Raw genomic sequence first — 53,482 nt, forward strand, 5'->3', positions numbered from 1 at the left:
CCCCCTGTTTTTCTTAAAACACTAGAACCGTCCCTCTGTTTTGCCGCTGTTTTCCCTGAAATCAACTTCTGGGTAGTAGCTGTTCTTGACCAGGATATTCGGTCCGAGGCAGGTGACGGCTGGGCAGTGGCAGTTTAGTTCCTTGGCGATTTCGGTTTGTTGCCATTTTTGGTGGGCGTCCTGAAGCTTGGTTGTCTGGATGTTGCCTAGTGGCGGGGTGTCGCCGAAGTCGGTGACGATGATGTCGCCGTTGAAGATATTGACGTTCAGGCGGGAACGGCCATCTGGGTCATTCCTGACGGTCACGTTTTTGCTGCGGTAGAGGCGCTTCAGTAAATCAAGATCCTCTTTCCGGTCGCTGCAGGCGTAGAATGGCAGTGTGCCGAACAGCATCCAGACGTTTTCGTCACGGATGTCGAGCAGGTGATGGATCGATTCCCTAATTTCTTCGAGCGACAGCACTTCAAGACTGCTCGCGAAATCACTAGGGTACATGGGGTGCACTTCATGCCTCTGGCAATGCATCTCATCAACGATTTGCCTGTGGATCTTTTCAAGATGAGGCAGGGTGCGCTTATTCAGCATTGTCTCAGCGGAGACCATGACACCAGCCTTCACGAGCTCCCTGCTGTTTTCGATCATCCTCGTAAAATACTTTTCACGTTGCTGGTAATCCGGTTTTTTCTCCATCATCGCAAAGCCGCCTTCGACGAAGTCATCAATCGTTCCCCAATTATGGGAAATATGCAGGACGTCCAGATACGGAACGATCATTTCATAACGGGATAAATCCAGCGTTAAATTTGAGTTGATTTGCGTGCGGACTCCGCGTTCCGAAGCGTACTTCAGGAGTGGCACAACATAATTTTTTACCGAAGAAAGAGAAAGCATCGGTTCTCCGCCGGTAATGCTCAATGAGCGAAGCTTCGGGATTTCCTCCAGCCGCTGTAAAAGCAAATCCAAGGGAAGGGCGTCCGGGTCCTTTGTTTGTAGTGTGTAGCCAACGGCACAGTGCTCGCAGCGCATATTGCAGAGAGTGGTCGTCGTGAATTCAATGTTGGTGAGCTCGGGCCGGCCGTATTGTTCTATATCAAGATACGCCTCCCAGGGGTCGTGTTGAGGGGTAATGGGTTTGGTTAATGACATGATTGACTCCTTAATATAAGAAATAAGCAAACCATTTCATTATAGCCGAGGAGTCCGGTGCTATGGTATGCCGCCACCCCTATTTAAAGAACAAGAAAGGAAGGAATCATCGGATTCCTTCCCTTGCCTGGGGATGACTATTTTTTTATATCTGCCATCGGGATATACTGTTCAGAAACGACGAGTTCATTCTCCACTAAAACAAAAGGGTGAGTTTCCATTAGGATCTTCTTAAGGTGTTCAGGCATTTTCTCGCCTTCATAGGCACATATCAGAGGAAATGATAATGAATTCACAGCTTCGTCGACGATCTTCTCAAAATCTTCTATTAAATGCAGGGGATCTTTCATGGTTGCCCACTCCACATGGGCCCAGGACCGGAAAGGGATTTCTTTTTCGAGGTATGGCTGAACCATTTGGGTAAAGTAGTCTGTAATTGCTGGAGGATGATAACTGCCACTTGAATAATAAAAATCAAAGTTGTTTACAAAATGAACAAGTTCCATCTGATCTTTCGATAACCTTGTGCTAAGCACTTTATGAATCATGGGGTATACACGTTCATTTTCAACTAAGATCACGTAATCTCCCGCCTCAATACCATCCTGGATGAAGCCCACAACCTGTTCGATGTAGCTTTCAGATTCTTTATACGAATACAGTACATGAACACTTCTTTCATTCTCGAATAATTGGTTCATATTACTTCTCAAGTAATCACCCCTTCTCAACGCTGATTATACTATACATCTGGATCAAATAGGGAAGTTTTTGGAAAAACAGGGGGACGGTTCTTGTGTTTTGGTGAAACAGCAGAACCGTCCCCCTGTTTTGCAGGAATATGTTCGGCGGAATACGGGTATTAATTGATAAAAGAATATAGGATAGACTAAATCAATCAGGAGGTGTCCACATGTCGTTTGAATATGCGGAGGAAGATGGCCGGTTTGTTGCGAAGGATGCGGACGGGCTTGAGGTTGGGGAAGTGACGTTTACCCGTGACGGGGATGAGGTCCTGGTGATCAACCATACAGGAGTCGACCCGGCGAATCGGGGCCAGGGTGTGGCGGAGGAACTGGTTCGCCTGGTCGTCGACAAGGCGAAGAAGGAAGGGATGAAGGTCGATCCAGTTTGTTCTTTTGCTAAAAAAGAGTTCGACCGGAAGTCTGATTATAAAGATGTTTTACAGCAATAAAGGATGAGCCTTTGGGTTTTCTCAAAGGCTCTTATCGTTGACACCAAGTCATGCCCATGATAAAATTATCTCGAATTCAAGATATTGTTTTTTAAGCGGTAAAAAAGGATAGAGTAATGGTAGATATTTTTTGGGTATATATCTCGATTCCAAGATAAAAGGAGAGGGACTATGAACGAATTAAGAGGGATTCACCATGTAACTGCAATTACGAGCAGCGCTGAGAAGAATTATGAGTTTTTCACCTATGTACTGGGCATGCGCCTGGTGAAAAAAACGGTCAACCAGGATGACATCCGTACGTATCATTTGTTTTTTGCGGATGACAAGGGAAGTGCCGGAACGGATATGACGTTCTTCGATTTCCCTGGCATTCCGAAGGGAACGCACGGAACAGATGAGATCTACAAAACTGCATTCCGCGTGCCGACGGATGCTGCGCTGGATTACTGGGTCAAGCGCTTCGATAAGTACGATGTCAAGCACAGCGGCATAAAGGAACTTTTCGGCAAGAAAACGATCTCATTCGTCGACTTTGACGATCAGCAATATATGCTGGTTTCCGATGAGTTCAACAAGGGAGTGGCTTCCGGGACGCCATGGCAGGACGGTCCTGTTCCTTTGGAATTTGCGATCACCGGACTGGGGCCAATCCACCTCCGCATCTCCCGCTTCGATTATTTTAAAGAAGTGCTGGAAAAAGTCATGCATATGAAAGAAATCGCCCATGAAGGATCATTGCACCTATTCGAAATGGGTGAAGGCGGGAACGGCGCACAGGTCATCGTCGAGGATAATAAAGTCCTGCCGGCAGGACGCCAGGGCTTCGGCACCGTGCACCATGCGGCTTTCCGCGTTGCGGATACGTCCGTCCTGTATGAATGGATTGAGCACATGAAAGCAGCCGGTTTTGGCACATCTGGCTATGTCGACCGCTTCTTCTTTGAATCATTATACGCACGCGTAGCCCCAGGCATCCTGTTCGAATGGGCAACCGACGGCCCAGGCTTCATGGGTGACGAGCCTTACGAAACGCTTGGGGAAAAACTGTCGCTGCCGCCATTCCTTGAACCAAAGCGCGAGCAGATCGAAAAATTTGTGAGACCGATCGATACGGTCCGCAGCACGCGCAAAATTGAAAAAGAGTATCTATAAGTTTTGTTTGTCCCGGGCGTTTTGTGGAAATACCTTAATGTAGTCTCAAAAAAAGGGAGGCAAACAATATGGTCAAATTAGCCGTGATTTTTTACAGCATGGGTGGAACGAATTATCAGCTTTCAAAATGGGCAGCTGAAGGCGGCAAGGAAGAAGGAGCCGAGGTCAAGGTTTTTAAAGTGAAGGAATTGGCTCCTCAATCCGCGATTGAAGGGAACGAAGCGTGGAAGGCAACAGTGGAGGCGACGAAGGATGTTCCGGAAGTGACCCCGGAAGATCTTGAGTGGGCAGACGCGATCATCTTCAGCGTCCCTACACGTTTCGGGAACATGCCGTCGCAAATGAAGCAATTCCTTGATACGACAGGCGGCCTGTGGGCGAAAGGGAAACTGGTGAACAAGGTCGTCAGCGCGATGTCCTCAGCCCAGAACTCGCATGGCGGACAAGAAGCAACCATCCTGTCACTCTACACAACGATGTACCACTGGGGCGCAATCGTTGCAGCACCTGGCTACACAGATCCTGTTACATTCGCTGCCGGCGGCAATCCGTACGGAACAAGCGTAACCGTAGACCAGGACGGCAACATGGTCGAGGACGTTCAAGCAGCGGTGAAGCACCAGGCGAAGCGTACCGTGACGGTGGCTGAGTGGGTGACGAAAGGGAATCAATAAGGTGAAAGGAGGCGAACTTAGTTCGCCTCCTTTTCTTTATAGCGATAGCCATTTTTCCTCAGTCGTGAATTCCACCCTCAGCAGCCGTGTTTCAGAGATGAACCCGGCGCTTTCAAGTGTGGCCTTCGATTTTTTGTTATACCAGTTGCAGCCGGTGATGGGCTTGATGCCATTTTCACGGCAGATGTCCTTTAGGTGCATCATCATGCTCCTGCCAGCGCCTTTCCGGCGGTGTTTCTCCATTGTGTAAATACCGAGGCTGCTTGCGTTTTTAAGGATGAGTCCGGTTTCCAGAAGGCCGAACCCGAGAGTTTCTTCTCCATCTTTTAAAACATAGAGCTGGTGCGTTTCCTTTTTTCGCGGATGGAGCAGGAAGTCGAAATGATTGTTGGTTAGCCGGAGGATTTCTTGCAAATCCTCAGGGCTGGCTGGCGTGAAATGGCTCCTTGGGAACTCAGGTGGGCGGACAGGCGCATTGCTCGTGGTGAAAAGGTAGGCTTGCATGGTTACGGACTTATGGAAGTCCATCGCGGTGGCGAGAAAGAATTCATAGTTTGTAGCAACCATTGCGCTCTTGATCTCGTATTGGGTAAGGATTGTTTCAAAGATCCTCTGGAAATGGCGGATCGCTTCTGGGGCGAGTGCGAATTGAGTGAGTACCGTAAAACCTTGAACATCAAACACATTCTCACAAAAAGCGAAAGAGCCTAGAGCGGTGCCGTCAATCTCAATAGTAAAGCATTTGGAGTCCAAGATCAGCTCTTCCTGGAAGCTTTCCAACAATTCGTCTTCCTTCGGTACATAACTGCCCTCGGTAAAAGTGATTTTCATTTTATCAGCCCCATTTCAGTTGTTTTTGTCTATGGATAACCAATAAAAAGACGCCTTTGATCAACAAAGACGTCGCAACTGAACGGGGTTTAGCTCATGGTGGCGATCAAAATGACATCTGCGTTAATCAGGATTCTCCTATTGATCATCATTTTGGCCACCCTCCTTTTGGATAAAATCATTCCTAATTCCTTTATAGCACGTAGGAGGAGCAGGTTCAATAAGTTTGGATGAAAATGGAATTTTACCTTATCTGCAGTGTGGGGATGGTGGTTTGGTTTTAGTCCTGTTGAAATCGCAATAATGAAAAGGCTTTCCCATTCAACCTCATAAAAAAAGCACCCACCCAGGGTGCCGTCAAACATATCTCCGCAAGTAAGACCCGATAATGATCCACGCGCCTCCATACATACCGCCAATCAGGATCCCAGCCAGCAGTGGATTCAAAGGGACGAGTCCAAAAAGGTAAACAATTACGATGGGTGTTTGAAGGATCAAGAGCAGGGAGCTGTAGCGAGGTGTGCTGGTGTGGTACAGAATGGCATATCCGAGGGGCAGGGCTCCGAGATGGATGGCGATGCTGCCGATGCCTGTGCTGATGTTGATAAAGTCGAGCAAGGCTCCGAATCCGATCAGTCCGTGGAATAGGAATCCGGCTGCACCGAGACCGAACAGGCCCAGTCCGAATGCCGAGAGGAAGAAGCCTAATTTCCAGAGCCCTCCTCCGGCAGAGGGGTCCTGGTTCCGGAAAGCAAACAGGCCGTGCAATAAAAGCCAGGAAGAGACCAATAGCATAAGGTTGTTTAAGTAATAGGCGAAGTGGCTTGTGTCATGAAGGATGGCGTCAGCGCCGGGTGTCAGATCAAGATAGCCTTGCCAGATCCAGTTTGCACCCATCAGGAACCCGCCAATAATGGCTGCGCTGCCGGCAAAGCGAAGCTGGCTTTCCTTGCAATTTGATGAAGCCGCCATATGCTCATCACTCCTCTGATGATGGTATGATAAATATATGGATGGTACTGGGTATATATTCCTTTCAGATGAACCGCCGCTTTCCTTTTTCAAGGAAGGGTATAGTAAGGAAAAGCAGTAGGAAAAAAAGGAGGAAAGCCAATGACAACCAATGAATCCGGCTGGAACTTTGATAACAGCTATGCAAGGCTGCCGAACATCTTTTTCAGTTTGCAAAACCCAACGCCTGTAAAAGAGCCAAAAATGGTCATTTTTAATAAAAAATTGGCCAAGAAACTCGGCCTGCACAGTGATGAAATGAAGGCAGAGCTGCTTGCCGGAAACGAGATTCCCGAGGGAGGCACACCACTTGCACAGGCATATGCCGGGCATCAGTTCGGACATTTCAATATGCTTGGTGATGGTCGTGCCATCCTGCTTGGCGAACAAATCACGCCTGATGGCAACCGGATTGATATCCAGCTGAAAGGACCGGGTCGCACACCGTATTCCCGCGGGGGCGACGGGCGTGCCGGGCTTGGGCCGATGCTGCGCGAATACATCATCAGTGAAGCGATGCATGCGCTTGGCATCCCGACCACCCGCAGTCTGGCCGTGGTCACAACAGGTGAACAAATTATCCGCGAAACGATGCAGCCGGGTGCGATCCTGACCCGCGTAGCATCAAGCCATCTGCGTGTCGGTACATTCCAATTCGCCGCAAACTGGGGAAAGAAGGACAATCTTCAGAACCTGGCAGACTATGCGATCAAGCGCCATTACCCAGAGATTGAAGGGGAAAATGACCGCTATGTTCAGCTGCTAAAAGGCGTGATCAAGCGCCAGGCTGAATTGATTGCAAAGTGGCAAATGGTTGGTTTCATCCATGGTGTCATGAATACGGATAATATGACGATCAGCGGCGAGACGATAGATTACGGTCCATGCGCGTTCATGGATACGTATGACCCGGCGACCGTCTTCAGTTCGATCGACAGGGAAGGCCGATATGCATACGGCAATCAGCCGTATATCGGCGGCTGGAATTTATCGAGGTTTGCAGAAGCACTGCTGCCATTGCTGCATGATGACGAAGATCAAGCTGTCAAGCTGGCAGAGGAAGCTCTGTCCGAATTCCCGGAGCTTTTTGAAACAGCCTTTATCAACGGAATGAGAGCTAAACTCGGTATTTTTAATACTGAAAAAGAAGATAAAACACTCATCTCAGAACTGCTTAATCTGATGCAAAAGCATAAAGCGGATTTTACAAATACCTTCCGGGCTTTGACGTCCAATCAGGAAACGGACTTGTTCAAAGAAGAGGGATTCACGAACTGGCATGAAAAGTGGCAGGCCAGACTCAGCCGCCAGGAGGAATCGAAGGAAGCTTCACAGCAGCTGATGCTCGACAGCAATCCAGCCATAATCCCGCGCAACCACAAGGTGGAAGAAGCGCTGGAGGCGGCGGTCAAAGGGGACTTTACTGTAATGGAGAACCTGCTTCAGGTATTGGCCGATCCTTATGCCCATACACAAGAACAGACCGAATTCTGCAAGCCGGCTCCGCCATCGGCAAAACCATACAGGACCTTCTGCGGGACGTGATTTTTCAAGCAGTCAAATTGAGTTTGGCTGCTTACCTGGCTTTGTCTATTTTACCCATGGCAATACAAGGGACCTAGGTGCCGATGTTGGTGATTTCATCGAAATGGCCAACCAGGTTCAGCTATAAAAACAAAAGCAACGCCAAAGCCGCGTTGCTTTTGTCATTTTCCCCTCATGAAAGAGTGGTACCATTCCTCCCAATCGAATCCGAGCGAGTAGGTGACGGATTTTGACTCCAGCTTTGAGCAGCCATGGACACAACTGCCGCCAATGATGAACCTGAGCGACGGATTTTTTTCTAGACAGTCTTGGATCCAGTTGTTGACCTTTTTGGTCGGAGCGGGGTTCGTCATCGAAATTGCAACAACAGAAATATCCTTCATTTTGATCACATCTGCTAACCCATCCAAAGGCGTGTTCGGCCCGAGGTAAATTACTTCGTTTCCTTTTTTCTTTAAAAACAGGCTGAAGATCAGCAGCCCGATCTGGTGATGCTCTCCTTCGGGGCAGAATGCCAGCACTCTTGGAAGCACGGGATTTACAGGAAGTACACGCAGGAATTGGGTACATCGGTTGATGATAAACTGGGACGAGAAATGCTCCTGGGCCACACTGATGGCGCCCTTCTCCCACTCATCGCCAACCTTATACAAAACATTGACCAATATGTGATGAAAAACTTCTTCATAGTCGTACAAGGAAAAAGCAAGATCAGCAATCGAGTTCGCTTCCTGGGCATCAAGATTGATCAGCGCCTTGTAAAGCTTTTCTTTTAATTCTTCATATTTATCACTCTCGGCTGGAAGCACAGGGGCTGGAGGAGTGTCCTGTAACATTCGGACAGCGTCACTGATTTTTATCTTTTTTTCATGCACCTGTTCCTTGATCCATTTCAATGTGTCTACATCATTTTGGCTATACAGACGGTGCCCTCCCTCAGTCCGGGTAGGGGTCACGACGTTGTAGCGGTTTTCCCATGCCCTGATCGTTACAGCCGGAATATCCAGTAATTCAGAAACTTGCTTGATGCTATACAAAATATTTCACCTCCATTCCCCATTATAGATAAGTTATACAAAAGTTACACATGGAAAATCCTTATAAACAGCGGGTTTTAATTTTATTATAAAAAACATTTGCCATATTTGTATAGGTTTTGTATAATTAAACTTGTAAGGTTATACAAAAATTATACAATGGGTGGTGTCATAATGAAAACATTAAATCTGGTATCATTAGTATTGCTTATTGTCGGCGGTTTAAATTGGCTTTTGGTTGGCTTGTTTGAATGGGATCTAGTCGGCGGCCTTTTCGGAGGCATGGACAGCCCGATCGCGAAAGTAGTCTACATCCTGGTCGGCCTCGCAGCACTGTACGGATTCACGCTTTTATCAAAAGTGAACAAATAAGCAGGAATGGAATCGAGTATGCCATGTCATACTCGATTTTTTTGTGACTTTTACAGAAATCCTTCGATCTTCTTTTAAGAAGCTGCTAATTTAGGTGTTATTCCATGGGTGGAGGATCTTACCCGTGGCGGGCGATTTATTCCCCGTTGGGAGGAGGATATTCCCCGTTGGGCAGAGGATATTCCCCGTTGGAGACGATTTATTCCCCGTTGGCCGGAGGATATTCCCCGTTGCAAGCGATTTATTCCCCGTTGGATGAAAACGGCCGTTTTTCAGCTTGCCAGTTACGGCTCGAGCGGTTTATGATGCCATTAGGCAAGTCCTAAATATTGGGTGGAGGGGGCAACAAATATGGAGGACGTCATCAACTTGCTTGATTCAAGAAAGCCGGGTGTTACTGAAAAGGATATAATCTCAGCCGAGAAAGAGTTGGATGCAGTTTTCCCAGCAGAATACAAAGAGCTTTTTAAAAAGACGAACAATGCTGAGGTTGGAGAATGGACGCTGTTTCCTATAAAAGACCCTAAAAATATAAAGCGGACCTGGGATGACGTGGTGAGGCAGAATAAAGAGGCAAGAGATGAAGGAATGGCAGGCGACCTTGTTACCATTGGGGAGGATGGAACCGGAGACAAGCTGTGTTACCGCATCGTCGATCAGGCAATGGAAGACCAAGTGTATCTCTGGAATCACGAAAGTGGCGAATTGGAAGAAATGGCTTCCAGCCTGAAAGAATTCATCCTTTCGTATTCTGAAGTTGATTAAAAACACGTGAATGTCTATTCTAAAATTAAAACCCTTAACCCAGGAGAGAGCGACATGGATAAAAGAGAGATTGAATACAAGATTACAGAATTAAAGGACGAGTACCTTCAGCTCCAGCATAATCTTGAAAAATTGGAGTCTGTCAAAGGCAACCTGCATCCGCTGGAAAAACGGCTGGCGGCCATCGAAGAGGAATTAAGTTCCTTGAACATGATGCTGCGTGAAAAGTAGAAAGTAAGAGTGCGAGACGAATCGCGCTCTTTTTTATTGGCTAAAATCCGACACGTTTGTCAAAAAAACAAGAAATGTTTTATTGCCATATAAGGGTAAAATATGTAACTTTTATCCATGTTCCTCGTTTATAAGAGTGAAAAGACGTTTGAAAAATTAATCATTGCAAACGTTTCTGAACTCAAGGGGGATGGGGAATGAAAAAGCTTATTCTGTGTGTTGTTCTTTTTGTATCAATGCTGTTTACCGGGGCACCGGCACTGGCTGCAGGCGGTGAAATCATCATCATCAATAAGTCGAACAATCAACTGGCTTATTATAAGAATAATAAACTGGTTAAAACCTTCAAGGTGGGAACGGGCAGGATGCCTTCTTATACACCGGAGGGCAAGTTCAAGATCGTCAACAAAATCAAGAACCGACCTTATTACACTGGAAAAATTCCTGGCGGCGACCCGAGGAATCCGCTCGGCAACAGATGGCTGGGGATCAATGCGAGGGGGACGTGGGGAACCACTTATGCAATCCACGGCAACAATAATCCGAAGTCGATCGGGGGATATGTGAGCGGCGGCTGCATCCGGATGTACGATAACGAAGTGGAATGGCTGTATGACCAGGTAAAGGTTGATACCCCTGTCATCATCACGACTTCCAAGAAGTCCTTCAATTCCATTGCAGCAGCCAATGGATACAAGGTAACGGGCGGGACTGCTGTGCCTGTGTCTGCCGTTCCTGCAAGCTCTGTCCTGAAAAAGGGCATGAAGGGTGCGCAGGTAAAGGAGTTGCAGAAGGTCCTGACCAACAAAGGCTATAGCACGAAGGGAATCGACGGAGTCTTCGGCCCGGCAACAGAGGCGGCGGTCAAGAAATTCCAAAAGGATAAAAAACTGACGGCCGACGGGGTAGTGGGTCCTGCGACTAAAAAGGCACTTGGAATGAAATGATAGCAAAGGAGCAGCGCTGGCATAGCGCTGCTCCTGTTTTATTGAAGGATGATCCCTGCGAAATAACCTTTCAGCACTTCTTTTTCGTACTGATTTTTACATGAAAAAGTGGCCATAATGGCCATTCGGTTTTTCTCTTGGAGCTCATATTGCTCGATTTTTACTTCACATACGATGGTATCGCCTGTAAAAACAGGCCTCAGAAACTCAAAATTCATTGTATGCGCAAGTACATTATTGTCTCCGCCGACCTTTGTCGGGAGGGTGGCTGTCAACAAGCCTTGAATGACAAGCCGGCCCTTTTCATCCGGTGTTCGATGATGAATGCCTTCATCACCTGAAATCTCTGTGAACAACTCAACATCCCTCGCTGAAAAAGTCCGCTCAAATGAAATGATCTCCCCAACTTTTAATGACATCCACATTTCCCCCTTGTGGTGAATCCTGTATTTTTAATATTAATCTGAATATTATGATTATATCAAGCGGAAGGATTAACACATTTATATGTTGAAATAGTTGGTGTGAGCAAGGATGAGGGGGAGAGGTATTGAGCTTCGCATATCTGTTAGTTTCGTTTTTTACTATTTTATCTGTGGCGATCCTGGTTTTCTGGATTTTAAAAAGAAAGGAAAAGAAGTTCAGGTTTGTGATTTTGGCGGTTCCAATTATTCTTGGAATTGCATATGGATGTACCTATATTCCGCATAAAATCGTCAATATAGCTCCAGAAGAAGTTTCGAAGATTCATATTTTTGATGGCACCACCGGGTACGAGGCCGAAATCACTGACAAAGCGCAGATTCTGCATATCATCAATAATTTGAACGGAGTGACCTTCCAAAAAGACAAATCAGCACTGGGGTATCTGGGATACAGCTTCAACACAACCATTTTTAATCAGGATGGAAAAGTCGTAAATGAGTTCATCATCAACTCAAATGATACGATTCGGTATAAAGGGTTCTTCTACACTGCAAAAAACCAGACAGTGGATTATGACTATATCGAACAGCTGGTTAGAAAGTAAGTTGTGAATCCAGTGAAACATTTTATGGATATAAACGTATAAAATGTAAAAGGCTGGAGGGATTTTTAACATGAAAAGATTCTATCGATCAACACGGGATAAGCAATTATCAGGTGTGCTGGGCGGTTTAAGCGAAATGTATGGAATTGATGTCAGCATTCTTCGGATTCTTACGGTATTGTCCGGTTTCTTTACCGGCGGGATAGTTTGGTTGATTTACCTGATTGCTGCAGCGGTCATGCCGACGGATAAGCAGCTGAAGGGGTGAAGAATTTAGGTCGGAAAGAAACTCTGAGTTGGAGGGATAGAAATTAAACTATATCTTCTGGCACTGTTCTTTTGTTTGAGCTTGATCGCCACGGGTTGTTCCCAAAGTGTTGAAGATACGGAAAACTACTCCGGCGTCATCGGAGAAGCCAAGGCTTTGGGGTATGAGTATCGGGTAACAAAAGAACGCGAGCAATTTAACTGGATGATTGGATACAAAGGAAAGGTAACGATGATTGAAGAGACAAGCGGCAACAAAGAAGGTTTAGAGAGGTTCATGCTTAATGTCAACAGAAGCCAAACAGCCCTGGGAACGCTCCTGATTTCATTGTTCTATCTAGTTATTGTGGTCATTACAACTCTAATCATCCTGAAGAAAAACCGAAAGATGCTTAAAAATAGTGCTCCGGTTATAACCTTACTGGCAGGGATTGCGATCTATGTCGCCATCGAAGCATCGACCGACTTAATGGGTGCTTTGCAGGAGGCAAAATATTTTTATACGTTGATCAGTAAATGAAGGCCTTGATCGATCAATCAGTATCAACGCTCTTTTACAGGAAAAGAGAAGTCTTGCAACAAATATATAATTGCCAAAAGTGTTGGAGGAGTCTGCATGAAAATTGAATATGGAATCGTCATTTTGTCACTTTGTATTTTGGTGAGTGGGTACTGGATTGGAAGTGCCCTAAAGAAGGAGTCAAGGCCCCCAGTAAGTGCAGGGGTTGAGGAAGTCTTAACATTAACAGAAGCGTCTAACTACCTGGGGTTGAGTGAGGAAGATATCAAAAAAGTCATAAGCCAGGAAGAGGAGTTTTTACAAACAACTGGATCATTTTCTGGAATGATGTTTCCATACACAAAGGTATACGACGAGTATGTCTTTTCAAAAAAATCGCTGGATGAGTGGTTAGAGGAAAGCACAAAAAATCGTAAAGTGTATGGTGCAGATGGGATTGGGAACTAAGGAAAACAAGTGAGAGTTAGTAGTGGATAGATAAGGAGGAAGTCACTATGGAAGTAATCTCCGGAATCGCCGTATTGCTATTTGTTTTTTTCGTCATTAATTCCTTTTTATCGATCGAGAAAGAGTTAAAGAAACTCAATGCTACGAATGAAAGGATCGTGGAGCTGCTAGAAAAAAAGGAGAGAAATACGTGAAGAAAACTTTTGATAAATGGGATAAGGTTCAGGAGGCAGTGACAGTGGCGGCTGCTATAGTCGTATTCATCTCGATTACAAATGATAATTACCTCTGGACCAAAAGTGCATTCAGTCTATTGATCGTAGCCAATCTGGTCCTTATTGGTGTTCGCAGTTTTGTAGAAAATAAGAAGGCCTTTTTTCCTTATATCATTCTTGGTCTGGCCGGGGTGATTTTTTTCCTGACGGTTACAAACCTGATTCTGGCAGCATAAGCGATTCTTTTTGGAAAATGGTGATGAAGTGGAAAAAAAAGGTAGAAGGGAAAACAATGACTCTAAGAAAAATATTCAATATCATAGGTATTTTCATTTTTGGCGGGATCGCGTTGACGAATGTCACGAGTCCGGTTCCTGACAAGTATTTCATCGGGTTTGTCCTTTTTAATGTGGGTAGTGCAATCCTCTATTTCTTTTTAGTCAACATCTACTTTATCGGCGGCGTATGGAGAAAGGTATTTTATGCAGTGTTAAGTTTAATAGCGGTTACCAGCTTAGTTATAGCGGTGTATCTCTGGGCCACCCAGGTGCCGCATTGATCTGATCGGGAGTTCATCTGACAAGGATGGGCTTTTTTTATGCTTCCAAAAGGCATTTTAGCTGGAAATTTAAAGGGTATGGGTATATTGGAAAATTTTTATAAAGGGATGAACGTATAGAAGCTTTCTAATGATACATATCAACTTGGACCCTGTATATTTTTCCTAATGCGAGAAAAGATAAGATGACAAATTGGAGGAGGGTTTTCATTTTGGATCAGGACAAAAAAACGAACCAGGAAGATGTGAAACGCGAGACGTTGACGACTCGCCAGGGCCATCCGGTAAGGGACAACCAAAACATCCGGACGATCGGCAACCGGGGGCCGGCCACTCTCGAGAACTATCATTTTATCGAAAAGATTTCCCACTTTGACCGTGAAGAGGTTCCGGAGCGAGTGGTTCATGCACGAGGGTCTGGTGCTTTCGGGTATTTTGAGACGTATGGCAAAGTAGGCGATGAGCCCGTAGAGATGTACACACGCGCAAAGGTTTTTTCAGGCGCCGGTAAAAAAACACCGCTGATGGTTCGTTTCTCCACAGTTGCTGGTGCGAAGGATTCGCCGGAAACAGCACGTGATCCTCGCGGTTTCGCGGTAAAAATGTATACCGAGGAAGGCAACTGGGATCTTGTCGGCAACAACCTGAAAATTTTCTTCATCCGTGATGCGATGAAATTTCCAGATATGATTCATGCGTTCAAAGCGGATCCAGCTTCGAACGTGCCAAATCCGGAGCGGATGTTTGACTTCGTTTCACGTACACCGGAAGCGACACATATGATCACCTTCCTGTTCTCGCCATGGGGAATTCCGGCGACTTACCGCCATATGCAGGGTTCAGGCGTTAATACGTATAAATGGGTAAACGCCAATGGTGAGGCTGTGCTCGTGAAGTATCACTGGGAACCGAAGCAGGGGATCCGCAACCTGACGCAAGAAGAGGCAAATGAGATTCAGGCGAAGAACGTCGGGCATGCAACACAGGATTTATATGAAGCGATTGAGAAAGGGGAATATCCGGAATGGGAGCTATTTGTCCAGATCATGGAGGACGATTACCATCCGGAACTCGATTTTGACCCGCTAGATGATACGAAGCTTTGGCCAGAGGATCAGTTCCCATGGCTGCCGGTTGGCCGCATGGTCCTTGACCGGAATCCGGTCGATTTTCACGCTGAGATTGAGCAGGCGGCCTTTGGTACAGGGGTTCTTGTGGATGGCATGGATTTCTCGGATGATAAAATGCTGCAGGGGAGGACGTTCTCCTATTCTGATACGCAGCGCTACCGTGTTGGGGCCAACTACCTGAAGTTGCCGGTGAACGCGCCGAAAGCACCTGTGCGCACGAACCAGCACCGCGGGCAAATGGACACCCGTGACCCGAAAGAGTCCGGAGACAATCCGCATATCAACTATGAACCATCAATGCTCGGCGGGTTTGAGGAAGCACGCAGTGAAAATAAACCGCATCACCCAACCTATAATGCGGCAGCAATGAGTGCGCCGATTGACCGCCCGAACAACTATGGCCAGGCCGGACACACATACCGCAGCTTTGAGGATTGGGAGCGCGACGAATTGATCAAAAACCTGTCCGAAGCACTTGCGGCATGCAACAAAAAGATCCAGGATGCGATGATCGAGCATTTCACGCAGGCTGATGAAGACTATGGCCGCCGGGTGAAGGAAGGCATCGAAATGAGAACGAAAGAATTGAAGGAAGCATCGGCTGAGAGCTCCGTTCCGGGCCGTGAAGCCGGCAAGTCAAAGTATGGACAAGGGTCACTGGCTGCTAACGAAGCAACAAGAGACGCAGTGAACAAAAGCCACGAGGCCGATCCTTATTAAAAGCGAAAGGGCTGCATGGAGAGTCGATTGCTCAGACTCCCTTGCAGTCTTTTTTATATAATGTTTCATCCTGCAGGCTCACGGGAAGATGGATAGGATAGTCCAAATGGATTGGAGGAACTTGAAATGGCTAAAACGATTTTCATCACGGGTGCCGGAAGCGGGCTTGGCAGAGGCGCAGCACTCGGTCTTGCGAAAAAAGGCCACCGAGTGATTGCGACGACTGAGCTGACCTCCCAAAAGACAGACCTGATGAGGGAAGTGGAGGAGCAGAATCTTGATATAGAAGTGTTCAAGCTAGACATTACCAACGAGCGGGACCGGGAACAAATTAAGGAATACGACTTTGACGTGTTTGTCGCCAATGCAGCGATCAATGAAGGCGGACCGCTTGCGGAGGTGCCGATGGACCGGTTTCGCACCCTGTTCGAGGTGAACGTATTCGCTACGCTTGAAACAGTGCAGCTCGCTGCGCGAAAACTTGTGGAAAAAGGCAGCGGGAAGATTGTTTTCATGAGCTCGATGGCCGGGATTTCGGCAACACCTTATGTTGGGCCATACACCGCGACAAAGCATGCGATTGAAGGAATTGCACAAACGATGAAGTCGGAGCTTGAAGAGTTCAATGTAAAAGTAGCAACGATCAATCCAGGAGCGTTCAAGACAGGTTTCAACGACCGGGCCGCCGAGGAAAAATGGAAATGGTTCGATGAGGAAAAGAATTTTACCCGGAAAGAGGATATGGAAAAGCAGGAAGAAGCTTTGAAAAATCAGTTCGATCCTGAGGATATGATCGATAAAATGGTTGAAATCATCCCGGCTGATCAGCACAAGTTTCGCACAGTCTACCCGGAGGAAACGGAAAAGCAGCTCAAAAAGACGGAAGAAGAACGATGGACGTTGGAGATCTAATATCGAGAGCCGGATCAATAGCGATCCGGCTCTTAATATATATAGGCTGGCGTGATAAAGACGTGGTCCCAAGTTACTGTAGGCTGTCATAATAATGTCCCGAGTTGTTATTAGGCTGTGGTAACAAAAGCGTCGATACCAAGGCGTTCGATTGCTCGGACTCTTGATTCAGCATTTTCGCGGCTGGAAAAAGCCCCGGCTTGTACACGATACCAGGTTTCTCCTGAAATGGTTTCAGTGGTTACGAAGCTGTCGATCCCATTTCCCTTCAAAGTTGTTACGCGTCTGTCTGCGTTGCTGCGTTCCTTGAATGAGCCGGCGATGACACGATACATTACGCTTCCGCGGTCACTATTTTGTTTTGGTGTAAGGTTGAATGCTCTCGCAATCCCATTCGCATGGCCCTGGGCCACATCACTAAGCCAGGAATCCTGCTTCATCAGATTTGCATCACGCGTGTTGTCGATAAAGCCATTTTCTGAAAGCATCGCGTCCATTGAGCTCTCGCGAAGCACGTGGAAATCTGCCTTCTTTTTTCCGCGGTCGTTCAGCTGATTCAGCTTCATGACTTCAGCGTGTATGATATCGCGGTATCTAGCTGTTGCGGAACTGTCTGACAGGCCGCTGTAAATGAAATCCTCGTAGCCTTGCGCCGCACCATTAAAGGCATTAATGTGAATGGATAGGTAGAAATCAGCTCCCCACGCATTCGCCTCATCAGTTCGCTCTCGCATACTCTTGGTAATATCGCTTGTCCGACTCATCCTAACCTCAATATTCACATAGCCGTTCTGCAGGATTGAACGGATTTTAAGCGCAATATCAAGGGTCAAATCCTTTTCCCGAAGGCCGTTCCCCTGTGCGCCGGGATCCGAACCGCCATGGCCTGCATCTAGATACAATTTCATAGAATCTCCTCCTTTATCATTGGCCGTTCTCTATAGAATATGTAGGAAAAAAGTATTGGTAAGGGTACCTGTCCCTTAAATGGAGGGGAAATAGGAAGCTTCCGTGCGGGTGCTTGCAGGATACTTAAGGAAGTGAGGCCCGGCCAATTGAAGGAGGATTAATTTGGGGAATAGCATAACCGCTAAACTGCCCGTTTTCAAAGTTTGGATTAATCAGAGTCAAAATGTCCCCCCTGAATCCAGGGGGACATTGTTATGTATTCCGAAGTACTGTAATGAACCCATCAAGAATCTGATGGCTGACCTTGAAGCCTTTGCTTATGTAAAAATTCAGCGCGGCTTCGTTGCCGTTCGAGACATAGATGAATCGGTCTTCAATCTCCGGGAAGGTGTCGAGCCATTCCATTGATTTTTCGAATAACACTGACCCGATCCCCAGACTGCGGTAGCCTTCTTTGATGTAAAACTGCGAGAGGCAGCCGACTTCAGCGGTTTTCACTGAGTCCATATCGAAGAAGGTGGCAAATTCGCTTGAATACACATCTTTCGGAGAGACGTTGCTATAAACGTAGCCGACAATTTGCTCGCCATCCTTTGCGACCAGGATGAAGTTCGCTGAAGCATTTTCCACTGAAGGAAGCATCCTTGTTTCAAAGCTCATGCTGTCAAAACGCTCGGGAGCTATGGTTGCTAAAGATTTTTGGTAGACCATTAATTCGTTGCAGAGATCTTTAATCAGGTCCACGTGATCAGGGGTTATTTTTTCATAAAGAATCCTTGTCATCTTCATCTTCCTTTCTAAGAGAATTATACCGCAAATAATTGTTTTGAATATTCTAAATAAATTTACTTCAATAAAATTTGTAAGCGCTCTCAATCCTGACATGCTGGTCAGGACGCGGGTTTTGCGGTCATGTAATATCATGTAACATCCTTGAAACACCTTAGAATGTTTGTTAGGTTAGATAACCGTAGCCCCCCTGAGGGGACGAAAAAACTTGGACGGCATAATTAACATAAGAATTTTTCTGTGTGGTTTGGCTGGATAGCTTTTATGCTATTTATATTTGAGAATTTGATTCTTCTACGTTAGCCGATTTCTTATTGTCTAGCTCCAGCGCCTAGCCAGTTTTCATCTCCGAAAGACTTCTCCGAGTATCTTGCGAGAAGCGTTAGCTTTGAGCAGCTCGAGACGTTTCGGTCCGCCCAATGAAGTCAAAGACCGACTTCCCTGGTCGGCCCTCCAACGCTTATCGGGGCTGACCAAGGCGCTTGCGCTTGTTCTAACCACTATGTTAATTATTTCGTTTAGGGAAAACGAAAAGGAGAGATTTGGTGACTTTTGAAGTATTTATTTCTTTAGCAGTTTATTTTATAGCAATGATCCTGATCGGATTGTATGCATACCGCAAAACGTCTGACCTGTCAGACTATATGCTTGGAGGCCGCGGCCTTGGACCTTCGGTGACGGCTTTATCAGCAGGTGCGTCTGACATGAGTGGATGGATGCTGATGGGCTTGCCGGGCGCCATGTACACGTCGGGTATTTCCAGTGCATGGATTGCCATTGGTTTATCGATTGGTGCCTATTTGAACTACCTCATTTTGGCTCCCAGACTTCGTACGTATACGGAGCTGGCGAATGATTCAATTACAATCCCCGATTTCCTTGAAAACCGCTTTTCTGATACGACAAAGATCCTGCGTTCTGTATCTGCAGTCGTGATCATCATTTTCTTTACACTTTACACATCTGCGGGTCTAGTATCAGGCGGTACATTATTCGAGTCAGCATTCGGTCTCGATTATCGCTGGGGCTTGTTCCTGACAGCTGGTGTCGTCATTGTTTATACACTATTCGGCGGCTTCCTGGCTGTTAGTTTGACGGACTTTGTCCAGGGCGTCATCATGTTCATTGCGCTTGTACTGGTGCCGGTCGTTGCTTTCACAGAGCTTGGCGGACCAACGAACGTCATGGATACGGTGAGCGCAATCGATCAGACGATGATGGATCTTTTCAAAGGGACGACCTTCCTTGGCATCATTTCACTATTGGCATGGGGACTCGGTTATTTCGGCCAGCCGCATATCATCGTCCGCTTTATGGCGATCAAGTCGATGGATGAGCTGAAACCTGCACGACGAATCGCGATGACCTGGATGATTGTATCCATCATTGGTGCATTGGCAGTCGGTCTTGTAGGTATTGCGTATGTACAGGTGAACGGTGTATCGCTTGAAAATCCGGAAACTGTATTCATCATGTTCGCGAATATCCTGTTCAATCCTTATATCACGGGCTTCCTGCTTGCAGCGATCCTGGCTGCGATCATGAGTACGATTTCTTCACAGCTGCTTGTTACATCAAGTGCGTTGACGGAGGACTTTTACAAAGCGTTTTTCCGCCGCGAAGCGACTGATAAGGAACTGGTATTCGTCGGCCGTGCAGCCGTGCTGCTTGTTGCATTAGTTGGTATTGCCCTTTCTTATACGCCTAACGATACGATTCTTTCATTGGTCGGTAATGCATGGGCCGGGTTTGGTGCAGCATTCGGTCCGGTTATGCTTCTGAGCTTGTACTGGAAGCAGATGAACCGCTGGGGTGCGCTAGCCGGTATCATCGTCGGTTCGCTTACCGTCATTATCTGGATCAGCATCGATGGCTTGTCTGAATTCATGTACGAGATGATCCCTGGCTTCTTCTTGAGCCTGATTGCCGTGATTGTCGTAAGTAAAATGACAACCGGCCCAGGAAAAGCAGTCAAAGAAGAGTTTAACGAAATGGAAAACATTATGTCTGAGTAAGTAATGGTAAAAACCTCGCCGGCAGTTAGCTGGCGAGGTTTTTTTTTGCATAAAAGAGGGTCACTACAGCGTCCCTTTAAATTTCTCAGGTTTCCTCACATAGCTTTCAATCACATACCCGCAGGTCGTGCAAATGATATACAGCACTTCGGAACCCAAACTCATTTTGCCATCAGGATACATAACTCCATATCCATTGTGCTTGCCTCTCCCAAGGTCCGTGCCGCCGCACTTGGGACACTCTTTTGTCATGTTTGCGTAATTCATTGAGATCCACCCTCTCCGAAACGATACTACCTACATTTACGCTCACAAGAGGAGGAAGTTTCAATTTTTCCTATAAAAATAACCCGCCGTTAAAGGCGGGCAGTATCATTATAGGCTGGGAACATAGTTGGGATTATCCGATTCCTTCTCTAATTCTTCCATTTCCATATGGGTCTGAGGGAATCCATTGGCGACCCATTCTGCGCGGTAGGCAGAATCAAGCTGTGTCAGGCCTCTTTCAGCAGGATCAATACCTGCATCGACACTTTCCATCTGGTCGATTTTCTCGCTGTTCCTCATATCTGTATCTTCAAGAAAACGAATCACATCTCTCTGGCTCTTACGGTATGCGGCAGTCAGCAGGACCGCACCGCCGGCCGAAAGCAGGGAAGCCAGGACAAAGTTTTTAGTTGATTTCTTCATGGTCGTTTCCTCCATTCGAAATGTAACTTCTCTTTGAACTGTATATTCCCGATTTTTCAGACTTTAAAAGTCCAGATATTAACAATTCGGTAAAAAGAGAAAGCACAGGAAACGTGTCCTGTGCTTTCTTTTACAAAATCATCTTCCGCCAAAGAATCCGTCCATCGTTCTGGTGAAGTCCCTGAATAGGCCATCACGGTTTCTGTTTGTACGGATATCGTTTGAGAATGTTCCCATCTGGTCATACATTGTATTGTCCACAGATACATACACATTATCTATTCCTCTGTGAGCCTGGCGGACTTTGTCAGCGACTTCCTGTTCAAAAGCATTGTTAGCGAGGCTGTAATTGCCGCGAGTTCCACCGCGAGCATTGCCGATATCGGTTCCGTTGCCATCATCCGCACCAAAGATATTGTTACGGTTTCCAGCAGTGCCAGCATTTTGTCTCTGACCGGTTCCAGCGTCGCCTTTGCCATCAATGATTCCGTTATTGCCAGCGCGATCATCATCCTGATCGACGCGACCATTATTGGCAAACGTTCTGCCATTTCCATCCATCGCATTATTGACCCTTGCATTCCCGTTTTCATCGTCCGCAAGTCTGACGGCAACATACGCATTATTATTGGAAATGATGACACGTGCGTCAGACACTTCTGCCATCTGCTCAACCTGACGCTCGGCACGATCGGCAACACGAAGTCTCTGGTTATCCGTAGCCGTGCCACGACCCGCCTGGTTTGTCTGAATACGCATTCCAGTGTTCCCGTTGGTATCATTAGCAGCATTGTTATTCGCACCACAGCCGGCAAGACCAAGCGCAAAAACCGCACTGCTCAATAAAAGAATAGGCTTCTTCATGATGTTCACTCCTTGTTGTTTGTTGTTCATTTTTATCATGGCTTGAAAAACCAGGACTATGCATCTTGGGAGATGTTTTAGTTATCCAATTGTGGAAGGGAGGTCACCGATTAAGCGAATGGGTGCCCTAAAAAAAATGAAATGAGCAAAAGAGGTCACCAATAGAGCGAATGGGTGACCTAAAAATCGGAAATGGAGAAAAAGAGGTCACCAATAGGGCGTATGAGTGCCCTAAAAAACGAAATTGGAGAAAAAGAGGTCACCAATGAAGCGTATGAGTGCCCAAAAAATCGGAATTGGAGAAAAAGAGGTCACCAATGAAGCGTATGGGTGACCTAAAAAACGAAATTGGGGAAAAAGAGGTCACCAATAAATCTTTTTGGCATCTCAAAAGCTAAGGTGTTGAAGGGGAATAGTCACTAGGGGGAAACATCTGATAGCAAAAATACTCTTCTGCCATAATTCGTTCAAAACATTTCAACAGAATTGTGAATGCCTTCACAAAAAACCCTATTTTCGAGATTTATTTGTTATCTTATAAGTGTAATAATACTAATTAACTTATTGGAGTGAGGACAATGTTTGCAAAGTGGTTAAGAGAAAACAACATTGCTGCTGGCCTGTTGACTGTGATTAGGGTTTGGCTCGGATATAACTGGATGACCGCTGGTTGGGGTAAGCTGACTGGTGAAGGATTTGATGCTACTGGGTATCTGAAAAATGCGGTTGCGAATCCGGTAAAAGGTCCAGATGGCAACATGGTTTACGGATGGTACGTAAACTTCCTTGAAAGCTTCGCGATTCCGAACGTTGAGATTTTCAACTTCATCGTTCCGCTTGGTGAATTCCTTGTCGGTCTTGGATTGATCCTTGGTACACTGACAACTGCCGCAATGTTCTTCGGACTAGTGATGAACTTCAGCTTCTTCATGGCTGGAACAGTATCTCACAACCCAACAGACATCTTCTTCGGCTTCATCATCCTGTTCGCAGGCTACAATGCTGGTAAATACGGTTTGGACCGCTGGGTCGTTCCATTCCTTCGCAAAAACATTTTCAAACGCGGTGAAGGAGCCGCACGCAACGCTGCATAACGCTAGTTAAATCCCCCTTTAACTATAAAATTGGCTGCCGAATTGCTCGGCAGCCATTGTTTTTATTTCATTTTTTCATCCAGATACTCAAGAATCATCACCCAGGCATCATCATGCCTTCCTTTAGATTCTTCATCGGGAAAGCCTTTGTGCTCCAAGCTTAAAAGGGTCCCGTTGTCTCTGGGTTCAAGTTCGATCGTCACGACTGTTTCCGCGCCTTTGGTTCCATCTGCTCCGGTTAGCCAGGTGAATTCAATCAGGGAGTCTGGCACCAATTTGAGAAATCTTCCGTAATGGGGATGGCGCATTTTTTCACTTTGTTCACTGGTTTTAAAGACGGTCTCAAAGAAAAAGACTGAATTGACCTCTGCCTTCATGATCAGTGTCCCGGGTTCGGCAAACCATTCATCGAACTTTTCGGTCCAGGCTCTGTAAAGGACATCTGGTTGGGACTTCATTATCCGTTCGACTTTAAAACCGAGAGGCCTGGCTGAAAGGTCGGGTATCGTGATAGGTTCCATTTATGTTTCTCCTTACTTGGTCGGATATCTTTCTTTTAAAAATGTCACAGACTGATGGATCAGTGCTTTTAATACTTCCACATCAATATCTGCGATTTTATTTATGTACACGCATGCTTTTCCTGAGGTATGCTTGCCGAACTCCTTCAATAGCGCTTCTCTTTCCGTGTCGCCCGTCGCAAAATAAAGGCTGATTTTTGCTTTCCGAGGCGAGAAGCCGACGAGCGGGGCATCTCCTTCATGCCCGGAATCGTACTTGTAATGATAGGAACCAAATCCGATAATGCTCGGTCCCCACATTTTCGCCGAATAACCCGTCGTTTCTGTAAAAATGTCCAATAAACGGTAGGCGTCTTCACGCTTTTTCGGGCTGTCTACTGCCTCGATAAACTCAATCACACTATTGTCATTTTCCTTTGTCTTCAGTTCGTACATTGTCAGGAGTGACTCCTTTCGGCTGAAAAATTTTTACCTGTGCTGGTCCAATAGGATCGGGTTGCCGTCTGGGTCTTCGATCATAATATGTGCCGGACCCTCACCGGTTTCATCTGCTTCTGACAGGAGGTTGATTCCGCTTTCTTTCAGCTGCTTCTGAAGCTCTCTTACGTCTGTAAAAGTGTCCAGATTTTCGGCGTTTTGGTTCCAGCCAGGATTAAAGGTCAGGATGTTTTTTTCAAACATTCCCTGGAACAGTCCGATAATGCAATTTTCATTTTTCATGATCAGCCAATTTTGAGCAGGGTCTCCCCCTAAAGCCTGAAAGCCCAGCTTTTCGTAAAAAGCCTTTGAAACCGCAAGATCTTTGACATTTAAACTTACTGAAAATGCACCTAGTTTCATTCCTTCATCCCCGCTTTATTGAAAATTCAGATATATTTTTAGTATAGACAAGTAAGGGGGAATTCACAACAAACTTAGTAATTTTCCATGCTGTCATAATTCGTTCAAAACATTTCAACAGAATTGTGAATTGATTCACAAAAACCCCTATTTTCGAGATTTATTTGTTATCTTATAAGTGTAATAATACTAATTAACTTATTGGAGTGAGGACAATGTTTGCAAAGTGGTTAAGAGAAAACAACATTGCTGCTGGCCTGTTGACTGTGATTAGGGTTTGGCTAGGATATAACTGGATGACTGCTGGTTGGGGCAAGCTGACTGGTGAAGGATTTGATGCTACCGGCTATCTGAAAAATGCGGTTGCCAATCCGGTAAAAGGCCCAGACGGAAACATGGTTTACGGATGGTACGTGAATTTCCTTGAAAGCTTCGCGATCCCGAACGTTGAGATTTTCAACTTCATCGTTCCGCTTGGTGAATTCCTTGTTGGTCTTGGGTTAATCCTAGGTACACTGACAACTGCTGCGATGTTCTTCGGACTAGTGATGAACTTCAGCTTCTTCCTGGCTGGAACGGTATCTCACAACCCAACAGACATCTTCTTCGGCTTCATCATCCTGTTCGCTGGCTACAATGCTGGTAAATACGGTTTGGACCGCTGGGTCGTTCCATTCCTTCGCAAAAACATTTTCAAACGCGGTGAAGAAACCGCACGGAACGCTGCATAATGCTAGTTAAATCCCCCTTTAACTATAAAAAGATGGCTGCCGAGAGTCTCGGCAGCCATTATTTTTTATACAAAAAATGTTACGGTAGAAGGAGACAAACTGAAGGAGGGAACAGTATGGTCATCCAATCCAATATGACACCAGAAGCAATCGTGCAGATCTGGGGAGATACAGCTGATGTTTTTATTAAGCACAATATACTTATTGTAAATAAACCACTAGAGACATTAGTGGAAAGCGACATTCTGCCAGCAATATTAGATGAACTCAATGCCACGGTGGGAAGTTCATCTGGCACATGTGTGGAAGGTGGCTGACAAATCCGCCGAAAAGGAGTAGGTGACTCCTTGTCTAAAAAATGGATGTGAATCGTCCGCCAGATAGACTATAATCAAATTAAAATGGAGAAATCTGGAGGAGTGCCTGTGACAACCATACATAAACCATGGATTAAGCTGAAAGAAACGATTGATCCGGAAGATTATCAACTGATCAATCAGCTTCAGGAAAAGTGCATCCAGCACGATCGAACGGCTCTTAAGCTTGAGCTGGATTATAAGCTTGGTGTGGAGAGCGGAGAAAAAGGTCTTCAAGAGTTGAATGAATTTCTCTATTTCGATGGGGAGAAGCTGATTGGCTATATCGGAATTTGCAGCTTTGGCGGTCCATGGGAAGTGAATGGGGTCGTCGATCCGGACTACAGGCGCCAGGGTGTCTTCACGAAGTTATTTGAGCTGGTGCTTGCCGAGTGGAAGCGCAGGGATTCAGGCAGCATGCTGCTGCTAAGCGACCGAAACTCTGAAGCGGGACAAAAATTCATTGCCAAAACCGGCGCACAGTATAAACATTCAGAGTATGAGATGTATTTGAAGGAAGAAGCTTCAGCTGCGGAAGAAGCTTCAGGCATTACTTTTAGAAAAGCAACGAACGCGGATGCCAGGGAAATCGCGAGGCAAAACGCGATTTATTTTAACGATGAGTATTCTGAGGAAAATGAAATGGAAACAGATGACATGATTCTTCCTGAAGTAGAGGAAAAGCGCGGAATGACTTCCTATCTCGCTGAAAAAGACGGGGAAATCATTGGTAAGGTCAACCTGCAGCTAACCTCAAAGCTAGGTGCGATCTTTGGGCTCGGAGTTTTACCCGAGCACCGTCGAAAAGGTTACGGCAGAGCGCTTCTGCTGATGGCTATCGAGAAGCTGAAGGAAGCGAATGCCAAGGAAATCATGCTACAGGTAGCAGCGGAGAATTCGAATGCGCTCAATCTATATCAATCGTGCGGTTTTGTGGAAACGTCTACGATGGATTATTTTGAATTGAAATAAGTGAAAATCCACCTTAGATTAAGGTGGATTTTCAATAAAAAGCATTAGTTTATTCTTTCAATCCCAACCAAGTAATTTGTTTTCGAAAGATAGTGGACTTTATACTCTGCTCCTAATATAAGATCAACCTCAAAAATGGTCTGCGTTGTAAAGGCTTCTCCTTGTGAGGTTATATAAATATATTCGGTTGGTCCGCTGAATCTCCCGAAATCCTGATCAACTTCATATTCTTTCAAAACAATGATTTTTTCTTCCGCTCCTTGTCTAACATACGTCAGCGCGTCTTTTGCATAGTCATCCCAGTAAACTCCTAAAAATCCATATGCCAGTCCTAGAAAGATGACAGTGAGCAGGGCACCGGGCATAATCAATCCTTTAGGATTAATTGCTTTCTTGGTCAAAATCATGTAAGTACTGCCAAGGGCTACAAATAAACCAGCTAATAAAAAAATTAAACCCCACACACCTGTTAAGAATACTTCCCTCATGAAAATGAGGATAAAAGGTCCGTTACCATGATCCAATAAGCAAAAAAGTCAATCATCATGATTAAGGGGATAGCTAAAAGAATTAAGAGTACCAATACAATGGTTATCCAAAGTTCAGGGGAGGGTCCGCTGTTTTTCTTCTTGCAGGTTTCTTTAGGCTTTTTAAGTTTTCCTTTTTGCATAAATCCTCCTGAAAAATTGGGATAGTTCTTCTACGGCAAACTCCCCCCTAAAGTTTCAGCGTCATAAATACACTATTAGGGTCTTCCTCATAGTCAGCAAAGGGCGGGCAGTATTGGAAGCCGTATTTTTCATAGAGTTTCCTCGCTGGCTGGAACGCGTCCATGGATCCTGTTTCGAGGCTGATTCTTTGATATCCGCGTCGCTGGGCTTCTTTCATGATGTGTTCGAGCATGGCCTGGGCAACTCCTTTACGCAGATGGGCAGAGGCTGTCCTCATGGATTTAAGTTCGCCGTGCTTGTTATCAATGTCCTTCAATGCGCCGCAGCCCAGCAACTGCCCGTCATCCCAGGCAGTCCAAAAGGTAATTTCCGGCTTCTTCAATTCGTCAAGAGCCAGGGCATGAATGCTTTCAGGAGGGGAGTGGAGCGTCATCCCATGCAGATGCTCCTGAATGAGAGAGATTATTTCAGAACCTGTTAAATCATCGATTTTAATTTCCATAAAATAGCCCTCAAATCTGTATAATAAATTAGCAATATCATAACCCGCGGGTCAAATGCAGACAACTAGTTTCTAATTCAGTGCGCGTTTTCCAGTATCAATTGCCATTCTTAAAGTTGTTCTGGTATGATAATTACATTATGAAGCACTGGGGGTTTTCCTTTTGACAGCATCAATGAGACTAAGAGTCTTTTCAATCGTGAACTGAATACGTTTGAAAAAAACTGCCTATGCGATTGGTCTGTCTATTTTAAGGAAACTTTTATACAGCCAGTATGTGATAAGAGGGGGAGTCCCTCTTTTTTTATATGCATAAGCGTGGGCACAGCATATAAAAAACTAAAAGAAAAGAGTGGTTAGTCCATGACTGCAGAAAAACTCAAAGAGAATTGGCTGAAGAATATCATTCTCTTTTTAAGCAGCCAGACGATTTCCCTGTTTGGGTCGTCTCTGGTTCAATACGCGATTATGTGGCATATCACGTTAACCACACAATCAGGTTTGATGATGACTTTGTACATCATTTGCGGTTTCATTCCAACCTTTCTATTATCGCCGGTCGCAGGGGTATGGGCGGACCGGTACAACCGGAAATGGCTGATTATTTTAGCTGATGGAATGATTGCTCTTTCCACTTTGCTCCTGGCGATCCTCTTTTTGATGGGATACGATTCCATTTGGCTGCTCTTTGTGATGGCGGCGATTCGCGCGCTGGGAACGGGAATCCAAACGCCAGCAGTAGGGGCAATTTTACCGCAGATCGTCCCAAAGGATAAGCTGACGAAGGTGAACGGCGCGAACGGAAGTATCCAGGCCGTCATCATGTTTGTATCGCCAATGGTCAGTGCCGCGCTATTGGCAATGGCATCGATTGAAATCATCTTTTTTATCGATGTGATCACGGCGGCGATTGCGATTGTCACTCTGTTATTCTTCTTGAAAATTGCTGTCCATGAGAAGGCTGCGGAAAAACAAACTACCAGCTACTTCAGCGATTTTAAAGAAGGAATCAAGTATGTTGGCGGGCATGCCTTTCTGAAACGGCTCTTTTTCTTCTTTGCCATCTTCCTGGTGATGATGGCGCCAGCTGCGTTCTTGACGCCATTGCAAGTGACGCGCAGTTTTGACGGCGATGTGTGGGAACTGACTGCCATCGAGATTGCCTTTTCCATCGGCATGATGGCTGGGGGCGCGATCATCGCTTCATGGGGCGGTTATAAAAATAGAGTCAGGACGATGACACTGGCCAGTTTTATCATGGGAGCCTGTACATTGGCGCTCGGTGTTGTTCCAATCTTCTGGCTGTATCTCGGATTTATGGCTTTATTCGGAGTGGCTATGCCGATTTTTAATACACCGACAACCGTGTTGCTGCAGGAGAAAGTCGAAGAAAATTATCTGGGAAGGGTGTTCGGGGTCATGGGGATGATTTCTACCTCGATGATGCCGATTGGCATGTTAATCTTTGGGCCGTTGGCGGATTTCGTCGCCATCGAATGGATGCTGATTGGAACGGGAGTATTGCTCATCGTCCTGACCTTCTTCCTCGGGCGCGACCAGGTGCTGCTTGCAGCAGGAGAGCCTGTGGCGACTGAATCAAACGCGAATTAATTGAATGTGAGAAGAGCTGCTATTTTGCGGCTCTTTTTTTCTTAATCAAACGTTTGATTAAGAAACTTCCTGGATATTTTTGGTTTATTCTGAAACTTATGAGGATCAAATCCGTATGGTCTAGTATGAGCTTGGGAACTGGAGGCGCTTGTTATGGATTTGAAGAAAGAGTTTTTAACGTGGGCTATTGTCTTATTGCTGGTTATCGCAGGAATCGCCATTTTTGATAATCTCAGAACCTCCAGGCTTGCGGCAGAACTGCAGGCAGACCGGGACGGAGCAGCCGAGAAAGTCTCCAGTTTGCAAGTGGAATTGGAAAATACATTGAGTGAGGCTGATGAGCTAAGGGAAGAGCAGAAACGTCTTGAAGAGGTGGTTGGTGACTTGGAACAGAAAAATTCTGCAATGAAGTCTCCCGTTCGCTACCAAGATTTTAAAGAAGCCATCAGTGCTGTTGAAAAGTATAAATCAGTGGATACATTTGAGGATGCTATCAAGTTCATTGCGCTCGTCAACTTTACGGGTTTTTCCACCCTGGACAGCGAAGGCACTTGCCCGTGCAGTTTCTCATTTGTCAATCGATCGATAGAATGGAAGCCGAATGTCATCACGGATTTAAAAGAGTTTACGCTTGAAGAAGGAAAAATAGCGCTAACCTATCAAACCACTGCAAAGCTCAGACACGATTATCAACTAATCATGACCAAGGCAGCCGGCTATCTCGACCAGACGGAAAGCTGAGGATAGAAGAGATCAGGCTTGTGGATAAAGAGTGAGAGGTGGAGGCTCATGTCTGAAAAAGAAAGAGAAAGGTTGAAGGCAAAGGAAATGCTTAAGAATCCTGGTGCTGCCCTGAATAATGCGTGGACTCAAGCTTATACTGGCTCCCCAAGCAGCGGCTGTCTGGTCAATGTCGTTTCGATTCTGATTGTTGTCGGTTTTGTTTTAATTGTGAGAGCTTGTTCGAATTAGGAGAGATGAAAAATGATCATTTTGCATTGTATAACGGAAAGCAAGTGGAACGAATGTAAGGGGAAAACCAGTTATGGAGAAGAGTCCGTAGAGGCATTTGGTTTTATTCACTGTTCCTCCATCGATGATTTTTGGAGAGTAGCTCCTAATTTTAAAAGTGTTAAAGAACCTCTGTTACTGTTATGCATCGACAGTAGTAAAGTGACTGCCGAAATAAAGTGGGAAGACCATGATCATTGCGGAAGAGAATACCCGCATATTTATGGTGAATTAAATCTTGATTCCGTTGTTAAAGTTGTTCCCTTTTTGAAAAATGAAAAAGGGGATTTTGTTTTGAACAAAGAGTTAGAGCACCACGATTTTTTTGTGAAAGGAAGAAAATTGTGATGAAACTCAAACAGGTCTTTTAACGAGAGAATATGGCGTTGGGAGAATGGGATCGTTTTGGAGGTTATATCATGTTAACTATATTCAGAAGAGTCATCAGTCTTATCATATTATCAATGGCCTTGTATGGATTATTCACCGATCACTTTGAATTACTCCCGTACACCATCCTCCTCCTGGGTGTTCTTATGTCAGTAATGGGGCTTGAAGAGTTTAAGAAAGATCGAAAGTCTTACTCAGGATACGGATTATTCTTTTTATCTTTTTTGATCCTTTTGGTGTCAATAAAAGGGTTGCTCTCCTAGCGCTCAGGGTTTCTGATTGTTTTTAAGATATGAAACAAGAGAACCGTCCCTGTGTTTTTCCAAAAACAGGAGAACCGTCCCTATGTTTTGCGATACTTCTTTTCTGTCCACAGGAAAATGTTTGTAATGAGTTTGGCTCCGAGTATGATGAGGATATACCCGAAAAAAAGGTGATAGTAGGTTGAGTTTCCGTATAGTTTGAATAGTCCTAGGGCTGTGATGAAGGGCTTGAAGGCGAATGCTAATATGGCTGCTGTCAGGCCCATGTAGAGGTAGTAATTTTTCTGGTGGTTCAATGTCCATTGATATACGAGCATGAATGTTACGGGAACCAGGCTGGTTTCGAGTGATAGTCCTGGAATGGTGGGAATTACTGGAAAAGGGTAGTTCAGCAATCCTGTATTTTTTGAGAAGGTGTCAACCAAACCAAACAGAACATGAATACTGTAACCAAAGAAGCCCATGAAAAAGATTTTGGATTTGTCGATTTTAAAAAACAGGATAATGAGCGGAACCAGCAGGAAAGAGACCATCATCCAATATTCAAATGAGGTATAAAGGGCGTTATCAAGCCAATATTGGTTTAGTGCTTGTTGTGATTCTTGTCTCATTTTTACGATCTCATCAAATTGTTCGATGCGGCTCTTTTCCACTGTAAATGACTCCTTGAGGTAATTGTTTTAATCATATTATTTCAAATTTGGATATTTTTATGTAAAAACCTGTATAGGGTTATTTAAATGCTATAATAGTATTTGTGAAATTTTTCAAAAATACTGCCACTACATAAACAAGGAGCTGACAATATGGTCGATTTCTCAAAAGAACGAAAAAGCCTTATAGAAAAGCATCCTGTCCTTATAGCAGTTGTGTTAACAATTTGGATCTGGTATGGGTCCTACATTCTTGGAGTTAACGTTGGGGAGTTTATGGCTAACATTAGGAACCTGCAGCCGTGAGAGTTCAATGAAATTCAAGTTGAAAACTATGCTGTCACTTTTGACAGCATTTTTTATAAGTTCGAAGGCAGGAGAAATAACGATTTTTAAAGAAGTCATTAGCGATTTTTCCAATATACAAAAGGTGGGGTTATTTTGCTGACTTTATACATAACCAGGCATGGGGAGACGGTCTGGAATACGCAAAAGCGGATGCAGGGCTGGCTTGATTCTGCATTGACGGAGAAGGGGATGGCCAACGCGGTTTCTTTAGGGGGAAGCTTGAGGGATATTGAGTTTGATGCCATTTATGCGAGCCCAAGTGAAAGAACGGTTTCGACTGCGAAATTAATAATGGGTGACAGGGAGCTTCCGTTTTATCTTGAAGAACAGCTTCGGGAAATCCATATGGGGGACTGGGAAGGGCGGACGGCCACTGAGATCCAGGAGCAATATCCGGAGGAATTCCATTCGTTTTGGAATGCTCCTCATTTGTATGAAACAAGCAGCGGGGAAAGTTTTGAGGACTTGAAAACCAGGGTGTTGCAGGCAGTCCAGTCCATTCGGGAGAAGCATGAGACTGGGAAGATTCTCGTTGTTACACACACAGTTGTCATCAAAACGTTGCTGGCCTCTTTTAAAAATCAACCTGCGGAAAAATTATGGGAGCCTCCATATATCCATGATACCAGCCTTACCATCGTGGAACTGGACGGGGAAAACTGCAGCATTGTCGTCGAGGGGGATATGTCCCACCTGGAATGTGCGGTAAAGAATTGATTAGAAAAGCGGTGGGGGCAATCGTTTTTCAGGGAGACCGATGCTTAATCGTACATAAAACAAACATCAATACAGTGAACGGTAAACATAGAATTAAAGGGGAATGGGACTTCATAAAGGGCGGAATAGAAGAAAGTGATAGGAATACTAAGGAGACACTTCTCCGTGAATTATATGAAGAAACAGGTTCCAGAGAATATAAAGTTATAAAGGAATTCGAAGAGAAGATTCATTTCAGCTTTCCAGATCACATCAAGGAGAAAATCGGATTTGAAAAACAGGAGACCACGATGTTTCTTGTGGAGTTCCTAGGTAATGCAGATTCCCTAACTCCTAAAGATCAGGAGATTGATTCCATAAAACTAATCGAATTCGATCAGGTGGGAGAAATGCTGACACACCAGGATACGAAAGAGTTCTTTAAAGAATGGATTGAAAAACAAACGAAAAAGTAACCAGGATTCCTATTCGGTTATGGGTATTGTTTTTTTTCACAGCAAATAGGGAAAAACAAGTGTATCCCGGAAAGTTGATCAATTGACAGCATTGCCGGGATGATTCAAAATACAGATAAGGGTATATAAGATGAAGGAGGCAGGAAAATGAACGATATTACGGTGTACACAACCAATACTTGACCTTACTGTACAATGATGAAACAATTCCTTGAGGGTCAAGGATTAAACTACAAAGAAGTGAATGTTCAATTTGATCAAAATGCTGCTCGCGAGCTGGTGGAAGAAACGGGCCAGATGGGCGTACCGCAAACAAAGGTGAACGGCCATTGGGTTCTCGGTTTTGATCCGGAAACGCTGATGCAGTATGTGAATAAATAATGCAAAAAAGAGGCTTAGGCCTCTTTTTTATTTTGCTCGGCACCGTTTGAATTTTTTTCGTGGTTTTGATCCAGACGACGAATCCATTCTATGAACGCTCTCACGATTAAAAAGGTAAATGAGAGGATAGAGAAAGTATAATATCCGTTCCAGCCTTTATTGTATCTCACTAAACTGGTGTTCTTTTCAAGCCAGTTCTCCACCAGTGTCATCGGGCCGCTAAAAAGGAAGACACTCAATAGTGTAGGTAAAGGCTTCATTTTATTCGTGAATTGATTGTACATGACACAGGATAAAGGAAATAGTATATAAAGAAAAACAATATTTGAATCAAATAAATTCGGGAAATAGCGATGTGGATACTTCACATACTTTTTCTTAATAACTGGGCCATCAAGTAAAGTCGAGACTAAGGTTTTACACAGGAAGATGAGAAACCAATCTTTAACCTGCCCTCTTTTTCGGGCTAAAAAAAAGACACTCCCGGCCAGTCCGAATATAGTAATCAGATTTAATAATGTCTTATCCTTCACAAAAATCACCTCTCTTGAATATGATGTTCTCTTTAGAAAAAATTATGAGTGGCTCTAGACTTCCTATTTGTTTTATCAAGGGCGTATAATATAAAATTGTTGCAGACAAAATCGAATGGAGTGCATTCATGTGAATAAGTTTCTATTTGTTATTTTTTCAATAATGGTTGTCCTTTCGGGCTGCGGGAGCTCGGACCCGAAGTCAGGTTCGGAGACGCCAGAATTGTTGGAAGTATCGATAAATGTGCCGGAAGAGATTGCTGTTGATAATGAAGTAGCCCTGGAAGCGATTGTTTCCCAAGGGAAAGAAAATGTGGAAGATGCGGATGAAGTGAAGTTCGAAATCCGCAAAGTGGGCGAAGAGGATTCGGAAATGATCACCGCAAGCCATGAAGGGAAAGGTGTGTATGTGATCAAGAAAACGTTTGGTGAAGGCGGCAAGTACATGGTAACCGCCCATGTAACAGCCAGGTCGATGCATAATATGCCTAGCGAACAAATAACTGTGGAAGATCCGGCTGCTGCTGAAGATGAGAATGCCCATGATGCAAAAGAAGAAACAGAACATGAGCATAGTGAGGATGGAGAAAACCACTCCCATGGTGAAAACTCAGGAGGTCACGACCATCATAGTGACGTGACAATTGAATTTAATGATGGCAGTGATTTTAAAGTAAATGAAAAAGCTGTTTTATCGGCCAATATCAATAGTGACAATCAGCCTTTAACAAAGGCCACAGTCAGGTTTGAAGTCTGGTTTGAAAATGAACACAATCATGAATATGTTACTGCTGTTGAAGGAAGCAATGGGATATATACTTCTGAAAAAACTTTCTCCAAAGCTGGTACCTACCATATAAAAGTTCATGTTGAAAAAGGTGAAATACACGATCATCAGGAAAATAAAATTGAAGTGAAATAACTTGGCTGGCAAGGAGCGTTAATCCATTATGAACTGCACCCCAAATGTTAGACACGATTCTAACATTTGGAGGTGCATTTTTTTATGGCAGAGGTATAAGGCCAGACTTTCGAACATTAAATTTAAGAAAGGGTGGCTTTTTATCCAAGTAAGAACTCTTAAAGGGGGAGAGTGAGTGGGGAAAATCCTGGCCATTATTTTTATCAGCCTTTTCATTACAGGTGTTTTTTGGGTGGGTAGCGGAGAGTTCAGTATACACGGTCACTCAAGCATTACCCCTGATAACAAGGCTTTTTTTGAAGAAAAGAAACCATTTCATCTTGGATACGTATTCCGTTGGAATGGAGTTGGTCAACCAGTAATTCAGGATATTATTTTGATAAAAAAAGACGGAACGAAAGTTGGAAATGATGATAAACGGATTTCTATTAAAGTATATATTTCTGAACAAGGAATTGGAGCTGTTGATGAAGGAACGGCAATAGATGAAGGGTACTTTGAACAGTATCTTCCGGTCGAGGATTTCAAAGTAACAAATAAGATCCTTTTTCTTGTATTAAGAGTGGAATTAAAAGATGAGTCTTTCGAAAATGACATTGAACAAATGCTGATTGAATTTAAAATGATGAATTTTAATAGAGCAAAATATATTGATTTTCCAGGCATTGTGGATGAGACAAATTGATTTGGCTGACTTTTAAAATAAGAAGGATTCCCCTCCATTCCTGTTGAAATTAATGGTAGGAACGATTAGGGAGGAGTTTTTATGAATAAGCGGGGAGTGGGTGTTGCGTTCATCGCAATTTCTGCGTTACTGATTTCATCAAAATATATCAGTGCAGCAATCTTTGGTTCGGGAGTGGCCAGTTGGGACAAGTCTCTGTATGACGCCATGCTAAGTTATGTTGGTAACACGTTAAGTACTTTTAGTGTAGTTACTTTTGTGGTTGGGGTGGGTTACATAGTCTGGGCCGAACGGGAGAACTGGAAGGGTCAAGAGAGTGAGCGGAATGATAAGGAAGTGAACTCGTGACTGAAATCCAGTTTCTGGCCTCATCGAAGCTGTTTAGGATTCCTGAGGAGATGGACGAAAACAACGGTTTCTTTTTCGAAAAGGACGTGGGTTTTGGGGTGTTTGATTTGGAGCCCTATTGGATCGACATCATGCAGCCGTTTTTCACGATGCCGTACCTCTATGAAGCAAGAGGGTTGGGGAATAAACGATTTTGGGCGTATATCGGGCATCATATGGAGCCGGGAGATGTGATTGAGTTGTATCATATTCCTGTGCAAAACTGGTATGAGGACGCCATTCGCAAGATGCAGGAAAAACCTCAGCACATCACCATTAATATAGGAAGTCGCACGTATGAAAATGAGTATGGGAGTTTCAAGTTTAATGAGAAAAATTGGCTAGAGGAGCTATCCCGCCGGACGCTGGTGACCGAATATGGTGTGACTACGATAATAAATTATTGAGGTATTTTTATATGAAAGAAAAGATGAATATTTGGTCGTTTGGATTATCTATTATTTGTTTACTCCTCTTTTTCATCTTTGCTTTTTCAGGCCTATTCGATGATTCGATCATGGGAACACACCCTTTAAATATTGTCTTATCGATATCCTTGCTCACCTTTTTCTTAGGAGTAGTAGGCCTAGGAGGAATACGGAATGGGAGAGGAATGGCGAGAAGCATGGCCACGATCATATTAACTGCCGGACTGCTGTTAATGCTCTCAACCATTATCTTTTTCGGCAGATTAGCGAACTAGCAGGGCAGGAGGAGGATTACATTTGAGTCAAAAACAAATTGTCACAGAAAGGCTGGTACTCAGGCTTTTTCAAAAAGCGGATGCCGAGGCAGTTACCCGGATGTGCAATAACTACAATATTTATAAAAATACCTTGTATCTGCCTTATCCCTACTCTGTCGATGACGCCTTAGCGTGGATTGAACGACATCTGGATCATTTTTTAGCTGATCAGTCCTATGAATTTGCGATTACGGATAAGAAGAGCGGTGAGGTGTATGGAGCTATTGCGCTATCCAATAACCAAAAGTTCAAACATGGGGAATTAGCCTACTGGGTCGGCGAGGAATACTGGGGCAAGGGATACGCCACTGAAGCAGCACGGGCAGTAGTGGAATTTGCATTTCAAGAAAAAAAGCTCCACAAAGTCTTTGCCCGCCACTTCGCATCAAACCCCGCATCCGGAAAAGTCCTCCAAAAATTAGGTATGAAAAAAGAAGGCCTACTAATCGACCATGTAATCAAAGAAGGACAATACGAAGATTTAGTGTATTATGGGTTGATCAAGAAACAGGGGCAGTGAAACAGGGGGACGGTTCTCCTGTTTTTGGAAATGCGTGAAGCGAAAACACGGGGACGGTTCTCCTGTTTTGTGAGGTGCCTTTTCATGAAACAGGAGAACCGTCTTTTTGCTTGGGTAAGATAGAGAAGAAAAGGGTTATTTTTTTCACTCATCAGAGAGGATGGTTGGTATATAATAAGAGGGTTCTCTCAGAAACGGGAGGCCTTTTTTGATTTGAGCCTGCTTCAAGGGAGACCAGTTAATAATCATCTCAGACGAATTTTACGCAGACAATGGGGGACAAAGCAGCATGAGCGAAAAGAAAGAAGAATTAAAACAACAGCTTAGCGTACTAACAGCTCGCAGAGACCGGATGCAAAAGAACCTGTATGAAGTTGAAAAGGAAATCAACGAAATCACCAGTAAGCTCGCTAAAATGCAATAAGTGAAACACGGGGACGGTTCTTCTGTTTTTATTCCATGGGTGTGGAAACATTAAAACAGGAGAACCGTCCCTCTGTTTTTTAAAATACCTATTGACAATTATCTTGAATTCGTGATAAATTTATCTCGAATTAAAAATAAACGAATTTGAGATATTTTTTTAATATAATGTCTTGAATTCGAGATAAACAATTAGGGAGGAATTTTATAATGGCAAAATGGACAGTGGATCAGGCTCACTCTGCAATTGGTTTTGAAGTTAAGCACATGATGGTATCAAAGGTGAAGGGTTCTTTTGAATCTTATACTGCTAACGTGGAGGCTGCTGACCTGACGGATCTTACAACGGCTTCAATCGCGTTCAAGATCGACACAGCAAGCATCAACACACGTAATGAAGATCGCGACAACCACTTGAAATCAGCGGATTTCTTTGATGTAGAGAACAATCCAACAATCGATTTCCAATCTACGAACATCACAAAAGATGGCGAAGACTATAAAGTAGCAGGCGATCTAACGATCAATGGCGTGACAAAGCCGGTTACATTTGATGTTGAGTTTGGCGGCAAAGGCACGAACCCATGGGGTGTAGAAGTTTCCGGTTTCGAAGCTGAAACAAAAATCAACCGTGAAGATTTCGGCTTGACTTGGAATGCAGCTCTTGAAACTGGCGGCGTTCTTGTTGGAAAAGAAATCAAGATCAAAGTGGAACTAGAAGTAAACCCAGCAGCGTAAAAACCTTTAGCCATTATGCTGGATTTGATTTTCAAGTCCAGCATAATGTAAAGGAGTCGTAGATATGGAAGATTTGAAGGCTGTCACTGTGATCATTCGCGCCGCACAGGCGATCCAGGAAGTCATCCGCAAAGACGCGGCAAGGCATGGATTGAACTCTACCGAATTTTCGGTGTTGGAGCTGCTGTACCATCGCGGCGACCAGCCCATTCAAGTGATTGGCAAAAAGGTGCTGATTTCAAGCGGCAGCATCACGTATGTGGTCGATAAGCTAGTGGAGAAAAACTATGTGAGACGCAAAGGATGCCCAGAGGACCGGCGCGTTACGTATGCAGTTTTAACAAGCGAAGGAAAAAGGTTGATGGATGAGATATTCCCGCAGCATAAAAAAGAAATGGGCAGCATTTTTGCTGACTTGGATGCCGATGAGATCAATCAGGTTATCTGTTTATTAAAACGGATCGGCTATCGGGCAAAATCTTTTGAATAATTTTTTTGGGGGGATATCTTGAAATCAAGATAATTACTGTGGAAACAGGGGGACGGTTCTCCTGTTTTTGGAAAAACACGGGGACGGTTCTCCTGTTTCATGAGTGGCGGAAAAGCCAGTTAGTGAAACTTGAGAACCGTCCCTTTGTGCTGCCCTGAAGTAACAGGCCTAGCATGGTGGTCATAAGATGAACATGAACTTTTGAGACTGCTTGAGGGGGAAGGGTAGATTTGAACCGTAACGGAATGTATTCACAGGGCACACAGGGCGGGCCGATGAACGTCATAGTCGTGGAGCCTTATGTCTATTCAGCACTTCATAGCCTGATTGGAAGAAGAGTCGTCATCGACACCACACGCGGCTCAGTAAGCGGAATTGTTAAAGACGCCAAACCAGACCATGTAGCCATACAAGAACATGACTCCACCTTTTTCGTTCGAATCCGGGAAATCGTCTGGATCATGCCAGAGTCTTGAAACACGGGGACGGTTCTACTGTTTTAATTCATGAGTGCAGATTCATGAAAACAGTAGAACCGTCCCTCTGTTTTGTTGGAAAAAACAGGAGAACCGTCCCTCTGTTTTGTTATAGTAGATGAGAACAACGACATGAAATTTTTTTGAAAAAAAATGAACTTTTTATAGGTGTGTGGACTCTTACTGGGGAGTGGGGTGATGGGATGGATGTTGTGCGATTGGTTAAAAAGGCGAAGAGGGGCAGCAAGGATGCGCTGATGGAGCTGATTTTAGCGAAAAAGGATGAAATGTACCGGCTGGCCTATGCCTATATGGGGAATCAGCATGATGCGATGGACGCGCTGGAGGAGATGATCGTCCGTCTTTATGAGAATATTGGGCAGCTGAAGAAAGAGGAATCATTTTATAGCTGGAGCAAGACGATCCTTGTGAATATTTGCAAGACCACGCTGCGAAAGCAAAAGAAGCAGGTGCTGGTCGATGAGTGGCATTCTTCCCATGAAGAAGAGCGGATCCATCAGGATGCGGGGCAGCATTTGGAGGTTCAGGAAATGCTGTCGATTTTAAATGAAACGCAAAAAGAGGCCATCCAGTTAAAATATATTCTCGACTTGGATTACCAGACGATTGCTAAGATGACCAATGTGCCGCTGGGTACTGTGAAGTCGAGGGTTTTTCAGGGGCTGAAGAAGTTGAAGGATCATTTTGGAGGTGAAGGGCGATGAGGGAAATTGAGCGGGAGTTAGAGAAAGAGAAGAAGCGGCTGGAGGACATGGATGCACCGGTTGATTTTGAGTCAAGACTGAGGGGCGCACTGGACGCGAGCGTACGGAAGCCAAGGCGTGTTCCGCCATACTTCAAGCTTGCAGCGGTTGCTGTGATTTGCCTTGCCCTTGTAGGCTATAATTTCAACGCCTTTGCCTACTATGGAAAAAAACTGCTGGGATTCGATGAAGTCCTTAATGCGACGATGAAGGATCTGAATGAGAAGGGCATGGGGCAGGCGGTCGATAAAAAAACGACACTGGACGATGGGACAGAGCTGACTATTGACGGAGTCATGACAGATGCCAACCAGCTGATCATTTATTATACTTTGTCCAATTCTGAAGGGTTGGGTGAAATGGCAGGAGATGTTAGTCCGCGAAAAGTCACCGGATTCTTGACCGATTCTTTTGCGGAAAGTGGTGTTGCGAAGGTCAATGATGCCGGTACGGAACTGAAGGGGACGATGCATTTTGAGCCGGTCAATCCTTTTGCCAGGAAGTTGACGCTCCATTACTGGCAAGGTTCAAATCAAAAGGAAGAAAGCATCACGTTCCCGTATGACCCGAACAAAGCGATGCAAACGCAGATTAAACAATCCATCAATAAGACGGTGAGAGTCGATAATGGAAAGCTAACCTTCAAGAGTATCACAGCGACGCCAACCACTACCATCATAAAAGGGACCATGGATGTTCCGGCTTACGACCGCGTAGATTTGGGGCTTAACGGCATCGAGTTGATGGCGAACGGGCGGTTTATTGGCCAGGCTGGCAGCGGAGTGACAACTGGTTTGAGTGGCACGACATTCGACGTGCGTTTCGATGCCCTGCCGGAAAAACTGGAAACACTGGAGTTGGTCGTAAAAGAGTTTATTGGTTTTAAAAAGCTTGATGAGAAGTTTGTGGCAAAAGAAGGCCGTTACGACTTGGATGGAAAAGAGCTATGGATCAAAGACGTTTCACAAAGTGAACGAGGCGTCGAAATAACGATTGCGACCGAGGACCACCTCACGCTTGACGGTGTTTCCATCGCAACCAGCTCCAAACGAACTCCATTAAAAACAACCATCAACCAGACCGAAGAAAAACTGGACGATGGCAGGATCATCAAAGAACGAACAATGGTATTCGAAACAAAAACGACACCCGAATACCTATTAATAGAAGGAATCCACTATAGAAAACAATACAATAAGAAAATAGACATTCCAGTGAAATAAAGTGAAAACACGGGGAGGATTCTCCTGTTTTTGGAAATAGTCGAAAAACACGGGGACGGTTCTACTGTTTTGATAATTGGTTCATGACCAAGTATTGAAACAGGAGAACCGTCCCTCTGATTTTTTGTAGTGGATTATTGTCTATACCAAAGTTTCTTTGATGAATAGAATATTTAAGAGGTTCATGCAAGGAGGTTAGACGAGAGTGAAGCAGGCAAAAACAAACCAGAGCTATTCAAACCGGGTGGTAAGAGCGGAGTTTGATGATTACTGGAAGACCACCGTGATGAAGTCTGGCTATGTAAAGTATACAGCTTTGAGAAATAAAGCGAGAGTAGATCTTATCCTTTCTGATGGTTCCGATAGAATTGTGTTGTTTCCCAAAGATGGTTATGTGCTGGTGGGCAGTGGGGGAACAAGCCATTTTAGCAAGCCGCATTTGACGATTACACCTTAGCAGGCTGCGGCAGGGAGAAAAGCATGGGATAATACCTGGGCTTTCGTGTCCAATTGAAACAGGTAATGTGGGAAAGGAGGCATTCTACGATGGCAGAAAGGAGCTTGATTTATTTTAACAGTAAGGGTGAAATCATTGAAATACCTATTCAGATGCAACAAGAAAACCGTGGAATATTAATTGAATTTTGTGCTGAAGCAATCGTTCCCGAGGGATTTACTTTTCAACATGATGGCTTTGCTAACTTTAGTTTTTGTACGGATGTAAGTGAATTAGGTTGTATGGCGGAAAATGTGGAAGGGGAGGCTACCTTCCCAAATCTTTGCGGCAGAGAGTTGACGTGTCCTGTGTCAGTTAATGCGGTACGAGCTGTAGGCTGTATCAGGTGTCATGTGAATCTAGGACGCTTGATCCCAAATGTGGCAGGCTTCAACTTTGGAAGCGATCATACCCTGTGTTTTAATAAAATCGTTTGTGTAAACCAGATAATCGGTTACACATGCAGCCAGGCGACCTGTGGAGAAAATTGCTTTCAATTTGAAGATGGTTTCGTAAGCATAAATCCAGCAGATCAAATAACAAGCGCCTGTGGACGGCAAATCGTTGTGATACGGGGAGGATTAAGGATTGTTCTTAGAGACAGCTAAACACGGGGACGGTTCTACTGTTTTGATAGTGGCGTTATAGCCAATTGTTAAAACACAAGAACCGTCCCTCTGTTTTGGCAAAGTACATTCCAGTTCCATGTGCATAGGATAGTTAAAAAGTGGTGGAGGGATGTCGGGTATGTATTATATGTCTAATCAATATCCTTATTATGTGAGTGGGCCGATGTACAATTATGGGGGCCAGTCTGTGCGCATGGCGAATCCTTATGGATACAGCTATAGCTATTATGGTTACCGCTATCCAAATGGCAATGGAGGAATGATGCTGAAGGATTATGGGCCGAACCCTTTTGTCATCAATATCAATGAAGCAACGAGGCTGAATAATACGTTCCGGACCGCTTTATGGACGGGATCCCATTTGCAGGTGACGTTAATGAGCATCGATGTCGGAGGTGATATCGGATTGGAGATGCATCCTGATGTGGATCAATTTTTGCGAATCGAGCAAGGACAGGGCATTGTCCAAATGGGTAAAACAAAGGACAACTTAGACTTCCAACGAAATGTCATGGATGATTCGGCCATTATGATTCCCGCGGGAACATGGCATAATGTGACAAACACAGGCAACTCGCCGTTAAAACTCTACTCGATCTACGCTCCGCCGAATCATCCAGCCGGCACCGTCCATGTGACCAAGGCAGATGCAGCCGCCGCCGAAGAAGCTCACGGCTCGGCTAACGGCAATGGAAGCCCAACCGTGTTCGGCAAAACACCAGACGAATGGGTCCAACACACAGAATATCTTGTAAAAGAAGGCCTAGAAGACGTAAAAAGAGGAATAAACGCAACCCACATCCTCCAGGAATTCATCCTCATGGGCGTACTCGTAGGAAAAGGCTACACACCAGAAAAAGCCTACCAAACCGTAGAAGAATGGGAACAAACAGGACAATCAAAACTCCTTCAGGAGAGCAAGAATATGTAAAACACGGGGACGGTTCTCCTGTTTTTGGGAAAAGCAGAAAAACACGGGGACGGTTCTACTGTTTTGAGAATTGGTTCTAGGCCAAGTATTGAAACAGGAGAACCGTCCCTCTGTTTCACCACTTTTCAAAAAAAGCAGCGAACCGCTATGGGTTCGCTGCTTTCGATATTATTATGAGGCTTGTTCTTTATCGGATGGTGTGTAGATCAGGGAGTTTTCTACTTTTTGCATGCTTTTGCGCAGGTCTTCTATGTCGTTGAGGATGACGACGCAGGTGTTTTCGAATTCTCCGAGTCCGTTGATGTATTTTTCGTATAGAGCTTCTTCGGCTTCGTCTAGGTCTGTGCTGTCTGGAAGTGACAGTTCAAGTCCTAGTACGTACTGTTCGCGCTCTGGGATGGCTTTGATTTGCTTGCGCACGAGATAAGCTTTTGTGATTTCTCTGTACTGGGCAAGTTGGCTCATTCCGGCCATGATTTCTTTTCTTTCTTTATCATGGGTTGTAAAGTGGTCGGTTGGCTGGATGAAATCGCACTCTTCATTGGAGGCTTCCACCGTTTCTTCCCACTTTTCCAGTTCCTCTCTGGTTTGTTCGAATAGCTCGCGTTGTTCTGTCTCATAATAGTATCCGCACAGCAGGTCAAGCCCTGGCAAACGCAGCTCCCAGTCATATGACATCGCGAGGTTGATTAATTGTCTTCCTTTTTCCGCAGTATCCTTCGACTCAAGATAATGCTCACCCAAAGTCATCAAAGCGCCTGCGGTTCGTGAATCCTGACTATATTTTTCAGCGATTTCCTCATAAAACGGAACGGCTGCTTCCAGACTGTTGTACTCGGCTGTCAGATAAGCTTTTTCCAGCAGTTCATCAAGAGTGGTCACTTGTTTTTTCGATAGTTCTTCGTATCGCTGCTTGGACTCATTGAAGTTTTCAATCTCTTCTTTCCAGTTGTCCTGATTGTAGTCCACCCACATTTGATTAAAGTCACTGATGATTCGGCCAGGGAAGGCGAAGAAATAATCAAGCGCAGATTCTTGCTGCCTTACCGGCAACTCAGCTGCTACCCCAAGAGAGGCAAGTCTGTCCCTTAAACAAGGGTGAGTATCCGTCATGTAGCTTTCCTCAGCAAGTTGTTCATCGAAATATTCGGTTGCTTTTTGATCACTAAGCGTTTGAAACTTCTCGGTAAAATTAGAGTAAGGCTGAGGAACACTGTTTGTTTTGGCGCATTCTTCGAAAAGCTCGCTGTAAAAATCACGATAAAAATATGGTGCGGCTACAGAGATAGAAACCAACGCTTCACCCATTGCCTGCGGGGAAGTTACTGCCGCTGCAGAACGGTCAGCGTCGTATTCCTGCTGCCTGGCCATTGCGAAGGTATAGGCGTCAAATCTTGGATAAAACCACTGGAAGAACTTTTTAAAAATGAAGGTGCCGAATTGTTCGTTTTCCTCCAATGAATGCAATAAACGTCCCCAGCTCATTCTCAGGCGATAGATTCTTGCGCCCAGGGCCGTGTCAGAGTTGGAGATATGGGCGAGTTCATGGGCGAGAACAGCCGTAAACTGCTGCTCGGACAGCGTCGATAAAAGCGGGATTCCGATAACAAGGACGTTCCGCTTTTTCCCGAACATTCCAAAGGATGAAATCTGTGCGACAGAGGCATTAAATTCACTATCAAGGACAATCGCATCGATTTTCGGCGTGTTCAATTTATGGCGTAAAGTATCGATCATATCGAATAACTTGGGAGCATCCTCCCTTTGCAGATAATATCCATCAGGCATGTCCATTTTTACAATAAGGGCCTTGATAATGAAGAATGACAAGGTTCCCGTCAAGAGCAGAACTTTCACATTTCCAAAGGTAAAACTACCGTCAGCAATCATCGTAATCGAAATAGCCATCAAAAACAAAAACAACGACAAAAATAATGCAACATAACCAAAACCAAGTCCAGTAAGCATAATCACCTTGAATCTGTAAAGCCTCGGGTTGGCAGAAGCCTGCTTCTCCAGCTTATTCACCAACATCTCAAACTCTTGAACTGTCATTCTCATTCCCCTTTTATAATGTTATCAATAGTATTATACAAGAGAGGAAGTAATTGCTAAAAGCTGTTTTTTATTGGAAAAAAACACGTAGGTGAAAACACGGGGAAAACACGGGGACGGTTCTCCTGTTTTTGGGAAATCCGAAAACATACATGGGGGAGGGTAGGGGTGTTTTTTACATATTGGTAGACTGTGGAACTGGCGCTTTATCTTGCTTACAGTGAATCTGTCTGTTATGTTTGGTTTTCACCAAATAAAATGGTAAGACTAGTTAATGATCGTTGTGTTAATGTATGTACAAGTATAATGGAGTTGATTTTATGAGCAAGCCTAAAGGTAAGAGTGGAATTGGCAGAGGGACCGGCAAGAAAGGCTGGAATCGTTGGCAGGCCAGTGCAAACAAAGCCAAAAGTGCCAAACCATACAAGAGTAAAGGTGTAAAAAATCGCGAGGGTTCCAAGACGGGTCAGGATGAATAAAGAAAACACGGGGACGGTTCTCCTGTTTTGATCATTGGTGCAATGCCAAGTATTGAAACAGTAGAACCGTCCCTCTGGTTTAATTAACTAATTATTCACAATATACTAACGGAAAGATTGATAATTTAGCTTAAAATGAATATTGAAGGGTTGGGTTTGTTTGTTAATTAGGGACAGGAGGGGATTTTTATGAAATTGGAAGGTAAAGTTGCGGTGGTGACTGGGGCGGCCTCGGGGATGGGCAAGGCAATTGCCGAATTGTACGCTCGTGAGGGGGCAAAAGTTGTTCTGGCCGACTATAATTTTGCAGGTGCTGAAGAGGTAGCCAATGCGATTGCTACGAACGGGGAAACTGCTATTGCGCTGCAGGTGAATGTAGCGGAACTGTCGGATGTGGAGAAGATGATCGATACAGCTGTTAGCGAGTACGGTACGCTGGATATCCTGGTAAACAACGCGGGAATCATGGATGGGTTTGAACCGGTCGGTGATATTACCGACGAAAAATGGGACCGGATTTTTGATGTGAATACCAAGGGTGTCATGCGTGCAATGCGGAAAGCGATTCCGATTTTTCTTGAGAAGGAAAAAGGCATCATCATTAACATCGCATCGACCGGCGGATTCAGCGGCGCCCATGCAGGGGCAGCATACGGCGCATCCAAGCACGCGGTTATTGGATTAACCAAGAACACCGGCTTCATGTATGCGCAAAAGGGGATCCGGTGCAATGCCATCGCGCCAGGTGCCGTGGAAACCAATATCAGCTCGAGCATGACAAACATCAATGAATTCGGCCTATCACGCGCAGGATTGACCCACTCCTTAACACCACGCGCCGGAAAACCGGAAGAAATCGCTCAAGCAGCACTATTCCTCGCAACCGACGACTCCAGCTTTGTCAACGGAACAGTCATCACAGTAGACGGCGGCTGGACCGCGGCGTTTTAAAACACGGGGACGGTTCTACTGTTTTAATAGTGGCCCTGTAGCCAATCGTTAAAACACAAGAACCGTCCCTCTGTTTCCCCTGTTTCCCCTGTTTCCCCCTATCAACCCATCAACCTCTTAAAAACCACTAACAAGAAAGCAATTCCCCAGTATTTTTCCTACAAAAAATAGAAAGGCGGTTGTCTATGCCGCGAAAAGCCCGAATGAAGAGCAGGAATGGAATTTACCATGTCATGTTGAGAGGAGCGAACCGGCAGGAGATTTTTCATGATGATGCTGACAATGTGAAGTTTCTTGAGGTTTTCAAGAAGTACAAGGAGCAATCGGGCATGAATGTGTATGCCTGGTGCCTGATGAACAATCATGTCCATCTTCTGGTGAAGGAGGGGGATGAGGAGCTGGCGGTCACCATGAAGCGGATTGGGGTGAGCTATGCTGCATACTACAATTTAAAGTATAAGACGACCGGCCATCTGTTCCAGGATCGTTTTCGAAGTGAAAATGTGGAGAGCAGGAGTTATTTCCTGACTGTGGTCAGGTATATCCATCAGAATCCGGTGAAGGCGGGGATGGTCGAAAGGGTCGCTGATTGGAGATGGAGCAGTTCTGTGGAGTATTATGGGCAGAAGCGTGATAGTCTGCTTGATCAAGAGAAAGTCCTGCAGATGCTGGACGAGGACCCGGAAGCAGCCAGCGAGAAGTTCAAGGAATTCAATGAACAAGCAAATGAGGACGAATGCATGGACGAAGGAACGAAAAGAAGGAAACTGACAGACGACGAGGCAAGGGAGGAAATCCGCAACGAGATAGGCAACATCGAAATTGCTCATGTAAAAAGCTTACCACAGGCTCAGAGGGAAGACGCCCTAAGGAAAGTCAAACCAATAGAAGGACTCTCACTAAGACAATCAGCAAGAATCTTCGGACTTCCTGTTAGCCTCATAAGGAAGGCCTGGATGTAAAAACACGGGGACGGTTCTACTGTTTTAATAGTGGCCCTATAGCCATTTGTTAAAACACAAGAACCGTCCCTCTGTTTTAGGTTGCGTTTGCTCTTTTTCTTGCTCGCAGGAATTTGACGAGATTGAGAATGATGGTTTTGCTGACGGCGTATGTTGGCACGGCGAGGACCATTCCGAGAACGCCGGCCAGATTGCCTGCTGCCAACAGGATAATAATAATTGTTGCCGGGTGTGTGTCTAATGTTTTTCCTAGAATCAGCGGTGATAGCAGGTTTCCTTCAATCTGCTGGGCGATCAGGATGACCAGGACAACCAACAACGCTTTTGTCGGCGAATCGAAGAAACCGACGAGCACGGCTGGAGCGCCACCGAGAATGGGCCCGACATAAGGGATAATGTTCGTGAAGGCAACAATCAGTGCCATGATCAAGGCATAGCGTAAATCAATGATGGAATAGCCAATAAACGCAAGGGTTCCTACCGCCAAAGCGACCGTAACCTGTCCTTGTATGTAGGCGGAAAGGGTTTCGCCGGTTTCTTTTAAAATCTTAAGGGTTTCAGTCCGGTAATCAGCTGGAATGAACTTGGAAACAGCTTGCGGGAACTTGTGGCCATCCTTGAACATGTAAAACAGCAGGAACGGAACGGTAACAAGGATAATCGCGATATTGGTGACGATGCCCAAAAACCCTTTGAGTCCGCTGGTGAGTGTTTGTGGCAGGGTGTTTGCATACTCCATCAAACGCTCTTGAACCGTATCGATCATCTCACGCTGCTCATCCCTGAACTCTTTAAACTCCGACGACTGGATCACATCATAAAAGAAATCAGTCGTCTTGCTGGCAATGACAGGGAGATCATTCGCAAGCTCCGTTGCCTGCTTGGAAATAGCCGGCACCAGGTTGCCAACGATCACGACCATTAAGAGAGCAAAAGCCAAATAAATCACGATGATCGCGGCAATTCTCGGGAGCTTCTTGCGCATGAGAAAATTCACCACAGGATTCAACAGGAAGTAAAGAAAGCCAGTGATCAGGATAGGAAAGAATACCGTCGTAAAAAAAACACCAATCGGCCAGAACATAAACGAAATCTTGGTAGAAACGAAAATGATCGTCAAAATAAGCAAAATTTGAATCAGCCAAAACTGCAACTTCGATTTATTCACAACACTTACCTCAGCTTTAGATTATTTTAGATATGATTATACCAGAAACACGGGGACGGTTCTTGTGTTTTAAAATAGCGTGGAGGTTTTGGCAAAACAGAGGGACGGTTCTCCTGTTTCGGTTTTTTCCAAAAACAGGAGAACCGTCCCCGTGTTTTCAGAAAAAAACACCAGAACCGCCCCTGTATTTGATTCTACCTTGTATGAAAATAAGATATTATAAGAGTGTGATTCTTTTTACCCAGGGGGTTTTTTATGGTGAATAAAATTGTGGTGATTACGGGAGCGAATTCTGGTATTGGCAAGGCGGCGGCTATTAGGTTTGCGAATGAGGGCTTCACGGTTGTTATGGCTTGCCGCAACGTCGAGAGAAGCAAAATGGTTCAACAGGAAATAATGGAAGCAACTAAGAATCCTCATATTGATTTACTGCAGCTAGACATTTCTTCATTTCAATCCATCCACCAATTTTCCGCAGCGCTCAAAGACAGATATCCAAAACTGGACATACTTATTCATAACGCAGCTTATTTGAATCACGGGGAGAGCAATTATTTGCTCAGCCAGGACGGGGTCGAGCTTTCATTTGCTACGAATACATTGGGCCCGTTCCTGCTCACCAGGCAGTTGGTCAGCATGCTGGAAAAATCGGATGATGCCCGAATTCTTCACGCCTGCACCACCAATATCAGGCACTTTTTTGACCCGAAAAGAAAAATCGAGTTCGACAATTTTCAGGGAGAGTTCAAGAACGAACGGCCATTCAAGGCCTATAAGTTTTACGGCGACACCAAAATGGCCTTGCTGATGTTAACGTTTAAAATGGCAGAAGAATTGAAGCAAAAAGGAATCAGCGTAAATGCCGTCCAAATTCCAGCAATTAAACTATCAAAAGAAACGATCAATAAATTTAAATCAGGCTGGAGGGTCGCGGCCAGAGTCCAGAATGTGTTCAGCGCACCCCGTGAAACAATGGCCGACACCTACTTCCACATATGCACCTCCGAAGAATTCAAAAACGTCACAGGCAAACTCCTCAACGATAAAAGAAAAATCATGGAGCCATCACACTATTCAGCAGGAATCACACAAGACATCAAACAACTCATGGACCAAACCGTCTACCCAAAATACGCACACAACAAAGAAAACATCCAAAAAGTCTGGGACATGTGCGAAAGTTTGACGAAGTGAAACAGAGGGACGGTTCTCCTGTTTTTGGAAAAACTGGAGAACCGTGTTTTCGAGGAGGATTATTAATGAAAAAGAGTTTAGTCGGGCTACTCTCCTGCACCTTGGTATTGTTAACAGCATGTACACAATCTGCGGGAAGTGAAATTGAACTGAAAGAGGAAAATCGCAGATTAACGGAAGAGGTGAATGAATTAAAGAAGAGTGTGGGGGAACTGAACGGCAAAATCGATCAGTTCGAACAGGAAAAAGAAAAATTCGTCTATTTTAGCAATCTATCAAGGGATTTTGTATATGCACATAAAACAGGGGACCGGGAGGCTTTGCGCCAGCTGCTTTCGGATAACCTCGTGCTTGAAGAAAGAGATGGAAAATTGTATGTAGAGGTAGAAGGTGTCGAGTGGTTGCTGTTCGATTACACCGAGAAAGGAAGTTTGGATGATTGGGTCCTGCAGGGGTTTGAGTTCAACAGTGAAACGAATACATACAGTGTGTTCATCCGGGAGTTTTATTCTGACGCGAATGGTGAACCCGTAAGTCCTCCTACCTTCCTGAATTTAGTGTTTGAGCATCAAAATGACGTATGGAAAATCGTTAGTCTGGGATTTGATGTGTAAAAAAGAAGCAAAGGGGGCCCTTTGCTTCTTTGCGTATTATTTCGTTACAGGTTCAGCATGGAACAACTTTACTTCAGGCGGAGCTGCCATAAACTCTGGTGCCTTCGCTGTAAAAGCACTGAAATGATCCGTTTGATTATGGAACTTGACGGCATCCATGTCTTTCCATAGTTCAACCATCGTATAGACCCCAGCTTTTTCGCTATCCTTCATGAGATCGTAAGAAATATTCTCTTCCTCCGCTCTCGAGGCCTCGATTAATGGTTTAATTTCCTTAAGAAATTCCTGTTCACTTTCCGGCTTCACCTTAAAACCAGCATGAATAATGATCATGATTTATTCCTCCTTTTGAAACAGAGGGGCGGTTCTTGTGTTTCAGTAAAGCGATGCGCTTTTGGTAAAAACAGGAGAACCGTCCCTGTGTTTTTCGTTTGTGAATTTCCAAAAACAGGAGAACCGTCCCCCTGTTTTCCCCCTGTTTTACTTCCACTGTGCGATGACATCGACTGGCAGGCGGACGGATGGGTAGCCTTGGTCTGCTGCTTTTCCGATGGAGATGAGCATGACTGGGTAGAAGCGTTCTTTGTCCAGGTCGAATGCTTCGGCGATTTGGTCTTTTTCGTAACCGCCGATTGGGTTGGTGTCATAGCCGTGGGCACGCGCGGCGAGCATGAGCTGCATGGACACGAGTCCTGCGTCGATCAGGAACATTTCTTTTTTCTGCTCAGGTGTCATGGCTTCCACAAGTCCTTTAATGGAAGGGACCTGCTTGTCTTTTACATCAGCTGGCATGTAGCCTTTTTCCACTGCGGCATTGTAAATGTCTTCGAGGTACTCCTCGCTCATCATGTCGACGAAAACAGCGATGACAGCAGCCGAAGTAGTCACCTGGCGCTGGTTGAATTTCGCTAAAGGAGCCAGTGTTTCTTTTCCTTCCGCAGAATCAATCACCACGAAACGCCATGGCTGCAAATTGACGGAAGACGGAGCTAAAGCAGCTGTCTCGAGGATTTGCCCCATTTCCTCTCTGCTGATTTTTACAGTAGGGTCATAGTTCCGGATCGAACGGCGACCTGTGATAATTTCGTTGAAGTCGTTATGCTTTGTCATGTTGTACACTCCTTTGATGTTACATTTCTTCTATATTCTTCTGAAGGCGGGTTAGCAGATCGAGAAGGGCTGACTTCTCTTCTTCTGAAAAATCATTAAGGACACTTGAGATGAACCGCTGCTTCTCTTCGCAATATGCAGCCACTCGCTGTTTGCCCTCATCGGTCAGCTGGACATAGGTAAAACGGTTATCGTCGGGGTTCTTCCTGCGAATGACCATGCCGCTTTCTTCAAGCTGCTTAAGGTGTCTGGTCACCGCCGCATGATCGATATTAACCTTTTTCTGAAGCTCCCTCTGGGTAATCTCCTCAGAGACAAAAAGCTCGCGCAGGATCTCCAGCCGGGATTGGCTGATGCCCGTGCAGCGCTCAAACTTCGGCATCGCCCTCTTAGTTAACTCGAACATCCGTTGAATAATCAATTCCTGATCACGACCGTTTCTCTCCAAATGCCATCGCCACCTTCATATAATTGATAGGTCAATTATTGACACGTCAACTAATATAATACGAATATACCTTGAAGTCAAAATATGTGCTCGAAGACTGAAACAGAGGGACGGTTCTTGTGTTTTAACCATTGCCCAATGGGTCACTATTAAAACAGTAGAACCGTCCCCGTGTTTTCCCGTTCTCCACCCAGGTTTTCCAAAAACAGGAGAACCGTCCCCGTGTTTCACTTCCTGGCCACCAGGTAATAGGCGGTGATCCAGGAGGTGATGGGGATGACGAGGGTGACTCCGATTCCGGCGCAGAGGATGGTGATCATTTCGGCGCTGAAGATTTTGGAGTTGATGATTTCTCCTGGTGTGTAGGTGAGGTCTTTGAACCAGATCAGCAGGGCGAGATAGCTGCCGAAGAAGGCGAAGAATAGGGTGTTGGTGCTGGTCCCTAATATATCCCTGCCGATGCTTAGCCCGGATTTGAACAGTTCCTGCCGGCTGATATCTGGGTTGTGAAAATGGATCTCGCGCATCGGGGAGGAGATGGCAATGGCCGCGTCGGTTATGGCGCCAATGGTACTCATGATGATCACGGCTGAAGCAATTTTCACAAAGTCCACCCCAATATACAGGGAGAACATCCCCAGCTCCTGTATTTCCTCTTCTCCAAAGCCCTGAATTCTGGCCTTATCCGTTACGATAAAAATAAAAACAAGCAAGATCACAGTCGAAATCACTGTAGACAAAAACGCTGTCTTCGTCGTCTTGTTCACGTCATTGATGTAAAAAAGATTAATGATGCTTATGAAAATACAAGCGATGATCGTCATCGTAATTGGGTTGACGTTTGGGTCGTTCAAGAAAATGATGGTGATGAAGATAACAGCAAAGTTGAAAAATAAAGCGAAAAAAGACCGTACACCTTTGCCTTTTCCAATAACGGTCATCAAGATAAATAAAATCGCAGCCAACACCACTAGAGCATTCATAATCCAGCCCTCTTTCTTTTTATGAAAAAGATTGTCACATAAAGACCAATTGGGATGGTCAAAA

75 protein-coding genes (1 of these 75 cut by a window edge) are annotated in these 53,482 nt (G+C 44.9%); 49 read left to right on the plus strand and 26 right to left on the minus strand.

Going from position 1 to position 53,482, the window contains the following annotated elements; genetic code table 11:
* Positions 1 to 21: 21 nt before the first annotated feature.
* Both yfkAB and EJA10_RS04665 read right to left on the minus strand, forming a co-directional pair.
* Positions 22 to 1,146: a radical SAM/CxCxxxxC motif protein YfkAB gene (gene yfkAB / locus EJA10_RS04660; protein WP_125478852.1), complete on the minus strand. Its 1,125-nt coding sequence runs from the start codon at positions 1,144 to 1,146 to the stop codon at positions 22 to 24.
* 137 nt (positions 1,147 to 1,283) lie between these two features.
* Complete coding sequence (locus EJA10_RS04665) at positions 1,284 to 1,859, minus strand: MEDS domain-containing protein (protein ID WP_125478853.1); 576 nt, start codon at positions 1,857 to 1,859, stop codon at positions 1,284 to 1,286.
* Between the two features lie 200 nt (positions 1,860 to 2,059).
* Between EJA10_RS04665 and EJA10_RS04670 the strand changes: the two genes are divergently transcribed.
* The 3 genes from EJA10_RS04670 (at position 2,060) to wrbA (ending at position 4,170) form a co-directional block, all read left to right on the plus strand.
* A complete protein-coding gene (locus EJA10_RS04670) occupies positions 2,060 to 2,341 on the plus strand; it encodes a GNAT family N-acetyltransferase (protein WP_125478854.1) in 282 nt (93 codons plus the stop codon).
* Between the two features lie 171 nt (positions 2,342 to 2,512).
* Complete coding sequence (locus tag EJA10_RS04675) at positions 2,513 to 3,496, plus strand: ring-cleaving dioxygenase (RefSeq protein WP_125478855.1); 984 nt, start codon at positions 2,513 to 2,515, stop codon at positions 3,494 to 3,496.
* 68 nt (positions 3,497 to 3,564) lie between these two features.
* Positions 3,565 to 4,170 carry an NAD(P)H:quinone oxidoreductase gene (wrbA, locus tag EJA10_RS04680; protein WP_125478856.1) on the plus strand — a complete coding sequence of 202 codons (606 nt, stop codon included), beginning with the start codon at positions 3,565 to 3,567 and terminating at the stop codon, positions 4,168 to 4,170.
* A gap of 36 nt (positions 4,171 to 4,206) precedes the next feature.
* Here wrbA and EJA10_RS04685 read toward each other — a convergent pair whose 3' ends face one another.
* Entirely contained in the window at positions 4,207 to 5,001 is a 795-nt protein-coding gene (locus EJA10_RS04685) for a GNAT family N-acetyltransferase (RefSeq protein WP_125478857.1), read from the minus strand.
* Between the two features lie 357 nt (positions 5,002 to 5,358).
* Positions 5,359 to 5,973, minus strand: a complete 615-nt coding sequence (locus tag EJA10_RS04690) for a hypothetical protein (RefSeq protein ID WP_125478858.1) — start codon at positions 5,971 to 5,973, stop codon at positions 5,359 to 5,361.
* Between the two features lie 141 nt (positions 5,974 to 6,114).
* Here EJA10_RS04690 and EJA10_RS04695 point away from each other — a divergent pair, with 141 nt between their 5' ends.
* Positions 6,115 to 7,557, plus strand: a complete 1,443-nt coding sequence (locus EJA10_RS04695; protein WP_125478859.1) for a protein adenylyltransferase SelO — start codon at positions 6,115 to 6,117, stop codon at positions 7,555 to 7,557.
* Between the two features lie 161 nt (positions 7,558 to 7,718).
* On the opposite strand, the gene EJA10_RS04700 is transcribed toward EJA10_RS04695, so the two are convergent.
* The gene (locus EJA10_RS04700) at positions 7,719 to 8,594 is read right to left on the minus strand and encodes a MerR family transcriptional regulator (protein WP_125478860.1); all 876 of its coding nucleotides are present in this window, start codon (positions 8,592 to 8,594) and stop codon (positions 7,719 to 7,721) included.
* A gap of 174 nt (positions 8,595 to 8,768) precedes the next feature.
* Here EJA10_RS04700 and EJA10_RS04705 point away from each other — a divergent pair, with 174 nt between their 5' ends.
* From EJA10_RS04705 to EJA10_RS04715, 4 genes are all read left to right on the plus strand, one after another.
* Positions 8,769 to 8,966, plus strand: coding sequence for a DUF378 domain-containing protein (locus EJA10_RS04705; RefSeq protein ID WP_125478861.1), 198 nt, complete (start codon positions 8,769 to 8,771; stop codon positions 8,964 to 8,966).
* Between the two features lie 351 nt (positions 8,967 to 9,317).
* Positions 9,318 to 9,731, plus strand: coding sequence for an SMI1/KNR4 family protein (locus EJA10_RS04710; protein WP_125478862.1), 414 nt, complete (start codon positions 9,318 to 9,320; stop codon positions 9,729 to 9,731).
* 54 nt (positions 9,732 to 9,785) lie between these two features.
* Complete coding sequence (locus EJA10_RS23255; RefSeq protein WP_170169068.1) at positions 9,786 to 9,962, plus strand: SE1832 family protein; 177 nt, start codon at positions 9,786 to 9,788, stop codon at positions 9,960 to 9,962.
* A gap of 197 nt (positions 9,963 to 10,159) precedes the next feature.
* Positions 10,160 to 10,909 carry a L,D-transpeptidase family protein gene (locus tag EJA10_RS04715; protein WP_125478863.1) on the plus strand — a complete coding sequence of 250 codons (750 nt, stop codon included), beginning with the start codon at positions 10,160 to 10,162 and terminating at the stop codon, positions 10,907 to 10,909.
* 38 nt (positions 10,910 to 10,947) lie between these two features.
* Here the strand turns inward: EJA10_RS04715 and EJA10_RS04720 are convergent, their stop codons facing one another.
* A complete protein-coding gene (locus EJA10_RS04720; protein WP_125478864.1) occupies positions 10,948 to 11,328 on the minus strand; it encodes a hotdog family protein in 381 nt (126 codons plus the stop codon).
* Between the two features lie 131 nt (positions 11,329 to 11,459).
* Here EJA10_RS04720 and EJA10_RS04725 point away from each other — a divergent pair, with 131 nt between their 5' ends.
* The 9 genes from EJA10_RS04725 (at position 11,460) to EJA10_RS04760 (ending at position 16,709) form a co-directional block, all read left to right on the plus strand.
* Positions 11,460 to 11,939: a hypothetical protein gene (locus tag EJA10_RS04725; RefSeq protein ID WP_246017688.1), complete on the plus strand. Its 480-nt coding sequence runs from the start codon at positions 11,460 to 11,462 to the stop codon at positions 11,937 to 11,939.
* Positions 11,940 to 12,009: 70 nt separating this feature from the next.
* Positions 12,010 to 12,207, plus strand: a complete 198-nt coding sequence (locus tag EJA10_RS04730) for a PspC domain-containing protein (RefSeq protein WP_125478865.1) — start codon at positions 12,010 to 12,012, stop codon at positions 12,205 to 12,207.
* Positions 12,208 to 12,282: 75 nt separating this feature from the next.
* Entirely contained in the window at positions 12,283 to 12,726 is a 444-nt protein-coding gene (locus tag EJA10_RS04735; RefSeq protein ID WP_125478866.1) for a hypothetical protein, read from the plus strand.
* A 96-nt stretch (positions 12,727 to 12,822) separates the two neighbouring features.
* Complete coding sequence (locus tag EJA10_RS04740) at positions 12,823 to 13,173, plus strand: helix-turn-helix domain-containing protein (protein WP_125478867.1); 351 nt, start codon at positions 12,823 to 12,825, stop codon at positions 13,171 to 13,173.
* Positions 13,174 to 13,220: 47 nt separating this feature from the next.
* Positions 13,221 to 13,367, plus strand: a complete 147-nt coding sequence (locus tag EJA10_RS23260) for a hypothetical protein (protein ID WP_170169069.1) — start codon at positions 13,221 to 13,223, stop codon at positions 13,365 to 13,367.
* On the plus strand, positions 13,364 to 13,624 hold the full coding sequence (locus tag EJA10_RS04745) for a hypothetical protein (protein WP_125478868.1): 261 nt from the start codon (positions 13,364 to 13,366) through the stop codon (positions 13,622 to 13,624). Before EJA10_RS23260 ends, EJA10_RS04745 begins: the two co-directional genes overlap by 4 nt.
* Before the next feature lie 56 nt (positions 13,625 to 13,680).
* Positions 13,681 to 13,947 carry a hypothetical protein gene (locus EJA10_RS04750; RefSeq protein WP_125478869.1) on the plus strand — a complete coding sequence of 89 codons (267 nt, stop codon included), beginning with the start codon at positions 13,681 to 13,683 and terminating at the stop codon, positions 13,945 to 13,947.
* Between the two features lie 185 nt (positions 13,948 to 14,132).
* Entirely contained in the window at positions 14,133 to 15,797 is a 1,665-nt protein-coding gene (locus EJA10_RS04755; RefSeq protein ID WP_125478870.1) for a catalase, read from the plus strand.
* A gap of 126 nt (positions 15,798 to 15,923) precedes the next feature.
* On the plus strand, positions 15,924 to 16,709 hold the full coding sequence (locus tag EJA10_RS04760) for an SDR family oxidoreductase (protein WP_125478871.1): 786 nt from the start codon (positions 15,924 to 15,926) through the stop codon (positions 16,707 to 16,709).
* Positions 16,710 to 16,819: 110 nt separating this feature from the next.
* On the opposite strand, the gene EJA10_RS04765 is transcribed toward EJA10_RS04760, so the two are convergent.
* Positions 16,820 to 17,617 carry an N-acetylmuramoyl-L-alanine amidase gene (locus tag EJA10_RS04765; protein ID WP_125478872.1) on the minus strand — a complete coding sequence of 266 codons (798 nt, stop codon included), beginning with the start codon at positions 17,615 to 17,617 and terminating at the stop codon, positions 16,820 to 16,822.
* A gap of 253 nt (positions 17,618 to 17,870) precedes the next feature.
* Positions 17,871 to 18,401 carry a GNAT family N-acetyltransferase gene (locus EJA10_RS04770; RefSeq protein WP_125478873.1) on the minus strand — a complete coding sequence of 177 codons (531 nt, stop codon included), beginning with the start codon at positions 18,399 to 18,401 and terminating at the stop codon, positions 17,871 to 17,873.
* Between the two features lie 551 nt (positions 18,402 to 18,952).
* On the opposite strand from EJA10_RS04770, the gene putP reads away from it, so the two are divergent.
* A complete protein-coding gene (putP, locus tag EJA10_RS04775; protein WP_125478874.1) occupies positions 18,953 to 20,422 on the plus strand; it encodes a sodium/proline symporter PutP in 1,470 nt (489 codons plus the stop codon).
* A 63-nt stretch (positions 20,423 to 20,485) separates the two neighbouring features.
* Here the strand turns inward: putP and EJA10_RS04780 are convergent, their stop codons facing one another.
* From EJA10_RS04780 to EJA10_RS04790, 3 genes are all read right to left on the minus strand, one after another.
* A complete protein-coding gene (locus EJA10_RS04780; RefSeq protein WP_125478875.1) occupies positions 20,486 to 20,689 on the minus strand; it encodes a transcription initiation factor TFIIIB in 204 nt (67 codons plus the stop codon).
* A gap of 108 nt (positions 20,690 to 20,797) precedes the next feature.
* Entirely contained in the window at positions 20,798 to 21,112 is a 315-nt protein-coding gene (locus EJA10_RS04785; RefSeq protein ID WP_125478876.1) for a hypothetical protein, read from the minus strand.
* A gap of 138 nt (positions 21,113 to 21,250) precedes the next feature.
* On the minus strand, positions 21,251 to 21,976 hold the full coding sequence (locus EJA10_RS04790; RefSeq protein WP_170169070.1) for a YhcN/YlaJ family sporulation lipoprotein: 726 nt from the start codon (positions 21,974 to 21,976) through the stop codon (positions 21,251 to 21,253).
* 578 nt (positions 21,977 to 22,554) lie between these two features.
* Between EJA10_RS04790 and EJA10_RS04795 the strand changes: the two genes are divergently transcribed.
* Positions 22,555 to 23,070: a DoxX family protein gene (locus EJA10_RS04795; protein ID WP_125478878.1), complete on the plus strand. Its 516-nt coding sequence runs from the start codon at positions 22,555 to 22,557 to the stop codon at positions 23,068 to 23,070.
* Between the two features lie 62 nt (positions 23,071 to 23,132).
* Here EJA10_RS04795 and EJA10_RS04800 read toward each other — a convergent pair whose 3' ends face one another.
* From EJA10_RS04800 to EJA10_RS04810, 3 genes are read right to left on the minus strand one after another with little or no spacing between them, the layout of a single operon-like run.
* Entirely contained in the window at positions 23,133 to 23,591 is a 459-nt protein-coding gene (locus EJA10_RS04800) for an SRPBCC family protein (protein WP_125478879.1), read from the minus strand.
* Between the two features lie 12 nt (positions 23,592 to 23,603).
* Positions 23,604 to 24,026 (minus strand): DUF1801 domain-containing protein, encoded by a 423-nt coding sequence (locus EJA10_RS04805; protein WP_125478880.1) that lies wholly within the window; start codon positions 24,024 to 24,026, stop codon positions 23,604 to 23,606.
* A 33-nt stretch (positions 24,027 to 24,059) separates the two neighbouring features.
* Positions 24,060 to 24,431, minus strand: a complete 372-nt coding sequence (locus tag EJA10_RS04810; RefSeq protein ID WP_125478881.1) for a VOC family protein — start codon at positions 24,429 to 24,431, stop codon at positions 24,060 to 24,062.
* Positions 24,432 to 24,646: 215 nt separating this feature from the next.
* On the opposite strand from EJA10_RS04810, the gene EJA10_RS04815 reads away from it, so the two are divergent.
* From EJA10_RS04815 to EJA10_RS04825, 3 genes are all read left to right on the plus strand, one after another.
* Positions 24,647 to 25,162 (plus strand): DoxX family protein, encoded by a 516-nt coding sequence (locus EJA10_RS04815; RefSeq protein WP_125478882.1) that lies wholly within the window; start codon positions 24,647 to 24,649, stop codon positions 25,160 to 25,162.
* Positions 25,163 to 25,278: 116 nt separating this feature from the next.
* Positions 25,279 to 25,479: a hypothetical protein gene (locus EJA10_RS04820; protein WP_125478883.1), complete on the plus strand. Its 201-nt coding sequence runs from the start codon at positions 25,279 to 25,281 to the stop codon at positions 25,477 to 25,479.
* 108 nt (positions 25,480 to 25,587) lie between these two features.
* Positions 25,588 to 26,490, plus strand: coding sequence for a GNAT family N-acetyltransferase (locus EJA10_RS04825; protein ID WP_211340532.1), 903 nt, complete (start codon positions 25,588 to 25,590; stop codon positions 26,488 to 26,490).
* A 44-nt stretch (positions 26,491 to 26,534) separates the two neighbouring features.
* Here EJA10_RS04825 and EJA10_RS04830 read toward each other — a convergent pair whose 3' ends face one another.
* Genes EJA10_RS04830 through EJA10_RS04840 form a run of 3 tightly spaced genes read right to left on the minus strand, consistent with a single transcriptional unit; the run spans position 26,535 to position 27,663 of the window.
* Positions 26,535 to 26,954, minus strand: a complete 420-nt coding sequence (locus EJA10_RS04830; protein ID WP_125478885.1) for a hypothetical protein — start codon at positions 26,952 to 26,954, stop codon at positions 26,535 to 26,537.
* 20 nt (positions 26,955 to 26,974) lie between these two features.
* Positions 26,975 to 27,160 (minus strand): hypothetical protein, encoded by a 186-nt coding sequence (locus EJA10_RS04835; RefSeq protein WP_125478886.1) that lies wholly within the window; start codon positions 27,158 to 27,160, stop codon positions 26,975 to 26,977.
* A 47-nt stretch (positions 27,161 to 27,207) separates the two neighbouring features.
* Complete coding sequence (locus EJA10_RS04840; RefSeq protein WP_125478887.1) at positions 27,208 to 27,663, minus strand: GNAT family N-acetyltransferase; 456 nt, start codon at positions 27,661 to 27,663, stop codon at positions 27,208 to 27,210.
* 363 nt (positions 27,664 to 28,026) lie between these two features.
* Between EJA10_RS04840 and EJA10_RS04845 the strand changes: the two genes are divergently transcribed.
* From EJA10_RS04845 to EJA10_RS04865, 5 genes are all read left to right on the plus strand, one after another.
* Positions 28,027 to 29,274 carry an MFS transporter gene (locus EJA10_RS04845; protein ID WP_125478888.1) on the plus strand — a complete coding sequence of 416 codons (1,248 nt, stop codon included), beginning with the start codon at positions 28,027 to 28,029 and terminating at the stop codon, positions 29,272 to 29,274.
* A 153-nt stretch (positions 29,275 to 29,427) separates the two neighbouring features.
* Complete coding sequence (locus EJA10_RS04850) at positions 29,428 to 30,015, plus strand: coiled-coil domain-containing protein (protein WP_125478889.1); 588 nt, start codon at positions 29,428 to 29,430, stop codon at positions 30,013 to 30,015.
* Between the two features lie 48 nt (positions 30,016 to 30,063).
* Positions 30,064 to 30,246 carry a hypothetical protein gene (locus EJA10_RS04855; protein ID WP_125478890.1) on the plus strand — a complete coding sequence of 61 codons (183 nt, stop codon included), beginning with the start codon at positions 30,064 to 30,066 and terminating at the stop codon, positions 30,244 to 30,246.
* Positions 30,247 to 30,258: 12 nt separating this feature from the next.
* Entirely contained in the window at positions 30,259 to 30,633 is a 375-nt protein-coding gene (locus EJA10_RS04860; RefSeq protein WP_125478891.1) for a DUF952 domain-containing protein, read from the plus strand.
* A 71-nt stretch (positions 30,634 to 30,704) separates the two neighbouring features.
* A complete protein-coding gene (locus EJA10_RS04865; protein WP_125478892.1) occupies positions 30,705 to 30,938 on the plus strand; it encodes a hypothetical protein in 234 nt (77 codons plus the stop codon).
* Positions 30,939 to 31,018: 80 nt separating this feature from the next.
* Here the strand turns inward: EJA10_RS04865 and EJA10_RS04870 are convergent, their stop codons facing one another.
* Positions 31,019 to 31,591: a hypothetical protein gene (locus EJA10_RS04870; RefSeq protein ID WP_125478893.1), complete on the minus strand. Its 573-nt coding sequence runs from the start codon at positions 31,589 to 31,591 to the stop codon at positions 31,019 to 31,021.
* A gap of 441 nt (positions 31,592 to 32,032) precedes the next feature.
* On the opposite strand from EJA10_RS04870, the gene EJA10_RS04875 reads away from it, so the two are divergent.
* The 3 genes from EJA10_RS04875 (at position 32,033) to EJA10_RS04885 (ending at position 33,492) form a co-directional block, all read left to right on the plus strand.
* Entirely contained in the window at positions 32,033 to 32,656 is a 624-nt protein-coding gene (locus tag EJA10_RS04875) for a histidine phosphatase family protein (protein ID WP_425462065.1), read from the plus strand.
* A complete protein-coding gene (locus tag EJA10_RS04880; protein WP_125478895.1) occupies positions 32,653 to 33,111 on the plus strand; it encodes an NUDIX domain-containing protein in 459 nt (152 codons plus the stop codon). Before EJA10_RS04875 ends, EJA10_RS04880 begins: the two co-directional genes overlap by 4 nt.
* A gap of 147 nt (positions 33,112 to 33,258) precedes the next feature.
* Positions 33,259 to 33,492, plus strand: a complete 234-nt coding sequence (locus tag EJA10_RS04885; protein ID WP_125478896.1) for a glutaredoxin family protein — start codon at positions 33,259 to 33,261, stop codon at positions 33,490 to 33,492.
* 14 nt (positions 33,493 to 33,506) lie between these two features.
* On the opposite strand, the gene EJA10_RS04890 is transcribed toward EJA10_RS04885, so the two are convergent.
* Positions 33,507 to 34,025: a CBO0543 family protein gene (locus tag EJA10_RS04890; protein WP_125478897.1), complete on the minus strand. Its 519-nt coding sequence runs from the start codon at positions 34,023 to 34,025 to the stop codon at positions 33,507 to 33,509.
* A 130-nt stretch (positions 34,026 to 34,155) separates the two neighbouring features.
* Here EJA10_RS04890 and EJA10_RS04895 point away from each other — a divergent pair, with 130 nt between their 5' ends.
* The 14 genes from EJA10_RS04895 (at position 34,156) to EJA10_RS04955 (ending at position 43,454) form a co-directional block, all read left to right on the plus strand.
* The gene (locus EJA10_RS04895; RefSeq protein WP_170169071.1) at positions 34,156 to 34,947 is read left to right on the plus strand and encodes a FixH family protein; all 792 of its coding nucleotides are present in this window, start codon (positions 34,156 to 34,158) and stop codon (positions 34,945 to 34,947) included.
* Positions 34,948 to 35,122: 175 nt separating this feature from the next.
* Complete coding sequence (locus tag EJA10_RS04900; protein WP_125478899.1) at positions 35,123 to 35,632, plus strand: hypothetical protein; 510 nt, start codon at positions 35,123 to 35,125, stop codon at positions 35,630 to 35,632.
* 81 nt (positions 35,633 to 35,713) lie between these two features.
* Positions 35,714 to 35,980, plus strand: coding sequence for a hypothetical protein (locus EJA10_RS04905; RefSeq protein WP_125478900.1), 267 nt, complete (start codon positions 35,714 to 35,716; stop codon positions 35,978 to 35,980).
* Positions 35,977 to 36,426 (plus strand): hypothetical protein, encoded by a 450-nt coding sequence (locus tag EJA10_RS04910; RefSeq protein WP_125478901.1) that lies wholly within the window; start codon positions 35,977 to 35,979, stop codon positions 36,424 to 36,426. The genes EJA10_RS04905 and EJA10_RS04910 overlap by 4 nt, the downstream gene beginning before the upstream one ends.
* A 318-nt stretch (positions 36,427 to 36,744) precedes the next feature.
* Positions 36,745 to 37,284 (plus strand): GNAT family N-acetyltransferase, encoded by a 540-nt coding sequence (locus EJA10_RS04915; protein WP_125478902.1) that lies wholly within the window; start codon positions 36,745 to 36,747, stop codon positions 37,282 to 37,284.
* Between the two features lie 289 nt (positions 37,285 to 37,573).
* Positions 37,574 to 37,708: a hypothetical protein gene (locus EJA10_RS23885; protein ID WP_281274476.1), complete on the plus strand. Its 135-nt coding sequence runs from the start codon at positions 37,574 to 37,576 to the stop codon at positions 37,706 to 37,708.
* A gap of 209 nt (positions 37,709 to 37,917) precedes the next feature.
* On the plus strand, positions 37,918 to 38,445 hold the full coding sequence (locus EJA10_RS04920; protein ID WP_125478903.1) for a YceI family protein: 528 nt from the start codon (positions 37,918 to 37,920) through the stop codon (positions 38,443 to 38,445).
* A gap of 64 nt (positions 38,446 to 38,509) precedes the next feature.
* Complete coding sequence (locus EJA10_RS04925) at positions 38,510 to 38,935, plus strand: MarR family winged helix-turn-helix transcriptional regulator (protein WP_125478904.1); 426 nt, start codon at positions 38,510 to 38,512, stop codon at positions 38,933 to 38,935.
* A 230-nt stretch (positions 38,936 to 39,165) separates the two neighbouring features.
* A complete protein-coding gene (locus EJA10_RS04930; protein ID WP_246017689.1) occupies positions 39,166 to 39,411 on the plus strand; it encodes a YuzF family protein in 246 nt (81 codons plus the stop codon).
* Positions 39,412 to 39,614: 203 nt separating this feature from the next.
* The gene (locus EJA10_RS04935) at positions 39,615 to 40,136 is read left to right on the plus strand and encodes an RNA polymerase sigma factor (protein ID WP_125478905.1); all 522 of its coding nucleotides are present in this window, start codon (positions 39,615 to 39,617) and stop codon (positions 40,134 to 40,136) included.
* The gene (locus tag EJA10_RS04940) at positions 40,133 to 41,398 is read left to right on the plus strand and encodes a DUF4179 domain-containing protein (protein WP_125478906.1); all 1,266 of its coding nucleotides are present in this window, start codon (positions 40,133 to 40,135) and stop codon (positions 41,396 to 41,398) included. The genes EJA10_RS04935 and EJA10_RS04940 overlap by 4 nt, the downstream gene beginning before the upstream one ends.
* A gap of 205 nt (positions 41,399 to 41,603) precedes the next feature.
* Positions 41,604 to 41,855 (plus strand): hypothetical protein, encoded by a 252-nt coding sequence (locus EJA10_RS04945; protein WP_125478907.1) that lies wholly within the window; start codon positions 41,604 to 41,606, stop codon positions 41,853 to 41,855.
* 89 nt (positions 41,856 to 41,944) lie between these two features.
* Complete coding sequence (locus EJA10_RS04950) at positions 41,945 to 42,502, plus strand: hypothetical protein (RefSeq protein WP_125478908.1); 558 nt, start codon at positions 41,945 to 41,947, stop codon at positions 42,500 to 42,502.
* Positions 42,503 to 42,641: 139 nt separating this feature from the next.
* Positions 42,642 to 43,454, plus strand: coding sequence for a cupin domain-containing protein (locus tag EJA10_RS04955; protein WP_125478909.1), 813 nt, complete (start codon positions 42,642 to 42,644; stop codon positions 43,452 to 43,454).
* A gap of 171 nt (positions 43,455 to 43,625) precedes the next feature.
* On the opposite strand, the gene EJA10_RS04960 is transcribed toward EJA10_RS04955, so the two are convergent.
* Positions 43,626 to 45,509 carry a M48 family metallopeptidase gene (locus EJA10_RS04960; protein WP_170169072.1) on the minus strand — a complete coding sequence of 628 codons (1,884 nt, stop codon included), beginning with the start codon at positions 45,507 to 45,509 and terminating at the stop codon, positions 43,626 to 43,628.
* A 320-nt stretch (positions 45,510 to 45,829) separates the two neighbouring features.
* Here EJA10_RS04960 and EJA10_RS04965 point away from each other — a divergent pair, with 320 nt between their 5' ends.
* The 3 genes from EJA10_RS04965 (at position 45,830) to EJA10_RS04975 (ending at position 47,901) form a co-directional block, all read left to right on the plus strand.
* Positions 45,830 to 45,988, plus strand: a complete 159-nt coding sequence (locus EJA10_RS04965; RefSeq protein ID WP_125478911.1) for a DUF3934 domain-containing protein — start codon at positions 45,830 to 45,832, stop codon at positions 45,986 to 45,988.
* Between the two features lie 189 nt (positions 45,989 to 46,177).
* A complete protein-coding gene (locus EJA10_RS04970; protein WP_125478912.1) occupies positions 46,178 to 46,939 on the plus strand; it encodes an SDR family oxidoreductase in 762 nt (253 codons plus the stop codon).
* A 185-nt stretch (positions 46,940 to 47,124) separates the two neighbouring features.
* Positions 47,125 to 47,901 carry an REP-associated tyrosine transposase gene (locus tag EJA10_RS04975; RefSeq protein ID WP_125478913.1) on the plus strand — a complete coding sequence of 259 codons (777 nt, stop codon included), beginning with the start codon at positions 47,125 to 47,127 and terminating at the stop codon, positions 47,899 to 47,901.
* Between the two features lie 76 nt (positions 47,902 to 47,977).
* Here the strand turns inward: EJA10_RS04975 and EJA10_RS04980 are convergent, their stop codons facing one another.
* Positions 47,978 to 49,069 (minus strand): AI-2E family transporter, encoded by a 1,092-nt coding sequence (locus EJA10_RS04980; protein ID WP_125478914.1) that lies wholly within the window; start codon positions 49,067 to 49,069, stop codon positions 47,978 to 47,980.
* Between the two features lie 255 nt (positions 49,070 to 49,324).
* Here EJA10_RS04980 and EJA10_RS04985 point away from each other — a divergent pair, with 255 nt between their 5' ends.
* Positions 49,325 to 50,263 carry an SDR family NAD(P)-dependent oxidoreductase gene (locus tag EJA10_RS04985; RefSeq protein ID WP_125478915.1) on the plus strand — a complete coding sequence of 313 codons (939 nt, stop codon included), beginning with the start codon at positions 49,325 to 49,327 and terminating at the stop codon, positions 50,261 to 50,263.
* Positions 50,264 to 50,328: 65 nt separating this feature from the next.
* Positions 50,329 to 50,877 (plus strand): nuclear transport factor 2 family protein, encoded by a 549-nt coding sequence (locus tag EJA10_RS04990; RefSeq protein WP_125478916.1) that lies wholly within the window; start codon positions 50,329 to 50,331, stop codon positions 50,875 to 50,877.
* Positions 50,878 to 50,913: 36 nt separating this feature from the next.
* Here the strand turns inward: EJA10_RS04990 and EJA10_RS04995 are convergent, their stop codons facing one another.
* The 5 genes from EJA10_RS04995 to EJA10_RS05015 form a co-directional block, all read right to left on the minus strand.
* The gene (locus EJA10_RS04995; protein ID WP_125478917.1) at positions 50,914 to 51,210 is read right to left on the minus strand and encodes a putative quinol monooxygenase; all 297 of its coding nucleotides are present in this window, start codon (positions 51,208 to 51,210) and stop codon (positions 50,914 to 50,916) included.
* 147 nt (positions 51,211 to 51,357) lie between these two features.
* Complete coding sequence (locus EJA10_RS05000; protein ID WP_125478918.1) at positions 51,358 to 51,987, minus strand: nitroreductase family protein; 630 nt, start codon at positions 51,985 to 51,987, stop codon at positions 51,358 to 51,360.
* A gap of 19 nt (positions 51,988 to 52,006) precedes the next feature.
* Positions 52,007 to 52,393: a MarR family winged helix-turn-helix transcriptional regulator gene (locus EJA10_RS05005; protein ID WP_211340535.1), complete on the minus strand. Its 387-nt coding sequence runs from the start codon at positions 52,391 to 52,393 to the stop codon at positions 52,007 to 52,009.
* A 269-nt stretch (positions 52,394 to 52,662) separates the two neighbouring features.
* Positions 52,663 to 53,418 carry a YibE/F family protein gene (locus EJA10_RS05010; RefSeq protein WP_125478920.1) on the minus strand — a complete coding sequence of 252 codons (756 nt, stop codon included), beginning with the start codon at positions 53,416 to 53,418 and terminating at the stop codon, positions 52,663 to 52,665.
* A protein-coding gene (locus EJA10_RS05015) for a YibE/F family protein (RefSeq protein ID WP_125478998.1) crosses the window boundary here: on the minus strand, positions 53,415 to 53,482 show its end. The gene runs 1,042 nt beyond the window's last position; only the last 68 of its 1,110 coding nucleotides appear in the window; the start codon falls outside the window, past its right edge — the gene reads right to left on this strand; it ends in the stop codon at positions 53,415 to 53,417. Before EJA10_RS05015 ends, EJA10_RS05010 begins: the two co-directional genes overlap by 4 nt.

It is taken from the genome of Mesobacillus subterraneus (assembly GCF_003937825.1).
GTDB classification, from domain to species: Bacteria; Bacillota; Bacilli; order Bacillales; family Cytobacillaceae; genus Mesobacillus; species Mesobacillus subterraneus.

Coding starts and splice junctions, on each gene's coding strand:
- EJA10_RS04670 (WP_125478854.1), top strand. CDS start 2,060: ATGTCGTTTGAATATGCGGAGGAAGATGGCCGGTTTGTTGCGAAGGAT.
- EJA10_RS04705 (WP_125478861.1), top strand. CDS start 8,769: ATGAAAACATTAAATCTGGTATCATTAGTATTGCTTATTGTCGGCGGT.
- EJA10_RS04855 (WP_125478890.1), top strand. CDS start 30,064: ATGTCTGAAAAAGAAAGAGAAAGGTTGAAGGCAAAGGAAATGCTTAAG.
- EJA10_RS04970 (WP_125478912.1), top strand. CDS start 46,178: ATGAAATTGGAAGGTAAAGTTGCGGTGGTGACTGGGGCGGCCTCGGGG.
- EJA10_RS04860 (WP_125478891.1), top strand. CDS start 30,259: ATGATCATTTTGCATTGTATAACGGAAAGCAAGTGGAACGAATGTAAG.
- wrbA (WP_125478856.1), top strand. CDS start 3,565: ATGGTCAAATTAGCCGTGATTTTTTACAGCATGGGTGGAACGAATTAT.
- EJA10_RS04935 (WP_125478905.1), top strand. CDS start 39,615: ATGGATGTTGTGCGATTGGTTAAAAAGGCGAAGAGGGGCAGCAAGGAT.
- EJA10_RS04940 (WP_125478906.1), top strand. CDS start 40,133: ATGAGGGAAATTGAGCGGGAGTTAGAGAAAGAGAAGAAGCGGCTGGAG.
- EJA10_RS04795 (WP_125478878.1), top strand. CDS start 22,555: ATGTTTGCAAAGTGGTTAAGAGAAAACAACATTGCTGCTGGCCTGTTG.
- EJA10_RS04965 (WP_125478911.1), top strand. CDS start 45,830: ATGAGCAAGCCTAAAGGTAAGAGTGGAATTGGCAGAGGGACCGGCAAG.
- EJA10_RS04715 (WP_125478863.1), top strand. CDS start 10,160: ATGAAAAAGCTTATTCTGTGTGTTGTTCTTTTTGTATCAATGCTGTTT.
- EJA10_RS04835 (WP_125478886.1), bottom strand. CDS start 27,160: ATGCAAAAAGGAAAACTTAAAAAGCCTAAAGAAACCTGCAAGAAGAAA.
- yfkAB (WP_125478852.1), bottom strand. CDS start 1,146: ATGTCATTAACCAAACCCATTACCCCTCAACACGACCCCTGGGAGGCG.
- EJA10_RS04840 (WP_125478887.1), bottom strand. CDS start 27,663: ATGGAAATTAAAATCGATGATTTAACAGGTTCTGAAATAATCTCTCTC.
- EJA10_RS04780 (WP_125478875.1), bottom strand. CDS start 20,689: ATGAATTACGCAAACATGACAAAAGAGTGTCCCAAGTGCGGCGGCACG.
- EJA10_RS04995 (WP_125478917.1), bottom strand. CDS start 51,210: ATGATCATTATTCATGCTGGTTTTAAGGTGAAGCCGGAAAGTGAACAG.
- EJA10_RS05000 (WP_125478918.1), bottom strand. CDS start 51,987: ATGACAAAGCATAACGACTTCAACGAAATTATCACAGGTCGCCGTTCG.
- EJA10_RS04985 (WP_125478915.1), top strand. CDS start 49,325: ATGGTGAATAAAATTGTGGTGATTACGGGAGCGAATTCTGGTATTGGC.
- EJA10_RS04960 (WP_170169072.1), bottom strand. CDS start 45,509: ATGACAGTTCAAGAGTTTGAGATGTTGGTGAATAAGCTGGAGAAGCAG.
- EJA10_RS04765 (WP_125478872.1), bottom strand. CDS start 17,617: ATGAAATTGTATCTAGATGCAGGCCATGGCGGTTCGGATCCCGGCGCA.
- EJA10_RS04685 (WP_125478857.1), bottom strand. CDS start 5,001: ATGAAAATCACTTTTACCGAGGGCAGTTATGTACCGAAGGAAGACGAA.
- EJA10_RS04790 (WP_170169070.1), bottom strand. CDS start 21,976: ATGAAGAAGCCTATTCTTTTATTGAGCAGTGCGGTTTTTGCGCTTGGT.
- EJA10_RS04815 (WP_125478882.1), top strand. CDS start 24,647: ATGTTTGCAAAGTGGTTAAGAGAAAACAACATTGCTGCTGGCCTGTTG.
- EJA10_RS04750 (WP_125478869.1), top strand. CDS start 13,681: ATGACTCTAAGAAAAATATTCAATATCATAGGTATTTTCATTTTTGGC.
- EJA10_RS04975 (WP_125478913.1), top strand. CDS start 47,125: ATGCCGCGAAAAGCCCGAATGAAGAGCAGGAATGGAATTTACCATGTC.
- EJA10_RS04730 (WP_125478865.1), top strand. CDS start 12,010: ATGAAAAGATTCTATCGATCAACACGGGATAAGCAATTATCAGGTGTG.
- EJA10_RS04865 (WP_125478892.1), top strand. CDS start 30,705: ATGTTAACTATATTCAGAAGAGTCATCAGTCTTATCATATTATCAATG.
- EJA10_RS04990 (WP_125478916.1), top strand. CDS start 50,329: ATGAAAAAGAGTTTAGTCGGGCTACTCTCCTGCACCTTGGTATTGTTA.
- EJA10_RS23885 (WP_281274476.1), top strand. CDS start 37,574: ATGAGCGAAAAGAAAGAAGAATTAAAACAACAGCTTAGCGTACTAACA.
- EJA10_RS04710 (WP_125478862.1), top strand. CDS start 9,318: ATGGAGGACGTCATCAACTTGCTTGATTCAAGAAAGCCGGGTGTTACT.
- EJA10_RS23255 (WP_170169068.1), top strand. CDS start 9,786: ATGGATAAAAGAGAGATTGAATACAAGATTACAGAATTAAAGGACGAG.
- EJA10_RS05005 (WP_211340535.1), bottom strand. CDS start 52,393: ATGTTCGAGTTAACTAAGAGGGCGATGCCGAAGTTTGAGCGCTGCACG.
- EJA10_RS04755 (WP_125478870.1), top strand. CDS start 14,133: ATGACAAATTGGAGGAGGGTTTTCATTTTGGATCAGGACAAAAAAACG.
- EJA10_RS04695 (WP_125478859.1), top strand. CDS start 6,115: ATGACAACCAATGAATCCGGCTGGAACTTTGATAACAGCTATGCAAGG.
- EJA10_RS04955 (WP_125478909.1), top strand. CDS start 42,642: ATGTATTATATGTCTAATCAATATCCTTATTATGTGAGTGGGCCGATG.
- EJA10_RS04925 (WP_125478904.1), top strand. CDS start 38,510: ATGGAAGATTTGAAGGCTGTCACTGTGATCATTCGCGCCGCACAGGCG.
- EJA10_RS04950 (WP_125478908.1), top strand. CDS start 41,945: ATGGCAGAAAGGAGCTTGATTTATTTTAACAGTAAGGGTGAAATCATT.
- EJA10_RS04770 (WP_125478873.1), bottom strand. CDS start 18,401: ATGACAAGGATTCTTTATGAAAAAATAACCCCTGATCACGTGGACCTG.
- EJA10_RS05010 (WP_125478920.1), bottom strand. CDS start 53,418: ATGAATGCTCTAGTGGTGTTGGCTGCGATTTTATTTATCTTGATGACC.
- EJA10_RS04845 (WP_125478888.1), top strand. CDS start 28,027: ATGACTGCAGAAAAACTCAAAGAGAATTGGCTGAAGAATATCATTCTC.
- EJA10_RS04675 (WP_125478855.1), top strand. CDS start 2,513: ATGAACGAATTAAGAGGGATTCACCATGTAACTGCAATTACGAGCAGC.
- EJA10_RS04850 (WP_125478889.1), top strand. CDS start 29,428: ATGGATTTGAAGAAAGAGTTTTTAACGTGGGCTATTGTCTTATTGCTG.
- EJA10_RS04690 (WP_125478858.1), bottom strand. CDS start 5,973: ATGGCGGCTTCATCAAATTGCAAGGAAAGCCAGCTTCGCTTTGCCGGC.
- EJA10_RS04920 (WP_125478903.1), top strand. CDS start 37,918: ATGGCAAAATGGACAGTGGATCAGGCTCACTCTGCAATTGGTTTTGAA.
- EJA10_RS04720 (WP_125478864.1), bottom strand. CDS start 11,328: ATGTCATTAAAAGTTGGGGAGATCATTTCATTTGAGCGGACTTTTTCA.
- EJA10_RS04800 (WP_125478879.1), bottom strand. CDS start 23,591: ATGGAACCTATCACGATACCCGACCTTTCAGCCAGGCCTCTCGGTTTT.
- EJA10_RS04785 (WP_125478876.1), bottom strand. CDS start 21,112: ATGAAGAAATCAACTAAAAACTTTGTCCTGGCTTCCCTGCTTTCGGCC.
- EJA10_RS04740 (WP_125478867.1), top strand. CDS start 12,823: ATGAAAATTGAATATGGAATCGTCATTTTGTCACTTTGTATTTTGGTG.
- EJA10_RS04760 (WP_125478871.1), top strand. CDS start 15,924: ATGGCTAAAACGATTTTCATCACGGGTGCCGGAAGCGGGCTTGGCAGA.
- EJA10_RS04805 (WP_125478880.1), bottom strand. CDS start 24,026: ATGTACGAACTGAAGACAAAGGAAAATGACAATAGTGTGATTGAGTTT.
- EJA10_RS04810 (WP_125478881.1), bottom strand. CDS start 24,431: ATGAAACTAGGTGCATTTTCAGTAAGTTTAAATGTCAAAGATCTTGCG.
- EJA10_RS23260 (WP_170169069.1), top strand. CDS start 13,221: ATGGAAGTAATCTCCGGAATCGCCGTATTGCTATTTGTTTTTTTCGTC.
- EJA10_RS04820 (WP_125478883.1), top strand. CDS start 25,279: ATGGTCATCCAATCCAATATGACACCAGAAGCAATCGTGCAGATCTGG.
- EJA10_RS04905 (WP_125478900.1), top strand. CDS start 35,714: ATGAATAAGCGGGGAGTGGGTGTTGCGTTCATCGCAATTTCTGCGTTA.